Raw genomic sequence first — 57,671 nt, 5'->3', positions numbered from 1 at the left:
GTATTCTTTTTATATCTCATGATTTATCCTTAGTATCTGAAATTGCAGATCAAGTATTAGTAATGTATCAAGGAAAAATGGTAGAATATGGTAGTTCAAAAAAGATATTTAATACTCCCGAAAAAGAATATACTAAAGCATTAATTAATGCTAGACCACCAATGCATATTAGATATAAAAGGCTGCCAATTATAGCTGATTTTTTGGAAGGAAAAAATCAAAATAAAGAGATTGTTACCAAACAAGATAGAGAGCAAAATCATAAAATTTTATATAATACTCCCCCCTTACTAGAGGTCATTAATGTTAAGAAGAGCTACTTTTCTAAAGTAGGGTTATTTAAAAAATCTGAGTTTAAAGCTATTGATGATGTAAGTTTTAAACTTTATGAAGGAGAGACACTAGGATTAGTAGGAGAATCTGGTTGTGGTAAATCAACATTAGGTAATTGTATTTTACAATTAGACAAAGCCAATAGTGGAGAGATCATCTATAAAGGTCAGAACATTACACAATTATCTTCTTCTGAAATACGAAATCTAAGAAAAGAAATTCAATTAATATTTCAGGATCCGTTTGCTTCTCTAAATCCACGATTAACTATTGGAAAAGCAATTATGGAACCCATGCAAGCACACAAATTATATGGCAATGATAAACAAAGAAAACAAAAGGTAATTGAATTGTTAGAACGTGTTAGCCTCTCTCCTGAGCATTTTAATCGTTATCCACATGAATTTAGCGGGGGACAACGACAACGAGTGGGTATTGCCCGAACAATTGCTATACAGCCAAAACTTATTATTTGTGACGAGTCTGTAAGTGCGTTGGATATATCTGTACAAGCACAGGTGTTAAACCTTCTTAATGAGTTAAAGGATAATTTTGGATTTACATATATTTTTATATCCCACGACTTAGCTGTAGTAAAATATATGTCTGATCAATTATTGGTAATGAATAAAGGAAAAATTGAAGAACATGGGGATGCTGATAAGATCTATGAAAACCCAGAAAAAGAATACACAAAAAAACTTATTGCAGCTATTCCGAAAGGAAACTAAAATCAATAAAAAAACCTATTAATCTTATCCGTTAACAGGTTTCATTTATCCCCGACTTAAAACTTAGGGGCGTATATGATTAATTAATAATAAAAAATCACATCATTAAGAATACTTTTTTTGCTACATAAGCACAATTAGAAATCAATTCGATTGTAGGCTTTATTGATCTCTGTAAATTATTCATACGCTTTTTCATAATAGGGGGAACTTGTGTGGGTTAATATTTTTTCTCTAAATCTATAAAAAAACAATTTTTATAGAGGTGTTATTTTTTATTGGGTTACTAATATGCAAAATATTTTTAGTAAAAACGTTTAAACACAAATAAAATAGACGAAATACTCAAAATTTTAACATTTAAATGACAAATATCAGTTTTTCAGGGTTAAAGCAAAGGTTTAAGTCTACAAATATATCTTTTTAACCGTAGTCTTTTTCCTTCAAAACAAGATAATACTGTCGTGATTTTTAATAAACGTTGCTTTTGTTTATTTATTATCTGTAGAGTATTAATTATTATTCGTTGACATATTCATAGAATTAGAGAAAAAATCAATCCAATATCATTTCAGGTATATCTCCTTCAATTATAAGATTTCCTTCGGTTGCATTTTTAATCTCCTCTACACTTACTCCAGGAGCTCTTTCGATAAGTTTAAAACCTTCGTCTGTTACTTCTAAAAAAGCCAAATTAGTAACCACCTTTTTCACACAACCCACTCCTGTAAGCGGAAGCGAACATTTTTTTAACAACTTGGATTCTCCTGCTTTATTAGTATGCATCATTGCTACAATAATATTTTCGGCACTAGCAACAAGATCCATCGCTCCCCCCATTCCTTTAACCATTTTTCCCGGAATTTTCCAATTGGCTATATCCCCCTTTTCAGACACCTCCATTGCTCCTAAAATTGTTAAATCAACATGTTGACCTCGAATCATACCAAAACTCATTGCCGAATCAAAAAACGATGCTCCTGGCATTGTTGTAATGGTTTGCTTACCTGCATTTATAATATCTGCATCTTCTTCTCCTTCAAAAGGAAATGGGCCCATACCTAAAACTCCATTTTCACTTTGAAATTCTACTTCAATACCTTGCGGAATATAATTTGCTACCAAAGTAGGGATACCAATCCCTAAATTAACAAAGTATCCGTTTTGTAGTTCTTTAGCAATACGTTTTGCTATTCCATTTTTATCTAGCATAATTTTATCCCCCTTCTAATCTTAAATGAGTTAAAATGATTGGTTAATTTTTGTTTTTCTAAATCTGTGTAAGAATACTGTTCTTGTTTTACTATATAGATTTTAAAGAAAAACAACCACAACTGTCTTTATTATTACTGCAATCGTTATTTTTTTTATTCTCTAGAAACTACCCCTAATCTAAGTTAGGTTGGGGTGTCATTCTTAAATAGGGTTTAATTTCTTTATGCCCTTTAGGAAATAGATTTGGGATCTCCTCATTAGTTACTGAAGGAGCAATTACACAATCTTCTCCTTGGTTCCAGTTTGCGGGAGTGGCTACCTTATGATATGCTGTTAACTGAAGTGAATCAATCACTCGCAATAATTCATCAAAATTTCTTCCTGTAGATGCTGGATATGTTATTGTAAGTTTTATTTTTTTGTCTGGTCCAATTATAAAAACAGAACGTACCGTTAATTTACTATCTGCATTGGGATGAATCATATCATATAATTCGGATACTTTTTTATTTTCATCAGCAATTATAGGAAAGTTAACTGTTGTGTTTTGAGTTTCATTAATATCTTTAATCCATCCATGATGAGACTCTAATCCATCTACACTTAGAGCTGCAACTTTTACATTACGTTTATCAAACTCATTTGTATATTTTGCTACTGTTCCTAACTCTGTAGTACATACAGGTGTGTAATCTGCTGGATGTGAAAACAAAATTCCCCAATTATCTCCTAACCAGTTATGAAAATTTATTTCTCCCTCTGTAGTTTGTGCTATAAAGTTTGGAGCTTCGTCTCCTAATCGTAATATTGCCATGATTTTTGTATGTTTTATGTTTTAAAAAAAGATATGTTATTGTTTTTTACGAACTGTTCTTTGCTCGATTCTTTTTTCGTAGTTTTTTCCTTGAAAAATTCTTTGTACAAATATTCCAGGGACATGTACATGATCTGGGTTTAGTGTGCCTGCCGGAACTAGCTCTTCGACTTCTGCTACAGTTATTTTTGCTGCTCCACACATACAAGGGTTAAAATTTCTAGCGGTTCCTTTAAAGATTAAATTTCCAGCTTCATCTCCTTTCCAAGCTTTTACAAATGCAAAATCTGCTTTAAATGCATGTTCTAACACATACATCTTACCATCAAATTCTCTGGTTTCTTTTCCTTCAGCTACTTCGGTGCCATAACCAGCAGGGGTATAAATTGCAGGAAATCCACCTTGGGCAGCTCTACATCTTTCTGCTAATGTTCCTTGTGGGATTAACTCAACATCTAACTCTCCGCTAAGCATTTGTCTTTCAAATTCGTCGTTTTCTCCAACATAAGAAGAAATCATCTTTTTGATTTGTTTTTTTTGAAGAAGAAGACCTAATCCAAAATTATCGACTCCTGCATTATTAGAAATACAAGTAAGTCCTTTAACATTAGATTTTACAAGTTCTGCGATAGCATTTTCAGGAATACCACATAGCCCAAACCCCCCAAGCATAAAGGTCATATTATCTTTAATATCAACCAAAGCCTCGGTAACACCAGATACCGTTTTACGAATCATATTACACTATTTTTTTTGTAGACTAAAAGTAGTAAAAAATAGCGCTATATACTTTGAAAAGCGCGAGTTTTATGAATAATTTAATGGATAGACACTTATCTAATCAATACCCTCGGAGCAAGCTCACGAGGTATGCTTTCGTAAATATATTTTTATTTTCGAGGTAAGCCTCGGAGAATTAAACTCCACAATGTGGATTAAAGACTAAATTCATCTATATTTTCTTCTTGACGATTATTTTGTTTAAATACTTTGCAATCTACTTCGATAGTTAAGTTTTCTGGTCTAGGAAATGCCCCTGTAGAAATATCCAGTGTTTTATCTGCATAGCATTTTTTCATAAACAATCCCCAAACTGGTAATGCCATTGTAGCTCCTTGACCAAACCTAACCCCTTTAAAATGTGTTGCTCTATCATCTCCTCCTACCCATACTCCTGTACAAAGGTTAGGGACAATACCCATAAACCAACCGTCACTTTGATTTTGAGTTGTTCCTGTTTTACCTGCTATAGGGTTTCTAAACTCGTATGGATGCCCTGTGATTACATTTTTATAATCATATCTTGAAGAAGCTCCTGAACGCAAGCGTGCTCCTGAGCCTAATTGAGTAACCCCCTCCATCAAATTAATAGTTACATAAGCCGCTTCTTTACTAAGAACGTCTTTTGTTTCTGGCACAAATTGATATAAAACTGCGCCATTTTTATCCTCGATACTTGTAATTGTTACGGGTTTGGTGTAAATCCCTTGGTTAGCAAAAGTACTATAGGCTCCTACCATTTCTGATAACTTTAAATCCACAGATCCCAATGCTATAGATGCCACCTCAAGTACATCTGATTCTACTCCCATTTTTTTTGCTAAACGAACAATAGGTTCTGGTCCTATTCTATCTAATAATCTTGCAGAAATCGTATTCACAGATTTTGCTAGTGCTTCTTTAAGACTCATATACCCCACATAATCTCCATCGCTATTTTTTGGTGTCCAATCTGTATCAATTACACCATGAGAACCTGCAGAAATAGTTATTTGTGACACTGGCAATGTATCGCATGGAGATAGCTTAAGTTGATCTATTGCGGTTGCATAGACAAAAGGCTTAAAAGTTGATCCTACTTGGCGAGCTCCTTGATATACATGGTCATATTGAAAATGTTTGTAATTAATTCCTCCTACCCATGCTTTTACATGCCCTGTTTGGGGCTCTACAGACATTAATCCTGAGCGTAAAAACTTTTTATAATATAGTATAGAATCTTTGGGAGTCATGATAGTATCAATTTCTCCTTTCCAACTAAATATGCTCATTTTGGTTTTTACATCAAAAGATTTTCTTATCTCCTTTTCACTTTTACCTTGGCTAAGCATGATTTTTCTTCTGGCAGAAGATCTAATACTTCTATCTAATATTTTTTCAACCTCAGCGTTTGTTAAGTCTCTAAAAGGTGTGGTTTTATTGTCTTCTTCTTGCTTATCAAATTCTTTTTGAAGATTTGCCATGTGCTCTTCGACTGCCTCTTCTGCATATTTTTGCATTCTAGAGTCTATAGTTACATTAATTTTCAACCCATCTCTATAAATATCAAAATACTCTGCTTCGCCTTCTTCATTTTTTTGCTTAGGATTATTTTTTACCCAACTAGACATCCAACTTCTAACATATTCTCTAAAATATGTTGCTGTTCCATCATTATGGCCTTCTGGAGAATAATCTAATTGAAGAGGCAAGCCTTTTAAACTATCTCTCTCTTTTTCTGTAATGTACTTATATTTTTCCATCTGGTTAAGAACAACATCTCTTCTGGTCTTTACCATATCTGGTCTTCGTAAGGGATTAAATAGCGATGAATTTTTTAGCATCCCTACTAGTACCGCTGCTTCTTCTTTATTAAGGTCTTTAGGGTTTTTTCCGAAATAAATTCTAGATGCAGAACTTATCCCAATTGCTTGATTTAAGAAATCATATTTATTAAGATACATTGTTATGATTTCCTTTTTGGTATATTGTCTTTCGAGACGTGTAGCAATTACCCATTCTTGGATTTTTTGCAGATATCTTTCTATCTTATTTTTTGACCCTCCTGTAAATAATTGTTTTGCTAACTGTTGTGATATGGTACTGGCTCCTCCTTTTGTTCCTAAAAAAACAAATGCTCTTAAGGTTCCTCTTGCATCAATACCTGAGTGTTCGTAAAACCTAGCATCTTCTGTCGCGACTAATGCATTTATAAGATGTTCTGGTAACTCCTCATAACTAACTGGAGTACGATTTTCTTTAAAAAAAGTTCCTATTTGTACTCCATCTGAGGAAATAATTTGGGTAGCAAGGTCATTTTGTGGGTTCTCTAACTCTTCAAATTTTGGCATTTCGCCAAAAACCCCCCAACTAGCTAAAAGAAATAGCATTGCTATTAAAAAAATTCCTGTTGCAAATAGCATCCAGAATCCTTTTATAAATTTTAAAGTATTATTATTATTAGCAGGAGCTTTTGCTCTTTTTTTTGTTGTTTTGGGTTTTGCCTTTGCCATATTTTAGCTGTTTAATTCTAATTGTTCTTGGTTCGCAGAAATTTACTAATCCTCTTTTTGGTATTCTTTAGTACATTAAAGACTACTTGTTTTTTAAGGGTTTTGTGTATTTTCTATTCTGAATCCAACATCTGTAATTCCTTCTAACGACGATACGCCATCTACCTCTCCGTTCTTTCTCATAGCGTGCTGCAAAGTTATTATATAATTTCCTTTTTCTTCGAATTTTACTTTTTCTTTATACCACAATTTATTTTCTTTAAGATCGGAAAATCCTGTGCCCAGCCATTGCCCATCGGGAGTAGCAAAACGATACTCTAATGTATCTGTTACCACCTTACCATTAGGGAATTGCATTTTGCTGATTAAAAACAAGTTACTGTATTTGTAATCGTTAGTATTGCGTATATTGATAAACAAATTATAGGTCTTTGTTGTATCTAATTCTGGAAGTGTAAAACTTATTTTTTCGTTCATTCCCCACGCATCAGAAACATTTTGATAGTCATCAAAAACCTGTTTATCATCGCATGAAGTTAAAGTTATTACAATAAAGAGTATTAAAAAAAACTTAAGTTTTGTCATTATTTCTGTTACGAGACCTACGTTTCTTATTACGCTGATTATTTGATTTTTTGTTTTCAGAATCTCCACTTTTTGGTTTATTTGAAACTACTACTCTCTTTTCTGAAGTCTTACTTTTTGGTTTATTTGAAACTGCTACCCTCTTTTCTGAAGTTCTACTTTTAGATTTGTTCGATACTATGGTTTCTTTTCCTGAAACTCTACTGTTCTTACTTTTCTTTCTGTTACGACTTCTTCTTTTGTTATGCTTAGGTTGATCAAATCGTGTTAAACTATCTTGCCCTACAACGTTTTCAAATTCTGTTTTAGTATCCTCAATAAGTTCTAAAGCAAATTCCTCTAAACTGGGTACTTTTTCATTATTACCATTTATAGCAATTATTTCATTGGCATCTTCTACAGAGATTTTATGCCAATTCATCCATTCTCCTTCATATGCATACCAGAGTAATCCTTTAAAAATATCAATTTTTTGAAATACCGCTATTCCTTTTTCTGTTTTGAGTTTTACATCTGTTTTAGGAAAGGTACTTAGTGCATCTATATAAGCATCTAGTTCATAATTAAGACAGCATTTTAATTTACCACATTGACCTGCTAGTTTTTGTGGATTTAAAGACAACTGTTGATATCTTGCTGCACTTGTGTTTACCGATCTAAAATCGGTAAGCCATGTAGAGCAACACAATTCTCTTCCACAAGAGCCAATACCTCCTAGCCTGGCAGCTTCTTGCCTAAAGCCCACTTGTCTCATTTCGATTCTTGTACTAAACTCGTGTGCAAACTCTTTTATCAATTGCCTAAAATCTACACGCTCTTCTGCTGTATAATAAAAAGTAGCTTTTGATCCATCTCCCTGAAACTCAATATCAGAAATTTTCATTTGTAGATTTAATCTTATTGCAATCTCTCTTGCCCGCACCTTCATACTATCTTCTTGATCACGAGAGTTTTGCCATATATCTATATCTTTTTGAGTTGCTTTTCTGTAGATTTTTTTTACTTCTTCGTTATCAACTTCTACCTTCTTTTTTTTCATTTGAATTCGAACCAACTCACCAGTAAGAGTAACAATACCTACATCGTGACCAGGAGAGCATTCTGTAGCTACAACATCTCCTATTGCCAAAGAAAGATTTTCTGTATTTTTAAAGAAGTGCTTCCTTCCGTTCTTGAATCGTATTTCAACACAAGAAAAAGGTTCTGCCCCACTAGGAAGGGACATATTGGATAACCAATCAAAAACTGTTAATTTATTACATCCATCGGTACCACAGGTACCATTATTTTTACAGCCTTTCGGTTGCCCGTCTTTTGCGGAGGAACAACTGTTACACCCCATATTTTCTATTTATATTGAAATTTGTTTGCGGTTTTTTTTACACCACAACAAATTGGATTCTTACTATAATTAGTAACAATATTTGTTATCTAATATCTTAATCGTTAAAGATACTATGAAATGAGGATAAAAAAAATTATCTACTCTAGTATCTTTGGCTTTCTCATTTTACTTCTTATATTTCAACGCTTCGGATCGCCCTTTTTTAAATATTTTATTGCTATTTCCTTTTCCTTTGCGTAATGCTTTTTGTTCTTCATCAGGTAGCCTGTTTATTTCCATGCACTCTGTCGAGCAACATCTCTCTAAAGCTTTTGCACATTCTTCGCATTGAATAAACAACAAATGGCAAGCTTCATTTTCGCAGTTAACATGTGTATCACAAGGTTTCCCACATTGATGACAACTAGAAATTACATCCTCTGTTATCCGTTCTGCTCGTCTGTGATCAAAAACAAAATTTTTACCTAAAAATTTATTTTCTAAACCCTGTGTTTCAACCTGTCTTGCATACTCTATAATACCACCTTCTAACTGAAATACATTTTTAAACCCTTTATGTTTGTAGTATGCACTTGCTTTCTCACATCGTATCCCACCAGTACAATACATTACTAATTTTTTGTCTTCTTTATGATCCTTAAGATCTTCTTCTATAATATCTAAAGAATCTCTAAAAGTATCTACATCTGGTGTAACTGCTCCTTTAAAATGACCTATCTCACTTTCATAATGATTACGCATATCCACCAATACAGTATTTGGGTCTTCTATAAGCTTATTAAATTTTTGAGCATCAACATGCACTCCTTTATTAGTAACATCAAACGTTGTATCGTTTAAACCATCAGCAACAATTTTATTACGAATTTTTACTTTTAGCTTTAAAAAGGATTTTGCATCTTGTTCTCTAGCTATATTAAGACGAACATTCTCTAAGAAAGAAATACTATCTAGATGTTTTTTAAATTCTTCAAAATTTGGTGCTGGAACAGATAATTGAGCATTTATACCTTCTTTGGCAACATAAATTCGACCTAGAACTTCAAGCGTATCCCAATGTATAAAAAGATGGTTTCTAAAAATTTGTATATTACCAATATGTGCGTATTTGTAGAAAGATAGCGTGAGCCGATCGGTACCAGCTTCATCAATAAGAATTGCTCTTTCCTTTGCGCTTAATTTATTGTACAGTTGCATGCTATACCCTTGCTTTAAGTTAAAAAGAAATTATTTAATCGGTGTAAAAATACAAATAGCATACATATATTCAAAAATGTAATCAAAATAAAAAAATCTAATCTCTCTGCATTTCAATTATAGAGAGTAATAATTGTACAACTATCATGGTTATGTAAAAAGATTCTTTTAAGAAACTTCCTCTTTCTGAAACTTTTTAATACATATTACTTTTTGTACTATAGTATGTTATACCTCAAAAAGATTGTGCCATATGCTACTGTATTAATCTATAAAGTATAAAACAAAGCATTGCTTGGCAAAAAGTAAAACACCATATATCTGGTATAAAACATAAGTCTGGCAAAAACAACCCTATTTTGTTGTTGATAATGATTTTAGAATCCCTATCTCAACTACAAAAAGAAATAGTATTTTAGCCAAAAGTTAATATCAATGTCAAATCCCGATATATTTGAACAACAAATGAGTACAGAGAAAGACGCAAAATTAAAAGCATTAAAACTTACCTTAGATAAATTAGACAAAGCTTACGGAAAAGGAACAGTAATGAAAATGGGAGATAGTGCTGTCCAGGAAGTAGATGTAATTTCTACCGGATCCTTAGGTTTGGATTTAGCACTAGGAGTTGGTGGCTATCCAAGAGGTAGAGTAATTGAGATATATGGACCTGAATCTTCTGGTAAAACAACACTAACTTTACATGCAATTGCACAAGCTCAAAAAGGAGGTGGTATTGCTGCATTTATTGATGCAGAACACGCTTTTGATCGTTTCTATGCAGAAAAACTAGGTGTAGATATCGAAAATTTGATCATATCTCAACCAGATAACGGTGAGCAAGCTTTAGAAATTGCTGATAATCTAATAAGATCTGGTGCTATTGATATTATTGTTATTGACTCTGTTGCTGCATTAACTCCTAAAAGTGAGATCGAAGGAGAAATGGGAGATTCTAAAATGGGGCTACATGCAAGGTTAATGTCTCAGGCACTTCGAAAATTAACCAGTTCTATTAGTAAAACTAATTGTACTGTGATCTTCATCAACCAACTTCGTGAAAAAATTGGTGTAATGTTTGGTAACCCAGAAACTACTACTGGTGGTAATGCACTAAAGTTTTACGCTTCGGTACGGTTAGATATTCGCCGTTCTACACAAATTAAAGATAGTAACAGTGAGGTACAAGGAAATAAAACCAGAGTAAAAGTGGTTAAAAACAAAGTAGCTCCACCTTTTAGAACTGCAGAATTTGATATTATGTATGGCGAAGGTATTTCTAAAAATGGCGAAATAATTGACATTGGTGTAGATTATGAAATTATAAAGAAAAGTGGTTCTTGGTTTAGTTACCAAGACACAAAGCTTGGCCAAGGTCGTGATGCTGTAAAAACATTACTTAATGATAACCCAGAGCTTATGGAAGAGCTTGAAGGGAAAATTAAGGAGGCTATAAAAATTGCAAAAGAATAAACTTTTCTCCCTAAACAAGAAGAATAAAAAAAACCCCGAATTTTCGGGGTTTTTTTATTCTTTAAAAGCAACCTTATTCAAATTAAAACATCTATACGATTAGAGGAGTTATCCGATTAAAAAAAAACAGCATGAGAAGAATAAAAATAGTTTTTATATTTTTTTTGGTTACTATATTTATTGGGTGTTCTAATGATGATGATGGCACTAGATTTTTTTATGAATTAGTTTCTGTTCATGAGGTAACATTACCGGATCAATTTAATCGAGGAGAAACATACACAATTTCCGTATCTTACTACAGACCAACAGACTGTCATTCTTTTTCTGGTTTTGATTATAATAGATTAGGAAATGAACGAACAGTATCTATTGTTAACCTTGTAATAGATGAATATAATTGTAAAGAACTAGAGGAAAAAGATCTGATTGAAGCGTCTTTTGATTTTTTTGTAGGTCAAGAAGATTCTTATGTATTTAGATTTTGGCAAGGACGAAATGAAAATGGGGATAATCAGTTTTTAATTATAGAAGTACCGGTATTATAAATTTATATGATCCTTCAAAAAAAATAATCGGTGAGCTTAGAGCAACTCATAAAAAAATGTAAGAAAAAAAACCCTCAGGCGCAAGAGCAATTGTATAGGTTATTTAGTAGCAAATTATTTTCTGTTTGTTTAAAATATTCTAATGATTATTCAAGTGCTGAAGATACTTTACAAGATGCTTTTATTACCATTTTTGATAAAATAAATCAATACAAAAACCAAGGTTCTTTTGAAGGCTGGATAAAACGAATAACTATTAATACCGCACTACAAAAGTATAGAAAACAAAAAGTTTTTGATATTATTAATGAAGAACAGATTGAAGAACCAGAAGTAGAGGTTAATGAAGAAGAAATCTCATTAGATTATCTTTTGAAAATCATTCAACAACTACCAGACCGGTATCGATTAGTTTTTAATCTTTATGTATTAGATGGTTATTCTCACAAAGAAGTTGCTGGAATGTTAGATATATCTATCGGAACTTCTAAATCAAATTTGGCAAGAGCTAGAAATATTTTAAAAGAAAAATTAGAACACAACCAAGAACCATATGTTCAGTCAATCGAAGGACAGAGATGAATGACAAAAAAAATATAGACCGGCTATTCCAAGAAAAATTCAAGGATTTTGAAATAAGTCCCAATGAAATCGTCTGGGAAAAAATAAAAGCTAGTCAAAAAAAAGAGAAAAAAAGAGTATTCTTATTGCCTTTTTGGTATAGAGCAGCTGGAATTGCAGCTTTAATAGTAATTATATTTAGTTTAGGTAATTCACTAAACAATATTCCAAAACAAAATACTATTGTAATTAATACAGATACCCAAAAAATACCCGAGCAGCAGACCCAAAATAACGACCGTAAAACTCCTGTTAAAAAAACTATTACCAATATCACAGTAGCTTCTGAAGAAAAAGAAGTAAAAAACTTTGATAAAAAGCCTGAAAAAAATAATTTCGATAATAAAAAATCTACTCAAAATCTACCCCTTGGTTCTTCTAATCCAATAAAAAATAAGGTTAATTCTACTAACAAAAATAAAATAGCAGAACACAAAACTACAACAGAAACAAACACTACTCTGTCCAAACAGAAAACAACAAAAAATCCTATTGTAGTAAACTACCCAAATCAAGAAATAATATCCGAAAAAGAAAAGTATCCTGTTTTTGTAGAACCTGATGAGAAAAACAATACACTTTCTACAAAAAATATAGTAACTAATAACAAAAGCATCTCAGAACCAAAAGAAAGTACTCCTGCAGAAGAAAACTTTAACAACCAAGATAATAAAAAATCTATATTTGATGTAATAAATAAAGAATCAGAAGAGGAAATTGCTACAAAAAATTCTTCTATCAAAAAATGGAACATCTCACCTAATATAGCTCCGGTATATTATAATTCTATTGGTAATGGATCGCCTATTGATTCGCAATTTGCTGATAATAATAAAGAAGGAGAGGTAAATATGAGTTATGGGATACAGGTTTCTTATATAATTAATAAAAAACTTAGTGTACGCTCTGGAGTTAATAAGCTAGATTTAAGCTATAATACCACAGATATAGGTTTTGTTCCTTCGGCAATTGGTCAAAATTTACAAAGTGTAAATTACAATTCTAGTACTACAGCTATTTTTATTGCAGATTTAGGGAATAATCCTAGAAACATTTCTGAATCTTTAGACATTAATAGAAACGCAGTAGATCAAACACAAAATATTGGATTTCTTAATCAAAGTATTGCATATATAGAAGTTCCTATGGAAATGAAATACGCCTTAGTAGATAAAAAAATTGGGGTAAATATGATTGGGGGGATTAGCACGTTGTTTTTACAAAAAAATAAAATATCTATAGAGGCAGGGGATTTTGAAACTCCTATAGGAGAAGCAAACAATCTTAATGAAGTAAGTTTTAGCGGTAATATCGGCTTAGGTGTAGATTATAAATTATCAGAACATCTAGAGGTTAATCTAGAACCCATTTTTAAGTATCAATTAAATGCATTTAATGAAACTGCAAATAATTTTAAACCCTATTATTTTGGGGTATATACAGGTGTAAATATTAAATTTTGAAAATATAAACTTTTTAGTTGGTTAGGTAGTTATTGCTACTTTAATTAGTAAGCAATGATGAGCAAAGCCGTTTCTGGGGAGAAACGGCTTTAATTTTTTATTTTTCAAGATCTTTCTTCAGGATTTTAAAAATAGTATCCCATGTCTTTTCTTTCAATTCTTTTTTATTTTCTTGTGTTAATCCTTTGGTTGAAATTTCTTTAAGAACATGAGCTCTCATAATTCCAGGAGTGCCACTAAAAAAAGTATATGAAAACCTCTTTTTATTATCTAGAAACACTAGAGGTAATATTGGTATTTGATGATCTACAGCTAATCTAAAAGCACCATCTTTAAAAATATCCAAGATTATAGACTCATCATCAGGAACACCTCCTTCTGGAAAAATACAAATACTAGTACCATTATTTAATCTGGCTTGTGCACGATCAAAGACTTCTTTTCTACTACGTTGGCTATTACGATCTACTAAAATACAGGTTCGTTTATAGAAAAAACCAAATATTGGAATTTTTGCCAATTCTTTTTTACCTACAAATACAAAAGGGTTTTTAACACAATATAGCATTAGCATTATATCCGTCATAGAAGTATGATTGGCCACAATCATATAGCTTTTAGATCGGTCTGGCTTAGCTTCTTTAGTAACTCTTGGCAAAAAACCAGATCCATACAAAACAATTTTAGCCCAAAATCTAGCCACTACAAAAAACTGTGGATACCAAATTTCTCTAGAAGAAAACACTAATAGTACCGGAAACATTATAACTATAGGAAGCCCCATAAGAATATAGAACCAAATACGCCATAATAAGATTAGTATATTTTTAAGTACGTGCATATCTCCAAAAATACACAATTGGTTTGAGGTATGTGAACAAAAAAATTACCTTTGCTAACAAATTATAAAAAATATCATGTCTAGAATTCTAACAGGAACACAAAGTACGGGTACTCCACATCTAGGAAACTTATTGGGAGCGATTATCCCAGCAATCCAAATGGCTAATGAGCCTCAAAACGAGTCTTTTCTGTTTATTGCTAACATGCACTCTCTTACACAGATTAAAGATGCTAAAACATTAAAAGAGAACACGTACTCTACTGCCGCTGCCTGGTTAGCTTTTGGATTAAATATTGAAAAAACTGTTTTTTATCGCCAAAGTGATATACCACAGGTAACAGAATTATCTTGGTATTTAAGTTGTTTTTTTCCTTATCAACGATTAACTCTGGCACATTCTTTTAAAGATAAAGCAGGTCGATTAGAAGATGTAAATGCCGGATTGTTTACATACCCTATGCTAATGGCTGCAGATATATTATTATATGATGCAGAAATTATTCCTGTTGGAAAAGATCAATTACAACATATAGAAATAACAAGAGACCTAGTCTCTCGTATACATAATCAAGTAGGTGAGATATTTGTGCTACCTGAAGGTCAGGTAAAAGAAGAAACCATGTATGTACCAGGAACAGACGGCGTTAAAATGAGTAAATCAAAAGGAAATATCATTAATCTGTTTTTACCTGATAAAAAACTGCGTAAACAGGTATTAACTATCGCTACAGATAGCACGCCACTTGAGGATCCAAAAGATCCAGATACCTGTAATGTATTTGCAATATATAAGCTAATTGCTACTCCAGAACAACAAAAAGAAATGCGTAATAATTATCTTGCTGGAAATTATGGATATGGGCATGCCAAACAGGCTTTATACGAATTGTTGATTGAAAAGTTTTCTGAGGAACGAGAACGTTATAATTATTACATGAACAATCTAAATGAGATAGACGAAGCTTTGGCTATTGGAGCAAAAAAAGCAACTGCAATTGCAAATACTGTATTAGCAAAAGTTAGAAAAAAGATTGGATATTAGGGCATCAAAAACAACCTGTCTTTTTTATAACATTTTTTAAACTCTTTAATATCTGAGAAATAATTACAAAACTTCTTTTGTAAGAATATACCTGTTTATATCACTAATTATTACATATTCTTATTAAAAAAGTTTACTTAAGAATTATAAATCTACCAAATTATAAGTTCTATACTTTGTAATTAATATTTTTTATAGCAAAAAAACCTCTTAAAAAGGTAGGGTTTATATCAAAAATTCTTTTTATTCTTAATAAATTCATTTGTTTACTATCTTTTTTTTAACACCACTTGCACTTTGAAAATCAAATAGTTGTCACTGTTTTTTATTTGTTTTTATACATAAAAATAAAAATGTTAATAACTATTCTAACCTTTGCTTACTCCTTTATTCATAGTACTTAAGAGGTGACAATGAGGAAAAACCTTTCAGAATACTCCTTCTTTACCGTAACCATATTTGCTATTTTATTTTTAACTTAAAACTTAGAAACTTTTCCAGATAGAGTTTCAAATTACCCCCTCTCTTATTATATCATAAATATTTGTATACGCCTATTTAGGTTTCTGTAACCTTTATACATACAAAACAGTTTAGATGATAGATATAATTAAGTAAAAAATTAAAGATATATAAACAATCATATCCTTATGAACAAAGAAGAATTATATCGTTATATGCTAGCGTACAAAAATAAAAACCTCTTTAATAAAGAAGAGCATAGCTATTTCATTATGCTGCTAGAAAATTTAAAATCAGATAACTACACTGAAGAAAAAAAGAGTGTAAAATAACAAATAAGATAATGACCGAAGAAAAGTTATATGAAAAACTAATGGCCTACAAAAAAAAACATGGGATAACACAAGAAATGTATCAACATTATAAATGGGCTATAGAAACTGTTAAAAAGCAACAACAAATTAAAGATCACAAAAAAAAAGAGCAAATATAGTCTCCTATTTTTAAAATAATATAAGTTTTACGGTTTACCATAAAAAAGATTTAAATTTTCTTTTTATCTTAATGTACTTATAGGGTTCTAAAACTCAATAATAAAAGTTAATGAAATATTGTAAAACTTAATTCTATATTTTATGATGACTGAAAAAAAATTATACAAGAGATTAATGGCTTACAAAAAAAAACATGGTGTTACCCAAGAAATATACCAACATTATCTTTGGGCTGTAAAAGTGATTCGACAACAACTCGATGCCAAAGCTAAGAATCAATAAAAAGTGTTTAATAATGTATCTATAACGGTTAAAAATATAAAAAGGGTTAATCTAAAGGTTAAGTCATTTTTGTAAAAAATAACAAAAGCAGAAAAAATAAATAATTAATATTTATTGCTTTATATAGTATCGAAATGGCTTATATTTTACTGTTTTTTAAACTTTGACTAACCGTCATAGATGTTATCCTAAAAAGATATAGAACACGCATTGCTTACCTAAATGAAATTAGAACAATAAATCGTAGCGGAATTAATCCTACTTTTATTTTAATTTCAAGTATTTTCTATTGCATCTATTCCAAATATAAAGTAAATACAACTGACATACCCTTGTCACTACCACATATTATTTTTGTTGGTATAAAAACCAAAGGCAAATAAATTGCTTGTTAAATTGTTAATTGTGATGGCTGAATTATTTAAAAATATTTATACACACAAATTCTTCGAAGAATTTACAACTACTATTCAAAAAATAATTCCTGATTTTAATGCTTGTTCCTTTTCTAATAAAATTTTTGATGATCAATGGCAAGATAAAGAATTAAAGCAACGCATGAGACATATTACAATCGTCTTACAACAGCATTTATCGCCTAATTACTCTGCCAATGTAGATATTCTATTAAAAGTAATAGATCAGCTTAAAAAAGAAGGTAAAAAAGAGAATAGCTTAGAATATATGTTCTTTCCTGATTTTATTGAAGTTTACGGCATTCTACACTATGAAACCTCTATTAAAGCAATAGAAAAAATCACTCAGTTTACGAGTTGTGAATTTGCTATTCGCCCTTTTCTAATAAAATTTTCAAAAAAAGGAATTAATCAAATGATAAAATGGTCAACACATAAACACCCAATGGTAAGAAGGTTATCAACCGAAGGCTGTAGACCTCGTTTGCCTTGGGCTATGTCAATTCCTTTCTTAAAAAAAGATCCAATATCCATTATTCCCATTCTTCAATGCCTTAAAAAAGATGAATCTGAATCCGTTAGAAGAAGTGTAGCTAATAACTTAAATGATATTTCAAAAGATAATCCTGATATTGTTATTTCACTTGCTAAAAAATGGATCGGAGAATCCAATGATATCGATTGGGTCGTCAAGCATGGATCTAGAACACTTTTAAAACAAGGAAATAAACAGATAATGAAACTATTTGGTTTTAAGTCTACATCTCAAATAAAAATAACAAACTTTCAAATTCTCACCCCAAAGGTTAAGATTGGTAGTGCTTTAGAGTTTTTTTTTCAAATTAATAACACTAGTCTTTCACCATCTAAGTTACGTTTAGAATATGGGTTATATTATCAAAAACACAATGAGAGTTTATCCAAAAAAGTTTTTAAAATAAGTGAAAAACTATATCCTGAAAAATCAAAAACTATCATTACCCGAAAACAATCATTTAAAATAATAACTACTAGAAAACTTTACCCAGGATTACATCAAATATCTATAATTATCAATGGAAACGAATTTGAAAAACATGATTTTATACTTGTTTCTTGAATTCATTTAATCCATCTAAAAACTATTTTTATTTTATTATCAATTGTTACTTTGTATAAGTATTTCTTAAATAATTGAGAAGATATTTATAATTCTAATAAGAGTCTATCAACAAGACCAGGTTCGTTATTCTTCCAACTTTAAATTAACAAAAACACCAATAACTTCTATTAGCATATTGCTAATAGAAGCTTTTTATAGAGTTATTCTATCAAAATCCTTATTAAATAAATCTTTGGGAGGGATTTCAAAATATTGACAAATTTTAAAAAGCGTAGTAAAGGAAATATCCCTTTTACCCTGCTCAATTCTCCCAAAATGAATTCCAGTATCATTCAGAGCATCTTCTTGAGTTATCCCTTTTTTTGAACGTAACTCTTTTATACGTTTGGCTAATATATTAAGTAGCTCTTTTTTGTCATTTTCTTCCACAATGGAAAATTCAGTTTAATAAAACACAATTTTAATTACCGTTTGGTTATTTTTATTATATTTGCTATGCACATAACCAACTTTTTTATGAAACAAGAAGAATTATACCAATATATGCTGGCTTATCTACAAGAACATGAGTTTAGCACCAAAGATCAAAGTAATTTTATTACAGTAATGGAAACATTAAAACCTTGTAATATAAATACAACATCTTCAAAAATTTCTAATTCTTAAATGTTTTTTTTAGTATATCAGAATAAATGAAACAGAATTATCTATAAGTTTTCAAAGCATTATTACAAAAAATATTAATCAATAACTTTATCTCTTTAAATCATCTATCTCTTCAACAGCATATAGCTTTTTAGTGTAAATAAATTTAAGGATAGTTTCACCTTCTAAATCTGGGTCTTCATACTGTATAGTAACCTCTAACTTTTCATTTTTTAAAACTACATACGATTTTGTAAAAAACAGAGTATTGTTTTTATCATAGATAAAATGAAATATCTCTTTATATCCTTTTTTCCATATACCATGAATTTCTTCGGTATCTTTTATACATTCTCCACCTGTTCCAAAATTGTTATAATAACTTTTTTCAATAAATTTACCACTTTCAAAAATATCTAAAGTAGTCATCTTATCACATGAAGAAAGTGGAAATTCTTTAAGCTGACTACTATTCTCATCATTACTAAACTCTTCTTCTAGTTGCCATGTACCCGCAATTGTTGCTTTCGAAATGTTTGAGTCATTGTTCTTACATGAATATACCCCAAAAAATAGTAAGTTCAAGAATGCAATATAAACAAGTAAAAGTCTCTTCATACAATGTGTTTCTAATTACGTACACAAAAATCAGAAAGCACTTCTAAAGAATAAGTGACCAACAACTAAATATGTGTTTTAACGAACATAAAAGTATTTTGTCGACAAAAAATATTGATAATTACAATATATTATTAAAAAATCAAAGGAATGTGATTTAATTAAAGAAAGAAACAATTCTGGAATTATACTGTAATTAAAAAAAAGGAGGGGGTATTATGATTTATTGATATATCAAGGGTTAAGTTATTTCATTAAAACTCCAGATCGCTTCATTACTGGTAAGTCTTGAAAAGTATTTTCATTTATAGTATTCTTTTTAAATAAATATTTTTTATCGTATAGCTTACCTTTTTCAAAAAAAGTTACTGAAAATTCGTTATTCATACTTAATAACTCTTCTTGTATCATTTCAATTTTAGCAAAGGATTTAGATTCTATTGTTCCTATACCATGCCTTAAAAGAGAAGTTTTTCGCTCTTCATCATATCCTTTTGTAACAACAAGAACCATTTCTATTGCAATACCTCGATCATTAATAATATATGCATACCAATCCTGGTTCAAAAACTTTTCATCCCATTCTTTGACCACTGCAATATAAACATCTTCTACAACAGGTATTTCGATATCTTTTTTCATTTAGTTCTTTTTCTCTATTGTTTTTAAATTTCAAACTTATAATTTGTTTGTCATAACAATCCTGAAGGAGTTAATTATTAGCATTTTTGGTAGAACAAGAACTGATATACTTTTTTATAATAATACTATTATAATGCAGATTTAAACTGCTGTAAAAACCGCACATCATTTTCACTAAGCATTCTAATATCTGAAATGCCATAAAGTAAAAGTGCAATACGATCAATTCCCATTCCAAAAGCAAAACCACTATATTCTTGTGGATCTATATTACAATTTTTAAGCACATTAGGGTCTACCATTCCACACCCCATAATTTCTAACCAACCTGTACCCTTGGTCATTTTATAATCAGTTTCTGTTTCTAGTCCCCAATATACATCTACCTCTGCACTTGGTTCGGTAAAAGGAAAATAAGAAGGTCTTAATCTAATCTTAGATTTACCAAACATCTCGGTAGTAAAATATTGTAATGTTTGCTTAAGATCCGCAAAAGAAACGTCTTTATCTATATACAATCCTTCTACTTGATGAAAAAAGCAATGAGATCTTCCTGAAATAGCTTCGTTTCGATACACTCTTCCTGGAGAAATAGTTCTAATTGGAGGTGTATTATTTTCCATGTATCTAACTTGTACAGATGATGTATGTGTGCGCAATAAAACATCTGGATCGGTTTGGATAAAAAAAGTATCCTGCATATCTCTGGCAGGATGATATTCTGGTAAATTTAATGCTGTAAAATTATGCCAGTCATCTTCAATTTCTGGGCCTTCACTTACATTAAATCCTATACGAGAAAAAATATCAATTATCTGGTTTTTTACTAAAGAAATAGGGTGTCTAGATCCCAAAGCAATAGGTTCTGACGGTCTGGTAAGATCTCCATAGATTCCATTTTCTTCGTCTTTGGATTCTAATTCGTTTTTTAGATCTTTAACTCTTCCTTCTGCAGCTATTTTAAGAGCATTAATTGCTTGACCAAATTCTTTTTTTTGATCATTAGCTACATTTTTAAATTCTGAAAAGAATTCATTAATCAGCCCTTTTTTTCCTGAAAACTTTATTCTAAAAGCTTCAACTTCTTCTTTCGTTTTAGCTTTAAAAGCATCAACTTCTGCTATATATTCTTTAATCTTGTCAATCATTACTACTTTCTTGATAGAACGGCAAATTTACGTAATTTAAGCAAACTATAACTATAGGTCGTTATGATTGTTATTTCGAATTTTTAATTCAAACTTTCTTTAAATATTTTTGATCACTTGATATACTCACTCACTAAAAAATAACTTACAATTGCTTCTTTCATCAATACAGATTGCTCTCCTGCTTTAAGGCTTGGTAATTGCTCTTTCATTTTATAATGTGGCCATCCTTCATCGTCATAATAATCAAATTCATAATATCCATAAGGTTCTAAAAGACGACATATTGCTATATGCATTAAATCTAATTTTTCATCTTTTTTAAATTCCCGATGCAATTGCCCTAATTCTTGTACCCCTATTAAATATATAATACCGTCCAAATCTAAATCTTCTCCATCTGCAAATTGATCAGAGAGTTTTTCTACCAAAATCCCCCACCGTTCTTTTAATTTTTCGTCTCTAGCCATAGGATTATAAATCCAAATTATATAATCTAGTTAAGTTATTTATCTGCTTGTGTATTTCTTAAAAAAATTAAGCGCTACAAAAGTAACGCTTAACCAAAAAAAACGGATATAAAAAAGAGGAAATCTTATAATTCCCATAAAACGCCTACACCTATGTATTGATTTCTATAGTTTCTAAAAGAACGAGCGTCTATATCTGTATAATTTGTATTTCTTATTTTTGAGTTTATGGTTGCCGTTATCCAAAAATCATTTCGTATTTCATGAGATACATCTATACCAAAATTTACGTACTCATATTTGAGTGTTTCTCCTATTTTAACTTCTGTATTTCTAGCCTCTATGCTTTTATAGTTTCTAGTAATAAATGAAAATGAGCTGCTTATTTTAGTTTTATCGTTATCATATTTAACAAATACTCCTGGTCCAAACTGATTAAACCCTGAACGATCTGCAGTATTATCTTTTCTAAGATAGTATACAAAGTTTGGCTTAACCTTAAATTGTTTACTAAATGGCAATTCATAAAACATCATAGCTTTAGCATAATCCCAGTTTCTCTCCCCATCTGTTATCAAATCACTCGCATTAAAAGTGTCATATAATCTTTTTTTAATGTATACATCGATACCTATCTCATGTCGTAACTCTCCTACTCCAAATTTTTGAGCATTAGAAATCTCTATACCAAACTCATCAAATTGTAAATCTCGCATCCCATAAGAATCAAAATTCTTAAAATTATAAAACAAAGCTGTTCTAAATTCATTGTCTTTAAAAACTTCAAAATCAACACCTAAACTTCCTCCATACAAAGTATACCCTAATGGGTTAATTAAAACATCTTGGTCTCCTCCTAAACCTTCTCTATTCATTCGTATAATTTTAGCTTCTGCCAATATTTTTGTATTTCTATTTATTTTATGATCATACTTTGTTTTAAGGTTTACACTCCAATAGCTATCCTTAATATTTTCATAAAATATCCTTGCCGATGGTTTTGCAAAAAACCTGAACCTGTTATTTCTATTCCATTTATTAGTAAGTGTATAATTAGCTGAAATATCTTGGAGGATACTACTTGCCATCAAGTTTTCTTTAGTTATAATAGCGCCATTAACTCTAACTTCTTCAGGGCTTTTAAAATAATTATATTCATACCCTCCAAGAGTTTCAAAACTTAATTTATTTTCAATTTGTGAAAACCCTAAATAGGGTATAAAAAATGCAGCTAGAAGAGATATTATGATTCTTTTATTCATTTTAATTTATTTTATGTTTTTCCAATAGTTATTCGTCACTTGTTAAAAAACAAATGATTTTTTTTTTAGACAAAATTGTTCTATTCTACTCTGTTATTTATCTAGAAAATATTTACTTGTGTGGTTCATTGTTTAGATAACCTTTCTAATTACCTGTTTTAGTCCCATTTTATTTACTAATTGGATACCTAGTCCAGGGCGAACATTGATCTCCATAATTTGTGGTCCTTTATTTTTATCAATTACAATATCAATTCCCAGATAGTTAAGTGGAAATGCTTTGGCAGTTTCAACAGATATTTCCAAAATTTCTTTCCAATATGGTATGGGGACACCATTTACTAGAAAGTTACTATCTGGGTGATGATTTGTATATTTTTTACCATCATATACTTCTAACAATCTTCCTTCTTTCATATCAATACCAATACCTACTCCATTTTGATGAAGATTTGCTTTTCCGGCAGATCTATCTGTTGGCATTCTTAGCATTGCCATTAACGGAGTCTTATTAAGAGTGATTATTCTAAAATCAGGTACGCCTTCTGGATAAATTTCATGAAAAAAAGTATGTGGTTCTATACATTCCTCTATAAGAACTCTATCATGAGATCCTAAAGAAAAAAGGCCTGTTATAATAGATGCAATGTGTTGAAAGATCTCGCGATCTGTAATAATCTCTCCCCCGCTAAACCAATTGTCTTTTTTATCTTTTTTAAGGATTTTAATTCCTCCACCTCCACAACCATTAGCTGGTTTAATAGCTACCGAAGAATATTGCTTACAGTAGTCCCATTTTTTTTTAATCTCGCTATTGAACTCAATTATCGCATAAGTTTTTGCACATGGAATATTGTTTTTGTGCAATATTTCTTTGGTTAGAACTTTATCATCTGCAAGCGGATAGTGTTTTTTGGGGTTATTAGGATATATAAGTTTTATATTTCTTTCATTCAGCCCTACAACATTAGAAGAGGTTTTTAATTTTTTATTAAAAATTATCGAAAACATAAGAATCTATTTATAGTATTGTCTATGTATATTTAATAAACAGGTGAGTTTTAAAACCCCCTACCTTAAAAAATTATTCTTTTTATCTTTCTAATTTTAAAATAGGGTTAAACCTAAAGATTTCTATCCACCGAATTCCAATATACCTCCCTAAAAAAACAGATATAACAATGATTAGAACAATAATTTCAGGAAACAATATTAAGATAGATGGTAACCATGAAAGAGATAATAAAAAATAAGAAACTGTAGTTGCTATAATTGTTTGTAAAAGCTTGTGTAAAGCTATTAAGTAACCATCTTCTACCGTAGAACTAGAAAAACGTTCTGCTGCTATGGTAAGTATAATAATAGGAAAAAAGGTAAGTTTTGTAAGCCACTCAATATCATATTTCAACCCATAACTAGTTGCTATAAAAATTACAGCTACCATTATTGTTAATGATATTACTAATTTTGGTGTGTAAAGCAAACCTAACCTATCAAAAGGATAAGATATTAAACCCATAAATATAATAAGCCCAACAAAAACTGCAATTCCTGATAAAAAACCTGTATGTAGTAAAGATAAAGCTATTAACACAGGCAAAAACACCCCAAAAGTCTTAAGTCCTACTATATTTCTTAAAAAAGCTATCAATAATCCCCCAATGGGTAATAACAATAATAAATGAAGAGACTTAATTGGTATCGTTTTTTTATCTACCAAATTCCAGAGTGAAAACCCTGATAAAGCATTAAGTTCTTCAGAGTTCATTTTTAAAAATGATATATGGTTTTCTTGAGTGATTTGATAGATGTAATCAAACTGAATACCTTTGGTGTGTGTAATTAAAGATTTATCTCCATGATAAATTTCTAAATATTTTGCAGGCAAATAAGCAAAATGATTATTTAGTGTATCGAAAGGAACCCAAACTTCATTAATCAGCACTTCTGCCCACGCATGAGATGTTCTTTTATCTGTATTTTCCAAAATAATGCCCCCTTTTATTCTCGAAGGATACCCTAAACTCCTTAACAAAGCTACAAACAATCTACTTTTACCATTACAAGAAGCTATATTTTGCTCAAGTGTTGTTATAGCATCTGTTAATGTAATAATAGGCGCTGAAGGAATTTTATAAACGTAATCAAAAACATTTTTGATTACTTCTCTATCGTTTTTAGTATTTTTACGAAGTTGTATCGCCAGATCGGCAATCTTTAGATTATCCGATTGTATGTTTTTTGAAGCAGTAAGATACTCTTTATGCTTATTCTTTTCTCTAACAAAATTTTTAGGTATTTTAAATTTTTTACTTTTCCCTGAAAAAACAAACTCATATTCAATAGAGTGAGATAATGTCTCATTCTTAGTGTTCCAAATAGCCCTTATATTATCCTTTTGTTCTTCTTTTTTTAAAAAAAACATCGTGGTATCATTTCTAATTTTCTCTCTAGAAATTGTTTGTCTCAAATTATTTTTTGGAATATACGTTCTTACTGTAGTGTTGGGTTTGTCTGATTTAAAAAAGAAGGTATATTTTATTTTATAAACTGCCTCTGGATTAAAATCATCATAATTATCAAATATTGGCTTTATTTTAAAACCAATAGAAATCATTGTAATAATAGTAATCAAGATTAATAAGATTGTAAGATTTGTTTTGGATTTCATAATCAGTTATTTTTGGTTCTATAACAGGCAGAAGTAATTTCACCCTACCTTAAATTGAAAAAACTTATATATGACTCCATCCTCAAAATCTGTTTGTAAACAGCCTGTATTTACAAAGCTATTTGAAACACATGCAGAATCTGTCAGAAATTATATCTATTACAAATGCGGGGATAAAGAACAAGCTAACGATATTATGCAAGAGGCTTTTATAAAGCTTTGGCATAATTGCAAGAAAGTTATTTTTGAAAAAGCAAAGGGGTTTTTATGCACCGTTGCTAATAATATGTTTCTTAATCAGGTTGCCCACAATAAAGTACGATTAGAATATGCCAAAATACCTCAAAATAATAAAAACGTAGAGTCTCCAGATTTTTTGATGGAAGAAAAAGAGTTTATGGATAAGCTACAAAATGCAATTGCAGATCTTTCTGAAGGGCAAAGAGAGGTTTTTTTATTAAACCGAATCGATAAAAAAACATATGCAGAAATTGCAGATATGCTTGGCATATCGGTAAAAGCCGTAGAAAAAAGAATGCATAAAGCATTAAAAGAGTTAAGGAAATTGGTAAAAAACATATAACAATAAGGTAGGGTACTTTGAGTTTTACCTGTTTTAATGAATATAATGTAAGCTATGTTTAGTGACAAAGAAAATACATATTTAGCAAAATGGTTAAATAATGATCTAAATGCAGAGGAGTTAAAAGAATTAAAAAAGCTTCCTGAATATGGTGATTATAAAAAAATTGTTGAGAGTCTTGAGTATTTCAAGCCCCCTTCTTTTGATACCCAAGAATCATTGACAACCACTTTAAATAAAGTTAATGCCTCGAAAAAAACAAAGGTGATTAATTTAAAGTCAATAATGATCTCTGTTTCTGCCGCTGCCTCTATCCTGTTAATTATTGGACTTTTTTTTAATCAAGTAACCTACTATGCAAGTTCAGGCCAACAACTTTCTATAGTATTACCGGATGGAAGTTTTGTAGATCTTAATGCAGGATCTGAGCTAACTCATCAACGCTTTTTTTGGTCACAAAATCGCGAAATCACCTTACAAGGAGAAGGATATTTTAAAGTAACATCTGGTACTAATTTTACTGTAACCACTTCATTAGGAAAAATAGAAGTACTAGGAACCCAGTTTAACATAAAAGAACGAGAAAAGCTGTTTGAAGTAAATTGTTATGAAGGAAGAGTTAAAGTATCCACAAATAATAATCTACAAAAAATATTAGAAAAAGGAGAAGGTGTTTCTCTAAAAGATAAAAAACTTATAGAACATACCATTACCCATACAGAACCTGCATGGAAAAAAGGAGAAAGCGTTTTTAATAGTACTCCTTTACAATTTGCATTAGATGAAATAGAAAGACAATACAATATAACCTTTAAAAGAGGGGCTATTGATCAAAATAAATTATTTACTGGTGGTTTTAATTATAATGATTTAAATATTGCGCTAGAATCTGTATTAATACCTATGGGAATCGATTATATTGTAAACGGAACTATAATTTCTCTTTCAAACCAATAACAAATAAAATACTTATCTAAAAATATCTGCGTTTTAGAAATTTCCTAAAACCCAAAATGTTCTATGAAAAAAATTGTATTACTAATGTTCCTATTTTGTACTTACTATACGCAAGCACAAATTTCTAAAAACTTTAAAGAAACTCCATTAGAAGAAGTCCTTAATGAATTATCCAAAACACACAAACTTCTTTTTTCTTTTAGCAATGAAATTGTAAAGAACATAAAAGTTACTTTAGATATTGATAACTCTTCGTTAGATGAAATTTTAGTCCATTTAAAAGCACTAACAAATCTCGAATTCAAAAAAATATCTGAAAGACAAGTAATAATAAGTTACCCTAATAATAAAGTTGAAATTTGCGGATATCTTTTTGATAATATAACCAATGAGCCTCTGCCTTTTGCATCTGTTTTTTTGGTTTCCAAAAAAACAGGCACTATCACCAATGAAAAAGGTTTTTTTCAACTAGGAGATATTAGCCTAGATGAAAAAATATCAATACAATATATAGGATATACTAACAAAACCATAAATGCTTCTTTTTTTAAAATGTCAACATGCCCCAGAATACCTCTTCTTTCAAAAACTACTTCATTAAACGAAGTACTTATTGTAGAATATATTACTAAGGGTATCGATAAAAATATTGACGGATCATTTACTATTACGAATGAAGAATTGGGTATTCTCCCAGGGCATAGTGAGCCAGATGTTCTACAAAGTATTCAACTTGTTCCAGGAATACATAGCCCCGATGAAAGTGCTTCAGGAATACAAATTCGAGGAGGGTCACCAGATCAAAACCTTATTCTTTGGGACGACATAAAAATGTATAATACTGGACATTTTTTTGGAATGATCTCTGTATTTAATCCAAATATAATTAAAGATGCTAAAATTTTTAAAGGAGGAGCAGATCCAAAATATGGGGACCGGATATCTGGTATAATTGATATTTCAAGCGATAGAAAAGTTCCTGAAAAACTTAATGGCGGTGTTGGTATTAATGGAACACATGCCGATATGTTTTTAAAAATCCCTATAACAAATACCATTGGTATAGTTCTTTCTGGAAGAAGATCTTATACCGATTTTTTAGAAACACCAACCTATACTGCACTTTCTAAAAAAGTATTTCAAAACACAAAAATAATTGAAGTTTTAAATCCTTTGCCTTTAGAAATGGATGACGATGATGATGATGAAATCTTAGAAAAAATAGGAAAAAATAACTTTTTCTTTTATGATGCCAGTGCAAAACTTATTCTTGATGTTACTAAAAATGATAAAGTAATGGTTAGTAGCATATACACTAATAATGATTTAGCATTTGAAATAAACGACGACGAAGATGTTATTACAGATGATCTAGAAATTAAGAATGAAGGTATTAGTTTTTCGTGGAAAGGAACTAAAAAAAACCATTTTCATCACAGCCTAAAAGCTTATTATTCAAGATATAATTCTGATTATTTATTTACCGAAAGACAAGAACTAATAATAGAAAACCAATCTGTTAGAAAAAACACAGTAAAAGATATCGGGGTAGATCTTAATATTACTTATGATTTTAATTCTAAAAACTTTTTGACTTTTGGTTACCAATACTCTGATAATGATGTTTTTTATACTATCACAAAAGAAAGTGAGTTTGAAACACCTATAAACGAATCAAACACAATAAATAATAAAACAAATTCTATTTATACAAATTATAAAATCATTCCGGAAAACAAAAGTTTTATTAATATTGGTTTAAGAACTTCGCATTATTCGATAATTAATAAATTGTACCTAGAGCCCAGAGTAAATATAGAATATCCATTAACAAAATCTTTGAGAGTAAAAGCTACAGGCGAACTAAGACACCAACCTATAAGTCAATTAGTAGAGTTTGAAGAAACACAACTTCGTTTAGAAAATAACTTATGGGTATATACAAATAACAAAATACCAATATTGGAAAGTACTCAATTCTCTGGAGGTTTATTATTTTCAGAAAATGATTGGAATTTTGAAATAGATGGATATTATAAAAACATAAATGGTCTTACCTCCATCACCAATGGTTTTAATGTAATTAATAGCGACCTATCTATTGGCGAGAGTATGATTTATGGCATAGATATTTTACTTAAAAAAAGATTTAAGGACTTTAGAACTTGGTTAGGATATACCTTTAATGATATCGAATATACTTTTCCAGAGATACAAGAAACTCCATTTCCTGGGAATAATGACATTACACATAATTTTAGAACTTCTAATTCTTATACATTTAAAAATTGGGAATTATCTATTGGTTGGCTTTGGAGATCAGGAGCACCTTTTACTGATGCCGATCTTGTAAATGAAGAGATCTTATATAAAAACACTAATACAGGACGATTACCCGCATATCATAGATTAGATGTTTCTACTATTTATCGTTTTAACATAAAAGGTTGGAAGGGTAGTTTAGGGGTTTCTATACAAAACATATACAATCGTAAAGTACCTCTTTCAGTAAGTTATCGACTAGATGATAATTCTAATAATGGAGAAATAGAATTAAACAAATTACAACAAAAATCTATAGGGATTACACCCAATGCGTTTTTTAGGATATCCTTTTAAATTTATAGTAATAATATATACAAATCATAACCATGATTTTAGCTAGAATTAGACATCAAAAAATGCATTATATTTGAACATAATTCAAACTATTAATGAACTACATCGATATTATTTTAGGAATACTTTTGCTTTGGGGTTTAATCAAAGGGTTTAGTAAAGGATTATTTTCATCATTAGCTTCTCTTGTTGCTCTTGTTGTTGGCATTTATATTGCAGTACATTTTTCTCATATTGCAGGAGATTATTTACAAAAATATGTAAGTTGGGAGGAAGGAGTTATGAAATTAGTTGCTTTTGCTGTAACTTTTATCGTTGTTGTAATCCTTGTTTCCCTTGCTGGTAGGATTTTAACTAAAATTGCAGATTATGCTGCTCTGGGTATTTTAAATAAAATTTTAGGAGGTGCTTTTGGCGTACTAAAAATGGCTTTCATTGCTAGTGTAATTATTATTTTTATAGACGCCATAAACAACAATATTACAATACTAAAAAAAGAAACTTTAAACTCTTCGTTATTATACAATCCTGTTCGTAAACTTGCTCCAATGGTTTTACCAAACATATGGAAACAAGAAGAAAAAGAAAATTTTGAAAGCAATAAAGACAATCAAGTTTAGTGTTAGATTGTCTTTATTACTTAAAATAACATTGGGTATTATTATGACTTAACTACATCTTCTACAACAGTACTTAAGTATCTTATACACGAATCAAAATCTTCGAATACACAATCTTCTGCTACTAAATCTGGTATAATATCAATATTTTTTGCCAAATATAAAGGTTGTTTTTGTATACCAACAATATGAGTTTTGATTCCTTTTTGCTCCAAACTTAATATAATTTCTTCAAGAGTATAAACTCCGGATTGATCCATATATGGCACTTCATCCATTCTAAGCACTACGTGCGTAGCAGATTGAGGTATTTGATTTGCCATTTGTTGTAACTCACTTGTAGACCCAAAAAATACTGGTCCATTAAGATGTTTGATAAATATTTCTTCTTTAAGCTTATTCGGTATGTTTATTTCATCACGCCACAGTTTTTCTTTATTGTTTTTATTTTCTAACCCCCCTAAAGATTCTACTTTAGACTCTCTAGCTGTAACATCTCCCATTTTTTTCATAAAAATTAAAGATGCAATTATCAGACCTATTCCCACTGCATATACCAAATTCCAAAACACTGATAATACTAAAACAATAATCATTATAATAACTTCTATTTTGGGTATATGTGGTATTGCTTTTAATCCTTTATAATCCATTACCCCAATACCTACCGTAATTAAAATGCCCGCTAAAACAGCTGCAGGAATCTGTGAGGCGATAGGCCCTAATGCCAATAAAACAATTAATAGCATAATCCCTGCTACCATTCCTGATAATTTGGTTTTTCCTCCAGCATTTATATTTACAACAGTTCTAATCGTGGCTCCCGCACCTGGAATCCCTCCAAAAATAGCTGCAATACTGTTTCCTATTCCTTGACCTATCAACTCTTTATTTGGGCTATGTCTGGTTTTTGTCATGTTATCTGCTACAACCGAAGTTAATAAAGAATCGATAGCGCCTAAAAAAGCTAAGGAAAGTGCTGTAAAAATATATGGGGTTACAGATCCTAAGTTAAAACTTGAAAATATAGCTAAATTAGGTATCGGAAAACCACTTGGTATTTCTTCAATTGGTCTATAATTTAGATTAAAACCATAAGCAACCCCAGACACAAGAATTAACGCTATCAATGTGCTTGGTATTGTAGTTGTTATTCGTTTAAAACCATATATAATCACTATAGTTATTAAACATAAAATAAATTCTAAATAATTGATATTAGATAATGCTTTAGGCAAACTTTTAATAGCTCCAATCACTCCAGATGCTTCATTACCAGCTAAAGTAACGGCTTCTAAAGTAATTTCTTCTCTAGAGATGTTTTCTGCTCTTTTTATGGTTTCTTTAAAATCTTCTAACACCAAAATTCCTTCACCTGCTTCTTCTTTAAGTATTTTATCTAAAATAACTTCTTCTGCCTGTGGTTTAAATTTATCCACAAAACTTTGATCTTCTTTAGGGTAATACCCTAATGCTGGCAAAAACTGAGTAACAAGAATCATTACTCCAATAGCTGTCATAAAACCAGATACTACAGGGTATGGAATATATCTAATATATTTTCCTATACCTATTGCTCCTAACCCTACCTGCATTAAGCCAGCCAAAAGAAATACGGTTAAAATAGCTGGCAAAGCCTTTTCAACATCTCCATCGTTAGCACCAATCAATCCAGAAATCACTAACATACTAACCGCTGTCATAGGTGCTGTAGGTCCAGAAATTTGTGTACTTGTACCACCAAATAGTGCCGCAAAAAAACTAATAAAAATTGCTCCATATAACCCTGCACTAGGTCCTAATCCAGAGGATACTCCAAATGCTAATGCTAATGGCAACGCAACAATACCTGCTGTTAACCCTCCAAATGCATCTCCTTTAAAATTGCTAAAAAACTGCTTCATCTACTATATTTTCTTTTAATTTATTTTAAAAAGCGTTTGTTACTACGCCAGATATTATCAAACTATTTTTATCTAAACTTAGAGTTTTCTAAATTTATTTTTTTAAGTATATATTAATCCAAATGGTATATTTCCTTAATATTTTTAAGGATATCTTCAAATTGAATTTTTAAATCTATTAATTTTCCTGTATGCACATCAAAGATCCACCCATGCACTTTTAAATCTCTATCTCTGTATGCTTTTTGTACTGATGCAGTTTTAATCAGATTAACACACTGTTCTTGAACGTTTAGCTCCACCAAACGATCATATTTCTTGTCTTCGTCTTTTATGTTATTTAATTCAGTTTTATGAATTCTATACACGTCTCTTATATTTCTTAACCAAGGATTTAAAACCCCTAAATCGGCAGATTGCATTGCTGCTTTAACTCCTCCACAAGCATAATGCCCACATACTACCACATGATTAACTTTTAAGTGCTCTACAGCATAATCTATTACAGACATCACATTAAGGTCTATACTTATTACCATATTGGCTATATTGCGATGTACAAATACTTCTCCAGGCCCTAAACCCATTAGGTCTTCTGCTGTTACTCTACTGTCTGAACAACCTATATATAGTAATTCTGGGTTCTGCCCCTTACCTAATTCATCAAAGAAATTAGGGTCTAATTTAAGTTTTTGTTCAATCCATTTTTCATTATTCTCAAATACAGTATTTAAATTCATTTTTTTGCCTTAATTAAAGTAGAAGTAATCGGCTTGAAATTTATAGCGTTGCAACTAAAAATTTATAGCATTAATACTGGTATTTAAATCATGAAAACCAATCACTATAAAGAATATAAATACTCCATTTTTTTATAGATAGAAAGGTAGTATTTATTATTATTAAAAAAAGAAAATTAAATAAACCGCGGAGGTGGTGTCTTATATTCTAAAAAAACTGAGGAATTTTGAACATTAAACTCTGGAAAACATTTAATAATAGAATTAGATAAGGTTATCACCTCATCTGGATAATGAAAAGAAATTTTATCCTTTTCTTTAAAATCTTCTTTTTCTAAACCTTCTTTTTCTTCTGAGTTTTCAGAATCTTCAATAGCTATTGAAATATTATTATCACAATTATAAAGATTAATTGATCTAGCACCATAATTAGCAATGCTTAATAAGAACCCAAATACAATTAAGAGTTTTGCTATTTTAAGTTTGGTTGCCACTAAGAGATTTTTTTGCAAAAATAAAAGTATTCCTTTCAAATTTAGTTAAATCCATTGTAAATTTAAAACAACTAATTACAACTCTTTTAAATCACTTGCAGGAATCCATCCTATCTTACCATCAGTAAGTTTGATTTTTTTCCAATCATTAACAGTTTCTATTACTTTTACTTTTGTTCCTTCATGAAGTTCAAAAACTTCTTCGCTTCTAAGGTTTGGTTCGCTTTTCACAATAGCTTCTTGAGAAAAAATAATGGCAAACTGATTGTTTTCCATAAAGCTATACTGTTTAAATGCAAATAAGATTCCGAAAATTCCGAAAATCAATACTCCCCAAGAAACAACAAAAAAGATTCTTTTTTTTGAAGAACTATATGCTGTATAATATAAAATGAATAGAGTTACAAATAGTATAATACAAATTACTGAAAACCATGCCCAACCATCAATACTAAATATATTAGTAAATTTCTTGATTGTTCTTGAAACAAACCCTTCTGGTATTACATCTATTGCATCAATAGTTGCTTTTTGAGCAAATACTAAATTATTTTTTATATCCTCATCATTAGGTGCTAATTGTAAAGCTTTTTCAAAATAATAAACACTAGCACCTATATTACTTAGTTTATAATGTGCATTTCCTAAATTATAATATAGTGAAGCAGATTCTTGATTTGTGTCTAAAATAGAAGCATATTTATCAATAGCTTCTTGGTATTTTTCTTGGTTATACAAGGAGTTTCCTCTCTGAAACATTTCTTCTTCTTGAGAAAAACTTGTAGTAATTACTAAAAAAATAAGTATTTCAACTATTCTTTTCATCTCTTTTATAGTTGTTTATCTATAGTTGCAATTATTCTGGAAGCTTTATTATAATCTTGCTGCATTGCAGAACTCGATGAGGGAGTATATCTTGCGAACTCACAGCTCTCTAATAATGCTATAAACTCTATAGATACAGTATTCTCTACATCTTGTTCTTTTAATAATCGTTCTATTCGCTCTTTACTCATATCACTAGTCTGGATATGTAGTTTTGCTTTTAGGTAGTTATGTAATGCTCGTTCCATAGCAATGTAGAACTCTTTTTGGCTTCCTAAATTCTTTTTGGCTTCTGACAGATACTTACGAGCTAATTTATCTGCTTTACGAACTCTATTACCACTAACATCACTTAATCTGTCCTGTCTCTTCTTTCCGAAGAAAAGAAATAAAGGAATTGCTAATAAGGGAGCGGTTAAAGACAACCAATATCCTGTAGATTTAAAAAAAAGTTGTTTTTGTGTTGGCTGAAGATTTGCATTTAGTTTTAAAAATCTAAATTGATTTCCAACTTGTGTTACCGCTTTTTTATTAGTTCCTTCTGTTTTTTCAGGTGTACTAACTATACTTGAACCTTCAGGGCCGTTCTTTACATTAATAACAATCTCTTCAGAAGTAATTCTTTTATATGTTTCCGTTTTTAAATTAAAATAAGAAAATGAAATCGATGGTATTGGGTATTTACCTTTATATTGAGGAACTAATGTATAAGTATCTGATATATTACCCCCCATGCCCGTAAGATTAGTTCTTACTCGCTCATTATGTTGTGGTTCATATTTCTCTAACCCATTCGGTACATTAAGTTTTGGCAAATCAAAAAGTTTTAAATTACCATTACCTGAAACCAATACTTTTGCATCTAAAGACTCTGTAGCATCCAATTCTTTTTTATTAGTAGTCACTCTAAATTCAAACTCCCCTACTGCTCCAGAAAAATCTTCTGGTTTTCCTTCCAAAGGCAATGGTTTTACATTTATAACTCTATTACCTGCAGCTACAGTTTTGTTTACTGTTGAATATAACCTTCCTCCAAAAATATCTCTTCGTTTTGTGGGAACATCTACTGAAACAGATAAAGTAAGAGGTTCTATATTTAATTTACCTGTCTTTTGAGGGTATAACACAGTTTTACGCAGTACTACGTAACGATATGGCTCTCCCTCGTATTCTCCATTTTCGATTTTAAGCTGCTTCATATCGATAGCCTGACTCCAGAAATCACTGTATTTTGGACTATCTAACTCTCTCCAATTACTTACACTAATTCTAGTACTAACGTATAACTTATAAACTACTGTTATTGCTTCATTTAAATAAGGATCAGATTTAGAAATCTCTGCTACAAGATGTAAATTTTCACTTGCTAATAAATCCGTATCATCTCCATCTTTTGGTTTATCCACAGCACCTGTAACCTCAACATCTACTGGTAACGTTTTATATGTTTGTCCATCAATCTCAATAACTGCTTGTCTTATGGTAAATTTACCTCTGCGAGTAGGTTCTAAAAAATAACTAAACGTTTTGGCATAGGATCTTTTTCCGTTAATCCATGAATTACTAATAGATTGGTTTGGACCTCCTACCACTGTAAATCCTGAAAAAGAAGGCGGAGTAAAATTGTCTCCATCTTTATTCATTTCAAAATCTACTCGTAATCTTTCATTTACACCCAATTTCTTTTTGCTTACTTTGGCTTCAAATCTTACTTGAGCCAATGCAAACTGCATTGTGGTCAATAATAGTGTTAGAAAAATTAATTTTAATTTCATTTTAATTTCATTTTGGTTTTGTAAGATTTTCAAGTTTTTTTATAGTCCTGAAAATCTTAATTTACCAGTCTTTATCTGATTTTGTTTTTGAACCTTGTGCTTTCTTAGCATTTATTTTATCCTGAACCTTCTTTTCCTGATTATTCATGGCTTCTAATAAACTTTTTACCCGTTCTGGAGATAATTGACCTTGTACTTGCTGTGGCTGTTGTTCTTTTGGTTGTCCTTCTTCTTTATCTTTTGGATCTCCTTTTTTATCTTTTTCTTCGTCCTTAGAATCCCCTTTATCCTTTTTATCCTCTACTTCATCTCCTTTATCTTTTTGATCGTCTCCTTTATCCTTGTCCTTTTCTTTATCTCCTTCGTCTCCTTTTTTATCTTCTTTATCATCCCCTTCTTTCTTATCTTTTTCGTCTTGATTCTTATCTTTATTTTGATCTTTATCCTTATTCTTATCGTTCTCTTGTTCTTGTTTTTCCAGCATTTTTTTGGCTAAAGCAAGGTTATATCTGGTTTGATCATCTTTAGGGTTATTTCTAAGTGCATTTTTGTATGCCTCTACAGCTTCTTTATATTTTTTTTGTTCCATATAAGTGTTACCCTGATTATGAAACGCTATATGCTTTTCTAATTTTGACGTAGCTACTTTCGCTGCTTCAGTATAACGCAAAGTAGCTTCGTCATACTTTTCAGAATTATAATACGCATTTGCTAAGTTATATTTAGCGATAGGATTAACAGGGTTTTTAGCGATTGCTTTTCTGTATTCTCCTTCGGCTTCTGGAAAATTACCGTCTTTAACCAAAACATCATTGCCAGTTGCTATAAACTGGTTTGCTTGGTTAATTATTTGCTCTTTGTTTTCTTCTTGTGAAAACAAAAACCCAAATTGAAAACAAATTATAACAACAAATAATTTTTTCATTTTATATTATATTTTCAGGTGCCTATTAATTTAAAAATGATACCGGGTTTTTTATCTATTTACTGTTCGTTAAACAGATTTAATTTTTTAACCCAAGATGTTTTTCTTTCTAATAAAAAAATATCTAAAAACAGCAATAATAATCCTGCTGCAAGAAACCATTGAAATTGATCTTTAAAATCTGCAAATTGTTTAGCTTCGAATTCTTTCTTATCCATATTTTGAAGAATTGTCGAAACTTCTTCTACAACTTCTTTTGTGTTTTTACCATCAATGTATATGCCATTTGTTTCTTTGGCAATTTCCTGCAAAGTTGTCGTGTTTAATCTGGTAATAACTGTGCCACCTTGACTATTTTTCTTATAACTCTGTATAATTCCATTTTGTTTTAATGGAATTGGGGCTCCTTTTTCGGATCCAACCCCAATAGTAAAAATCTTAATTCCTTCTTTTGCTGCTTCTTCCGAAATAGCTCTTACATTACCTTCATGATCCTCTCCATCACTTACAATAAACAAAACCCTATTGGTTTGCTCTTCGTCGTTATAATATGTTTTTGCCAATTCAATAGCTTCATTAATCGCAGTTCCCTGAGATGAAAGCATCTCGGTATTTAAAGCTTGCAAAAACATTTTTCCTGCTGCATAATCCGTAGTGATAGGTAATTGAGGATAGGCACTTGCTGCATATGCAATAATCCCTATACGATCACTAGCCAGATTATTAATAATCTGAGTAACCAATTGTTTAGATTTTTCTAATCTATTAGGCGCTATATCTTCTGCTAACATACTTTTAGAAACATCCATAGCAAAAACAACATCTACACCTTCTCGTTTTACTGTCTCTAGTTTTGTTCCTATTTTTGGATTGACCAAAGCAATAACAATACATGCTATAGCTAAACTAACAACTATAATCTTTAGGCTCGATTTAAAAAACGAGCGATCTGGACTTAATTTTTTAAGAAGCACTAAATCTGCAAATTTTTTCTGAGTTGTTTTTTGCCAAACTAAAACTCCTAGAAATAACAAAATAAGCACCGGAATACTTAATAATAACCAGAAATATATTTTTTCTTCTAATAAATACATATTCTCTACTCTGTTCACTAAACCTTAATGGTTTATAATCTATTTATATAAAACTTCTAAATACTGTATATCGTAATAAAAACTCAACAAAAATTAAAAACAAGGCAAGCAAAGCCAGTGATCTAAATTTTTCTTCATAATTATAAAATTTAAACTCTTCTATATCTGTTCTTTCTAATTTGTCGATTTCCTGATAAATTTGTTGTAATTTTTTATTATCGGTAGCTCTAAAATATTTACCCCCAGTTACTTTGGCTATTTCTTTTAATAGCTTTTCATCGATTTCTACCTGTACTCTACCATATTGAAAAGATCCATCAGGCATTATAGCTACAGGAGCTAATGCCATTCCATTAGTTCCTATACCAATAGTATATGTTTTAATGCCATATTCTACCGCTAGTTCTGAAGCTATTTTAGGATCAATAAACCCAGCGTTATTAGAACCATCGGTAAGTAAAATAATTACTTTACTCTTAGCTTTACTATCTTTAAGTCTATTCACAGATGTCGCTAATCCCATTCCTATCGCTGTCCCATTTTCTAATACATTATCATATTTAACATCTTTTAAACTACTTAAAACTATAGACTTATCACTGGTAATTGGTGTTTTGGTAAAACTTTCTCCTGCATATACTACTAATCCAATTCGATCACTAGGCCTGTCTTTAATAAACTCTGCTGCCACTTCTTTTAATGCTTCTAATCGATTAGGACGTAAATCTTTTGCAAGCATACTAGCAGAAACATCTATAGACATTACTATATCGATACCTTTGGTTGTATTGGTTTTGGTTGATACATCTATGGTTCTTGGTCTGGCTAAAGCAGTAATAATTAATGATAAAGCAATTAATCGAATTATAAATAACAATGGCTTTAATTTAGTTATCCAACTAGTAGAAGCCTTAAATCCTCTTATACTGGAGATCTTAAGTACTGCCTGCTGTTTATTTCGTTTCCATATATACCACCCTATAGCTAATGGAAGTAATAAAAACAACCAAAAAAACTGTGGGTTCTCGAATGTAAAATTTTCAAACATCGTTATTTGCCATTTTTAAGTTCTACAGAATTAATTATTCGTTCTGCTATAGCTTTTGCATATCGGTCTTCTTTAGTGTAAACAACAATAATTTGTTGAAAACCTTCTCCTTCTTTAAAATTTAGCATAAAGTACTCTGCTTTTTTTGATTGTTGTGTAACTGGATTTTTTGCTGTAAAATCACCAAAAACTTTTAATCCTTTAGCGCCTTTTAAAGTTTCATATTCATCAGTTTTAAAAGTAATGTTTTTAGCTCCTTCTGCTTCCATTCCTCCTATTACTGCTTCAACAGCTTTCTCGAGATCTGTTTCTGTATTTTGATTGTATACTACGGTACTTACTGCTATATAAAAATTACCTAATAGGCTTCCATAAACAAAAGTCTCGTTTCCTTTAAGAATTTGCTTTTGTTCATCAGTCATTTGGTATGCATTACGAATAAGCACTTTAGGTGTCGAAATGGTAACTGGCGGAGATCCATAAGCACTTGTAATCCACTCCGATTCTGCCAATTCTTTGGTAGGGTGTCCTAATAATGTATCTTTTACTACATCAAATCCATATGCCCAACCAAAACCCAACCAAGTTCCAAAAATCAGAACAACGATAATAGCACTACCAATACCTATTTTATTTCTACGTTTTTTTTCTGCCACTGTTTTTCGATACTCTTCATCTGCCAGTAACTCCTCTTCTGTTGGCTCTGGAATAGCACTTTTTGTTTTATTAATTACCTGTTCTATTACATTACGATCTGCTTTTGCTGTTATAACATCTGGTTTAGACTTAGCAAACTTCGCCATATCAGCAGTTTTTAAAACTTTCTTAAGCTCTTCAATCGTTGTTTTATCCAAATTCAGGTGACCAGATTTTATTTCTTCATCTAGCCTTGTTATTAATTCATCTGTGGTACTTTCCATAGCATGGTCATACACCTCTTCGTCTATATATTTACGAGCTGTATCACTTAATTGTGAATAGTATTCTTTATGAGAATCTTGTTCTAATAAATGAGATTCATCTATTTTACGAAGTGCCAATATTGCTCTTTCGTAAGGAGGTAATTCATTTTCTTTATTAGCTGCTCTTTTCTTTTTTCTAAGTACAAAAAATGTAACTATCCCTAATACAAGTAATATACCTCCTATCCATAAAAACCACTTTTTCCAGTCTATTGCAAATTTAGCTTCTACCTCTACCAGAGGTTTGATTTCATACATCTTTTGTTTGGTAGTATCTACTAAGACGTCTCTGATTTCGACCTTAAGCGAATCTGTAAAAAACACCTTATCCCCTACCAAAACTTTTTGTACCGGGATGGTATAATGACCAGAATCAAACTGAGTTAATGCGTACTCTTTGATTAAACTAAAGCGTTTTCCATTTCTGGAAGTATCTATTTTTCGAGATTCGATTACTTCGAGAGGCATAAAAGTTTTTCCTTCAGGAAAAATAACTATTTGCGTAGAATCTGCTTGGACTTGCATTTTATAACGAATTTCTTGTCCGATTTCTACTGTTGTCGAGTCTATCGTTGCGGTAACTTGAGAAAAGCCTCCTAGCCCCCAAAGCGGAAATATAATCCATGCCAAAAATCGTATGATTTTTGTTCCTAGATCTATACCTTTATTTTGTAATTCGTAATTCTTCATTCGTAATTCTACTATCCTCTTCTTTTAAAATAACCTAATAATTTTTTTACGTAACTTTCATCTATCCTACTACTCAAAGAACCTGCACCACTTCGAGTAAAGCTATCCTTAAAATAATCTACTCTTTCTTGATAATATTTACTGTAGTTTATACGTGTTTTCTTTGAACCAGTATTTACCAACATAAGCTCCCCCGTCTCTTCATCTTCCATCTGTACCATCCCAAGGTTTGGTATTTCTTCTTCTCTTCTATCATAGACTCTAATCCCGGTAACATCATGTTTTCCTCCTACTATTTTTAAGGTTTGTTGGTAATCGTCTGCAATAAAATCAGAAAGCATAAATACGATCGCCTTCTTTTTCATAACGTTAGACAAAAATTTTAATGCATCGGTTATATCTGTTTTTTTGCTTTTTGGTTCAAATTCTAATAATTCTCTTATAATTCGAAGTACATGGGATCTCCCTTTTTTGGGAGGGATAAAAAGCTCTATTTGATCTGTAAACAAGATCAATCCTATTTTATCATTATTTTGTGTAGCAGAAAAGGCTAATGTTGCTGCAATTTCAGTAATAATTCCTTTTTTAAACTGCTCTTGTGTGCCAAAAAATTGTGATCCAGAAACATCCACCATCAACATCATCGTGAGTTCTCTTTCTTCTTCAAAAACTTTTATATAAGGCTCATTATATCTAGCGGTTACATTCCAATCGATATTACGAACATCATCTCCAAATTGATATTGTCTGACTTCACTAAAAGTCATCCCGCGTCCTTTGAATGTAGAATGATATTCTCCTCCAAAGATATGGTCGCTTAAGCGGCGTGTCTTAATTTCTATTTTTCGAACTTTTTTTAATAACTCTTTTGTATCCATGTACTCGCCTTTTGGCTCGTTAATATTAAGTAAAGAGTACAAAGCCCAAAATATTTAGTGCTTTGTACTTATTAGTTAGGAATTTGTACTGATGCAAAACATCTACTAAGGCACTTCGATTTCGTTTACGATCTTGTTTATAATATCTTCAGAGGTTATATTTTCTGCTTCTGCTTCATAAGTGATTCCAATACGATGACGTAGTACATCATGAATTATTGCTCGAACATCTTCTGGAATTACATATCCTCTTCTCTTAATAAAAGCATAACATTTTGCAGCAGTTGCCAAATTAATACTACCACGTGGTGATGCTCCAAAATTGATTAGTGGTTTTAATTCTTCTAATCCATATTTTTCTGGATAACGAGTTGCAAAAACAATATCCAGAATATATTTTTCGATTTTTTCATCCATATACACCTCTCTAACGGCTTTCTGCGCGCTTAGAATTTGCTCTATAGAAACTACTGGGTTTACTTTTTCAAAAGAACCTTTAAGGTTTGCTCTAATAATTAGTTGTTCTTCGTCTAATTTTGGATAATCAATAACCGTTTTTAACATAAAACGATCGACTTGGGCTTCTGGTAAAGGATAAGTTCCTTCTTGCTCTACAGGGTTTTGAGTCGCCATTACCAAAAATGGCTTATCTAATATAAAGGTCTCGTCCCCTATGGTTACTTGTTTTTCCTGCATTGCTTCCAACAAAGCACTTTGTACTTTTGCCGGCGCACGGTTAATCTCATCTGCTAAAACGAAATTAGCAAAAATGGGTCCTTTTTTAATAGAAAAATCATTCTCTTTCATATTAAAAATAAGGGTTCCTACTACATCTGCAGGTAGTAAATCTGGGGTAAACTGGATACGGCTAAAACTACCATGAACGGCTTTAGACAGGGTATTTATCGCTAATGTCTTTGCTAATCCAGGAACTCCTTCCAACAAAATATGGCCTTGCCCTAATAACCCAATAAGTAAACGTTCAACCATGTGTTTTTGACCCACAATCACCTTATTCATTTCTAAGGTTAGCAAATCTACAAAGGCAGATTCTCTCTCTATCTTTTGGTTAATTGAAGCAATATCAATAGAACTGTTCTCTTCCATTTATTTTATTTTTTTAAAGTCGTGAATTTAATATTACTAATCCAACATTGCAAATTGTCGAAATAATTTTCTCTTTCTTGTTAATTCTTGGTTAAATGTACTCTTAAAAACATATAAAAAACACAATATTTAAACTATATTTAACCTTCTTTTACAAAAAAATAGACGCACAAATTTTCATCATTTTCATGATGAGTTTATCAAAAGACGATGATTTTATACTCGCGTTGCATTTTTTAAAAAACTAGTAAACAAAAAAAATATTTCTTTTTCTTTATATAATTACACTTCTTTTTACTGCATTCTAAATAAACAAAACAATCTTAAAAACATAAAATGAAAACAGCATTAATAACAGGAGCAACTAGCGGAATAGGTAAATCTACTGCAATAGAGTTTGCTAAACTTAATATAAAGCTTATCCTTTGCGGTAGAAGACAGGATCGATTAGACCTATTAAAAAACGAGCTAAGCAAAAAAGTACAAGTCCATACGTTATGCTTTGATGTTAGAGATAAAAAAATGGTTTTTTCTGCTATCGAAAATCTTCCTGAAGCTTTTAAAACAATCGATATTCTTATAAATAATGCAGGTAACGCCCATGGTCTTGACCCTATTCAAACCGGAAATCTGGAAGATTGGGATGCTATGATAGATATTAACGTAAAAGGTTTATTATATGTATCTAAAGCTATTATCCCAAAAATGATAGCACAAAAATCAGGACATATTATTAACATCGGTTCTACCGCTGCAAAAGAAGTATACCCAAATGGAAATGTATACTGCGCCAGTAAACACGCTGTAGATGCAATCAATAAAGGAATGCGAATGGATCTTAACCAATATGGAATACGTGTTGGCGGTATTCATCCTGGTTTAGTACAAACAGAGTTTAGTAATGTACGATTTAAAGGAGATGACCAAAAAGCAGATAATGTATATAAAGGTTACGCCCCTTTAACTCCAGAAGATATTGCCGATATTATTGCCTTTGTGGTTACCCGCCCATATCATGTTAACATAGCAGATCTTGTAGTATTTCCTACTGCACAAGCCAGTAGCACAATGATTAATAAAAGTTTATAATTTCTTTATTCTCTATTACATTGCTTACCCAGTAAAAATAGTTAAGTTTATCTTGGGAAAAAGTTTAAACAACTTCATTATAAGGAATGATCAACAAACGTCTACTTATCAAAAACCTACTGGCACATAATGACGAAAACAGTTTTTATGATAAGAAGCGTAAGCTTAATATTGGCGAAAAAGAAGGAAAAGCTAAATTCTTAAAACATATCTGTGCTCTTGCAAACTCTAACCCAAAAAACAACTCCTATATCGTTATAGGTGTAGAGGATGAAGACAACCAGATCGTTGGAGTCGATTTTTTTGATGATAGTAAAATCCAAAATTTGGTTAACGCGTATTTATCTAATCCTCCTATCGTTTCCTATGAAAATATCCCTTTTCCTCATCTTCCGTCAGATAAAGTAATTGGTTTGGTTACTATTCGTCCAAAAGATGGCAAACTCTGTTCTCTTCGTAAAAATATCTGGAAATATTATGGCGGCAGTGTATTTTTTAGAGATGGCAGTATAAGTATGCCTAAAGTTTTTGATATCGATATCAAAGATGTTAATTCAGAAATTGTAAACGCTATCGAAAGTCATGCGCAAAACAATATAGAACTTACACTAGATGGGGTTTTTCATTTTATGAACTCAAGAACGGATTATAACCCTACATATAAAGTATTTAAAGAGTATTTTGTGGTTTGTTGGGCAGCAAAAGAAAAACGACAAAACGGTGAAATATACTACTCTCGTGTAGATATCGAACTAATTAATGAACATGTAAAACTTTTCTACTCAGAACTAGACGAAGTAAGTATCTCCTTAACTGAAGATCAATTTAAAATCATAGAATACGTACAATTGGGATTTCAAGATACTTTTAGATATTATCCTTTGGAACAAGTTGTAATTACTTTTAAAGAAAATGCCAGCTATGATATAGAAAGTAAACTTCTTTTTGAACCACCTAAATTTGATCATAAAATATTATATCACCTGTATAATAGCAATAATGCATTACTCGAAAAATTGAAACAAAAAATTCCTTTATCTAAAAATGAAGAAAAAGACATTATCAATCTTCCTGCTACTTATCTGATTTGCTATTTTAATGATTTTAATGACGCAAAAGAAAAACTAGAAGAAGCAAAACCTTATATAAAAATGTATGATGAAAACTTGTATTCTCTATATAAAGAAAGTATTAGAGTTTTACGAAAAGTAAGATACAACTAAAACACTTTAGTATGTATAAAATATATCCAATAATATCATGTGCTCTAAAAACCCAACCAACAGATAGTCACTAACCACAATTAAATAACACATGAGTAGAATTTTAGTAATTGGAGATATTCATGGTGCTTTACAAGCATTAAAACAAGTACTTAAAAGAGCAGAAGTAACAACACAAGACACCCTTATATTTTTAGGAGATTATGTAGATGGATGGAGTGATAGTGCAGCTTTAGTTTCTTTTTTAATTGAATTAAAAAAAATGCACAAATGTATTTTTATCAGAGGCAATCACGATCAGTTATCCTATACATGGTTAACCGAAAAAACATATAATCCAGATTGGATAAAACATGGTGGGCGGGCTACTATAGAATCCTATGCAAAATTATCAGAAGAAGAAATAGATAGACATCTACAGTTCTACAAAAATTTACTTAATTATTATGTAGATAAAGACAACCGTTTATTTCTGCATGCAGGGTTTACCAATCTTCATGGTCCTGATCAAGAATATTTTAGCAAATTATTGTATTGGGATAGAACCTTATGGGAAACGGCACTATCCTTAGATCCAAGTCTTAAAAAAACCGACATAACCTATCCTAAAAGATTACTGTTATTTCATGAAATCTATATAGGGCACACACCAGTTACCAGAATTAACAAAACTATACCTGTGCAAGCTACCTGTGTTTGGAATCTGGATACTGGGGCTGCTTTTAAAGGACCCCTGACCATAATGGACATAAACTCTAAGGAATATTGGCAAAGCGATCCAGTTTACACCTTGTATCCAAACGAAAAAGGAAGAAATTAGAAATTAATTTTTCTTCGATCATTCTATTTTCGTAGTTTTAAAACACAAATTAAAAACCAATTCATTCATGGGAATTTTTGACGAAATAAAGAAAAAACTTAGCCACGAGTTTATAGATATTATAGAATGGTTAGACTATACAGACGACACCATTGTTCATAGATTCGAAAGATATCAAAATGAAATTAAAAATGGGGCGCAGCTTATTGTAAGAGAAGGACAAACAGCAGTTTTTATAAATGAAGGACAACTAGCAGATATATTCACACCAGGAACCCATACTTTAAGCACACAAAACCTACCTATTCTCACTACTCTAAAAGGCTGGAAGCATGGATTTAACAGTCCTTTTAAAGCAGAAGTATATTTTGTAAACACTCACTTATTCACTAATGAAAAGTGGGGAACCAAAAACCCTATTACTTTAAATGATGATCGTTTTGGGTTAGTAGAGATTCGTGCTTTTGGTACATACGCTTTTAAGATTAATGATGCAGGTAAATTTGTAGTCGATATCGTAGGAACAGATGCCAATTTTACTAATTTTGAAATTAATGAGCATTTAAAAAGTTTAATTTCTACACGATTTACAGATACTATAGGCGAAGCTAATTTACCTATTGAGTTATATGCTGCCAACACCTCAGAACTATCTGATACTTGTTTAGAAGTAATGCAGCATGAATTTAATTCTGTAGGTATTTCTCTCGAAAAATTCTTTATCGAAAATGTTTCTATGCCAGAGGAGCTGAAAAAAGAAATATTTGAATATAGCAGGATAGATAAATTAGATCTGGATAAGCTAACTAAGTTTAAAACTGCAAAAGCTATCGAAGCTGCCGCTGCAAACGAAGGAGGAACAGCAGGTGCAGGAATGGGCATGGGAATGGGGTTTGTTCTTGCCCAACAAATGGGTGGTATGATGAATCCTATGACAGGACAACAACCAATACAACCCCAACAAACTACACCCCTTGCTCCACCTCCAATGCCAGTACAAGTACAATACTTTTATGCACAAAATGGGCAACAAGCAGGCCCGGCATCGTTTGATCAATTAAAAGTATTATTTGCCAATAGAACCATAAATAAAGATTCTTTAATCTGGAAACAAGGAATGAGTAATTGGACAGCTCTTAAAGATATTGAAGAGTTAAAGTCATTTTTAGGTGGAAACACTCCTCCACCATTACCAGGAATATAATTTTATTTCATTTACATTCATGAGATTTATGAACGTATAAAGGAGGAGAACTAAAAATAATAACGCTATCAAAGTTTTTAACCAATAGATTATAAATTGGTTTATGACAAGTTCAGACCAATGCCATGGTATTCGGATATCGTATTGAGCTTGTCGAAATATACTATTTTTAGCTTTTTAGACATCCTCATGATATTTATATATGGAAGAAGAAAAAAAAGCAATATCAGAACAGAAAAAATCTTGTTCTAATTGTGGTGCAGAATTAAAATACAAACCTGGCACCTCAACCATAACTTGTGAGTATTGTGGTCATGACGAAATGATTGCACCAAATCAAAATGGATTTCAGGAATTAGAACTTAAACCCTATCTGCAAGAAATGGGTTCTCTGTCTCATTCTGAAGAAATCCTAATGTTACATTGCAAAAACTGTGGTGCCAATCAGCATATCGAAGAAAACTACAAATCCTTGCATTGTGTCTATTGCACTATGCCTTTAATTATAGAAGACGCATATAAAGAGGATTGGATACTACCAGGAGCCGTTCTTCCTTTTCAATTTGATCAAAAAAAATCGCATCAGATATTTTCTAAATGGGTAAAAGGGTTATGGTTTGCGCCAAATAACCTTAAAAAAGCAACCTTAGATCCAGAAAATACCAAAGGGTTGTATTTACCCTATTGGACTTTTGATGCACAATTATATGCAAACTATACTGGTGAGCGGGGAGACTATTATTATGTAAATGTTCCTTATACCGAAACAGTAAATGGTAAAACAGTATCGAGAACAAGACAAGAGCGAAGAACAAGATGGTCATCCGCAAGCGGAAATGTAACGGGTTTTGTAGATGATACATTAATTAAAGCATCACACCAAAATAAAAACCCCATTCCGCAAAAAATAGCAAATTGGAATCTGGACGCTTTAGAATCTTTTAATACTAGTTTTTTAGCGGGTTTTATAACCGAAAAATACACTATCCCGCTAAAAGATGGTCACCTATCCTCTACCAAAGAAGCAGAAAAAATAGCTGTTTCTTGGGCAAAACAAGATATTGGGGGAGATACCCAAAGAGTACATCATGTAGATATGAGTTTAAGCAACGAAACCTTTAAGCATATTTTACTCCCTGTATATATTAGTGCATACCGGTATAGTGGCAAAAAGTATAACTTCTTTATTAATGGGCAAACAGGAGTCATCTCTGGTAACAGACCATACTCTTTCTGGAAAATATTTTTCTTTATAGTATGCATACTTATTCTTGTAGCTGTAATTTTTTGGATTTCAGAAAAGCAATAATAAATCTATTGATATATATTTTAGTTTTTTCTAATATAAATAATATACAATTAAGTATTTTAAAGAAATAAAGAAACGATTTTAGAACAAAAACCTAAAAATAGAAACAGTTTATATCTTTTAAACTTTTTTGAGTTGAGCTTATTTATAAATAACTCTAAACATAATCCCAAAAAACATTTTTATCATTTCTTATTCAAGAAAACTTCTATGCTTTTTGTGATAACATGGCAATCATCTTTGGTCACAATTACTAAATCACTGGTGGCTTGAACATAATTAGTTTTATTAGTTACAACTGTATAATTTCCCGTTCTTTCATATGCGCCGATAAAAATATTTGTTCCTGATACGTTTTTAAGGGTTTCTCTATATTCGTTATCTACAGCCACAACGGTAACATCTTTTACCAGAAACATATTATCTTCTGTATCTTTTACCGTTACTTCTATTCCTGGTCTAGCCTCTTCTGTGCATAATACAGGATCTTGAGTCCTGTCATCATTACTACAAGCATAAAAAAGTAATAAAAAGAGTATTAAAGTTTTTTTCATATGTTTCGTAACTTTATTTCGACATTATTTATTGTGAACTGATGTGGTTTTTTTGTTTTTAAACCAAAAATAATACATTGTTCTTTACACAAGATGCTTATTAAATCGTAAGGTTGCTTATCTTAAAAATAAACGTTTGTTATTTTTAAAAAGTTGTCTATAAAAAAAGCATTCTAAAAAAGAATGCTTTTTTTATTAAATTTAAAATTCAGAAATTATGTGCGTTATAGATCAAATTTAATTCCTTGTGCCAAAGGCAACTCTGTGGTATAGTTTATCGTATTTGTTTGGCGACGCATATATACTTTCCAAGCATCAGATCCTGATTCACGACCTCCACCTGTTTCTTTTTCACCACCAAATGCACCTCCTATCTCTGCTCCAGAAGTGCCAATATTTACATTAGCAATTCCGCAATCCGAACCAGCATGAGATAAGAAACGTTCTGCTTCACGCAAATTATTTGTCATAATTGCAGAAGATAATCCCTGAGTTACTCCATTTTGAACTTCAATAGCATTTTCTACATCTCCGTTATACTTCAAAAGATATAATACTGGAGCAAATGTTTCATGTTGTACAATCTCAAAGCTATTATTAGCTTCGGCTATAGCTGGTTTTACATAACATCCACTTTCATATCCTTCTCCAGAAAGTACACCTCCTTCTACTACGATATTTCCTCCTTCTTCTACTACTTTCTGTAAAGCATTTTGATATCCTTTTACTGCATCGGTATCAATTAATGGGCCCACATGATTATTTTCATCCAAAGGATTTCCAATTCTTAATTGTCCATAAGCAGCAACTACTGCGTTTTTTACTTTATCATATATAGATTCATGAATAATTAATCGACGTGTCGATGTACAACGTTGCCCTGCAGTTCCTACTGCTCCAAACACTGCTCCTATCACTGTCATTTTGATATCTGCATCTGGTGTAACAATAATTGCATTGTTACCTCCTAATTCTAAAAGTGATTTCCCTAAACGTTGTCCTACCGTTGCTCCAACTATTTTACCCATTCTGGTAGAGCCGGTTGCAGATATTAAAGGAATTCTCTTATCTGTAGTCATCATTTCTCCTACTTTGTAATCTCCATTAATCAAACAAGAAATTCCTTCTGGCAGGTTATTATCTTTTAAAACTTTTGCTATAATATTTTGACAAGCAATCCCACAAAGAGGTGTTTTTTCACTAGGTTTCCAAACACATACATCTCCACAAATCCATGCTAATGCGGTATTCCATGCCCATACTGCAACAGGAAAATTAAATGCAGAAATTATTCCTACGATCCCCATTGGATGATACTGCTCATACATTCTATGACCAGGACGTTCTGAGTGCATTGTTAAACCATGTAATTGCCTAGATAAACCTACTGCAAAATCACAAATATCTATCATCTCTTGTACCTCACCCAAACCTTCTTGATAAGATTTACCCATTTCATAAGAAACTAGTTTACCTAGTGCTTCTTTTTGCTTCCGCAATTCTTCACCAAATTGTCTTACAATCTCTCCGCGCAGTGGTGCTGGCTTTATTTTCCATTCTTTAAATGCTTCAGTTGCAGTTTGAATTACATTTTCATAATCTGCTAACGTAGTCATTTCTACTTTACCAATTAATTCTCCATCTACCGGGGAATATGACGCGATTGTTTCTTTTGAAGAAAACCAATTTAATCCAGTTGAAGTTCCTTTATTGTGTTCAGAAACACCTAGTTGTTTTAGTGCTTCTTTAATTCCGAAATCTAATATTGCTGTTGCCATCTATTTATTACTTTTGAAAAGGTAAAGATACTGTGTTTTAGAGATAAATTAAATTTTGATTGATTCTTAGGTTGATTTTGAATAATTTCACTAAATACCTATTTAAAAAAAATCAATTTTACACTAAACTAAAGTTTTACAAATTAAATTGATTGCTTTTTTCTAAAAAGCTTTTTTCTCTATAATAGGATTAGTATTGTTCTATTTATAAAAATACAGAATTGATTCTGAAAAATTATTCAAAAATAGATTTAAGTTTTAAATACCTTTCTAGATCAAAATAGACTCTTGATATCTAAAAAAAGAAATCGCTCAGACAAGATTTCTCTTGTAGAGCGATTCCCAACTAAATAACCAACCAAAAAGTTTTTATTATTTAAGTAGTATTTACTTTTATTTTGAAAGCTTTATAAAATCTGCTTTTTTAAATCTTTTTTTATTGCTCTGGGTTGCCTTTTCATTTTCCGAGCTTTTAAACTGTATATAGCCTCTTCCAATAAATTGGTAGACTGTTTTAGACGCTGGATGAAACAATTCAATTGTATTATCATTTATAACGGACAATTCAAAGAATTCATTGCCCAAGTAATCGTAATCAAGTGTTAAAGTTTTCTTATCAAAAGTGTTAATAACATTTCTTATTTCATAATGACCTGTATAATCATAAAAAATATTCTGGATTGGAGTTCCGAAAGCGTCCTGAGAACTTTTAAAATTTTCTCCAGATCCATGATAAGAGAATTTTAAATAATTTTCATTATCAAATTCATTTAACACTCCATATTCACTTGTAAATACTTTTTCCCAAGTTTTATATTCCTGAAGAAAATAATGGATATTATCATAAAACACTCTATCATAATCAAAGTTGTTACGCTGGTATCCAATTAGATAATAACTCGTTTGTGAATGGATATCATATAGCTGTATTTCATTATTCGAAAATTGAGTAACCTGAAACGTATATTTTCCATCAATATCATGAGTAATATCCACTTCCTTTCTAAATAGGTCATAAATACCAACATCCAATCCAAAACCATTACCATTGTTTCCCATCCCTACCAAATTATTATTTGCAAAGAAAGTACCGTTTTTAAAAGAAACTGTAAATGCTTTTTGTAAAAAAGGAATCTCTACATTACCTTGCGTACGTTCAATATCTACATACCATATCTCGTACATATTTAACAAAGTACCAAGGCTCATTCCTGTGTTTGAATTAACAAACGGTTGTGGTTCGATGTATACATCTTCTTCTATAATAACCTCTTCTACACAAGAAGTTAATAATAATGAGGTTAAAAAAATAATCGAAAATAATTTTATCGTTTTCATACGCTGTGTGTTTTCAATTTCATTTTTAACAAACCAAAACGTATGCCAAAATTTTAAAACACTAGTTATGAGGTTTTTAATTTGATGTCTATTTTGCTTATTTTTGAGCCATAATCTCTTTTATGGAAAAAAAGCCAAAATTAGCAGTATTAGGAGGTGGTAGCTGGGCAACTGCCATCGTTAAGATGTTGACCGAAAACCTTAACGAAGTAGGATGGTATATGCGAAGTGCATATGCTTTAGAACATATTAAAAGGCAACAGCATAATCCTAACTATTTAAGTTCCGTCGAATTTAAACTCGATCAACTAAAACTAACTAATGATATTAATGAAGCAGTAAATAATGCTGATTATCTAATTTTCGCAATCCCATCTGCATTTCTAAATAGCGAACTACAAAAACTTACCGCTTCTTTAAAAGATAAAGTTATTTTTTCTGCAATTAAAGGTATTGTTCCTGAAACTGGACTTATTGTTGGAGAGCACTTTCATGACAAATATGATATCCCTTTCGACAACATTGGTATAATTACAGGGCCTTGCCATGCCGAAGAAGTTGCTCTAGAGCGTTTATCTTACCTTACTATTGCTTCTAATGATGAAGAAAAAGCTAAAATAATGGCTAATTGCCTAAGTAGCGATTATATTAAATGTAAAACTAGTGATGATATTATCGGTACAGAATATGCCGCGGTACTCAAAAATATTTATTCTGTAGCCGCTGGTATTGCTCATGGTTTAGGTTATGGTGATAATTTTCAGAGTGTATTGATGAGTAATGCCATTCGCGAAATGAAACGTTTTATTAAAAAAGTGCATAAAATGAAACGTAACATTAATGATTCTGCCTATTTGGGAGATTTATTAGTAACTGGATATTCTACTTTTTCGAGAAATAGAATGTTTGGTAACATGATTGGTAAAGGATACACCGTAAAAAGTGCACAAATGGAAATGAGTATGATTGCAGAAGGATACTATGCCGCCAAAACTGCTTATGAACTCGATGCAACAAGAACAACAAGAACCCCTATAATTGATGCTGTACATGATGTTTTGTATGAAAATAAAGACCCAAAAAAAGTATTTAAAAAACTTACCGATAAGCTAGATTAATTATACCTATCTTTATTTTATTACGAATCTTATGGAAAATCTTATTGAAAAATTCTATACTGCATTAAATAACAGAGATGCTAAAACCATGATCTCTTGTTATCATGATGATGTGGTTTTTAAAGATCCAGCTTTCGGAAAATTAAAAGGAGACAAAGCAAAAGCGATGTGGCAGATGCTTTGTAAAAATGCACAAAACTTTAAAGTAGAATTCTCGCTAATAAAAGCCAATAATCATAATGGATCTGCACATTGGGAGGCATGGTATACTTTTAGCAAAACAGGGAAGTCTGTTCATAATAAAATAGATGCACAATTTGAATTTAAAGATGGTAAAATTATAAAACATATAGATCATTTTAACCTACATAAATGGGCTTCTCAAGCTCTGGGATGGAAAGGCGTATTACTAGGAGGCACTGGCTTTTTTAAGAAAAAACTAATAGGGCAAACTAATAAAATGCTAGATAAGTTTATGGCTTCCTGATTTCAAAATTTATAATTTATGAAAACATTAAAAATAGCAAATCCTGTTGTCTCTATTGATTGGCTTGCTGAACATTTAGATCATCCAGACTTGATAATTCTTGATGCTTCTATTAAAAAAGTAACCTCTAAAGAGAATCTCCAAAAATTGGATCTCAAAATAAAAGGAGCTCGTTTTTTTGACTTAAAAAATTCATTTTCAGATAAAAATACCAATATACCAAATATGCTTCCCTCTCCAGATGATTTTTCTGAAGAGTGTAGAAAATTAGGCATAAGCTCACATCATAAAATAATAATTTATGATACTCTGGGTATTTACTCAAGCCCAAGAGCTTGGTGGATGTTCAAAGCAATGGGGCATCAAAACGTTGCGGTACTAAACGGAGGGTTACCTGCTTGGCATAATGCTAAATTACCATGCGAACCAGAAAATAAAACAGAATATAATTACGGAAACTTTAAGGCGAATTATACACCAAGTCTAGTTACCACTGCAAATACTGTATTAATTGAAATCGATAATGAAAATTCACTTACTATAGATGCTCGGTCTCATGGCAGATTTATTGCAAAAGAGCCAGAACCAAGAAAAAGCCTTAAAGGAGGTCATATACCTAACTCTGTAAACTTGCCATATACTATGGTGTTAGACAAAAACAAAATGAAAACCCATACTGAATTACAAGAGGTTTTTAAAAATTATAATATAGATAATAAAGAACTTATATTTACCTGTGGATCAGGAATTACAGCCTGTATTATAATGCTTGCCGCAGAAATAGCAGAATACCACAAAATATCTGTTTATGATGGATCTTGGAGCGAATGGGGACAACTTGATAGAGTACCTATACAGTGTTAAATATAATACCAAAAAATATAAAGCAATGGATCTGGTAGATAACCATAAAAGTATTGAAATTTGTTGCTTTCCTATTTTACATTTAAAATTTTGAATTATTTAGTATATGAATTATTTTTTTAGATTAACGTTTTTTGCCTTTCTAATATCCATAAGCAATTATGCTCAAAAAGCTCCAAAATTTAACTTACAGGACTTTTATAATTATGATTCTGAATTAGAATTTACAGTAGATTCTATTTTTAACACATTAACTGATCGACAAAAGGTAGCCCAAATGATTATTACCTCTGGTGGTGAAATTGGCAAATCAGAAGCAACGGTAAAAAAATTAGCAATGCAAGATGCTATTGGAGGAGTGGTTTACCTAAAAGGTAATAAGCAAAAACATACAGAGGATATAACTGCTCTTAATGATATTAGCTCCAAAAATAAAACGATCCCTTTGTTATTTAGTATGGATGCAGAACCTAGTCTATTTGCAAGTAGAATTAAAGGCGCTAAAGATGTTGGTAAAACGATTGATATTAAAAACGATGCACAATCTGATTCTGTTGTAAATATTATAAATCGTGAACTAAGGGATATTGGTGTACACCATAATTATGCACCTGTATTAGATGTTAGCTCTAGTAACGAAGCAATTAAATCCCGAAGTTATGGTAGCGATAAAGACACTGTAATTCATTTAGCTAATCAATTCATAAAATGTACTCAAGAAGGTGGTATTATTGCTACTGCTAAACATTTTCCTGGACATGGTCTTGTAAAAGGAGACACCCACAAACAAAGTGTATATATTGATGGAGATCTACAAGAAGTGGATAATTATAAAAAAATAATCGAAGATGGAGTTCTATCCATCATGATTGCTCATATTACTATTAAAAACAATAAAGAGTACGACACTAATGGGTTACCTTCAAGTTGTTCTAAAAATATCATAACTGGTTTATTAAAACAAAAGATGGGGTTTAAAGGCGTTATTATATCAGATGCTATGAATATTATGAAAGCTGTCACTATTCTTGATAACGCACCTCTTTTAGCATCCAAAGCAGGTTGTGATCTAATCCTAATGCCACAAAATGAAATAAATACCATTAATACTATTCTTTCTGAAATAAAAACGGATGCCGCTTATAAAAAACAAGTAATGCAATCCGTAAAAAAAATATTACGTTTAAAAATTTGTGCAGGAGTAATACAATAAATTGCGCTATAAATTTATTGTAACATCTGCCTTCTGCTTATCATGACCAGTTTGTTTTTAATACTAAATTATCATAGAATTAAAAAAATCACAAATACACAAAAACATAGGAATCAATAAAACATAACCATATCAAGAATAACTTAAGAGTTTCACACAAATTATAGAAACAAAAAATAGTAAATACAACAATTACAGATAAAATACCAGAACAATAAACCCCTATTAAAAAGTATATTAAAAGGATATCACCCCTTCTTTTGTTCTTCTTTTAACTTAGTTTTTAACACTATATAAAAATCAAAAGCAGTTGAATTTACAACCTCATAATCTGGTGTGTTTATTTTAAAAACATAGGCTTCTAAATTTGTATAATACCATTCCCAAAAACTATCTGTTCGATTTTCAAACCCCATTAAGGATAAAATCACAATACTAAGGTCGATACCAAAAGAAGAAGTGTCAAAACCTATCGACTCTAATTGATTTAAGAATCTAGTACTTAACAATTCATTTTTAATAAGAAACAAAATCAAATCCTGATTTGTCGATAATTTAAATTTCGGAAAATCCCGAGCCTCTAACTCTATTTTCATAGGTGCATTTTTTTTGGTTTACAATGGTCTTATAAAATTAGTGTAGTTCCCGGCCTTTGCTAAAGCATGCATTTTTAGTAAATCTATAAATGCAATACCAAGTGCTATCTTCATAAAAGAAGCGGGTATATATTTTTATCGAATTAAAAGCTAGTATAAAAAATTACATCCTTAGCTTTCTCTTTATTAATCTATATTATAGGATTTCTCCCACTATATAATTAAAAACTAACAAATTAACAGGATTGCAAGGGTAGGAAGTGCAATTTAAACCTGTGGTATGAATACCTTTAATCTGCGAAAAATATTATTTTTTTAATGTTCTGCGATATTCTGCTTTTTCTTCTGCAACTTTAAGCAATTCGGTAGAGCAATCCATTTCATAAATTTGCTTTGCAAGGAGATCGCTTACATACTCCTCTTCTACTTCCTTAGCACTTAAATCAAAAACCTCTGCCAATTTAGAGAGTCTTTTTTGATCAAAATCACGTTTTCCGTTTTCAATTTTACTCAAATTTGCAGAATCTAAATCTAATTGAGCTGCCAATTGAGTTAAGGTTAATCCTTTGTTTATCCTATGCATTTTGATATACTCTCCAAAAGTTTCTTTCATTTGACTTGTCGTTATATGACAAATTTACTATTTTTTTTAATGTTTTCATAAACTTAGTTTTCTTTTTTAGATAAATATCACACAGATTGCTTTATCACAGACATGCAGTCCAACAATTTATATACATTTTTTAAATGTTCTGTTAATACTTGATCCTTACTATCTATTTCTACTTTACTTAAAATTCCTAGAATTCCTCTTCGGAATAATTGTAACCTGAGTTCGACGTAAGGATTTAACAGAAAAGAGTCAATTGTTCAGATTTTTGTGTTTCAAATTTGATACTTGGTTTCTTTTCTTGAAAGGAGTATGCTATTAGACTAGCCACTAAATTAGTGATGAAATTTCCAAAACTTCTGTGTCTGGAATGTTCAGCTTGAGCGATGTTTTTAAGTTGATCATTGATAGTTTCTATAACTGATCTTTTGCGAAGCAATATTTTATCTCTTAGTGTCATTAATACATTTTTCATATTGTTTCTAATACCTGTTACTAGGTGTAAGCCTTGATCAAAGAGTAAGTTGGCTAACTCTTTGGAAATATATCCTT

The 57,671-nt window shown here is 31.0% G+C and carries 56 protein-coding genes (1 of these 56 running past the window's edge); 23 read left to right on the top strand and 33 right to left on the bottom strand.

The annotated features are described in order from the left end of the window. On the top strand, positions 1–1,064 hold the 3' portion of the coding sequence (locus H527_RS0114150; RefSeq protein WP_027413318.1) for an ABC transporter ATP-binding protein. 628 nt of this gene lie to the left of the window's left edge; 1,064 of the gene's 1,692 nt are visible here — the last part of the coding sequence; its start codon lies off the left edge, out of view; the stop codon is at positions 1,062–1,064. Positions 1,065–1,619: 555 nt separating this feature from the next. Here the strand turns inward: H527_RS0114150 and H527_RS0114145 are convergent. The 7 genes from H527_RS0114145 to trhO form a co-directional block, all read right to left on the bottom strand. Further along, positions 1,620–2,276: a CoA transferase subunit B gene (locus H527_RS0114145; RefSeq protein WP_027413317.1), complete on the bottom strand. Its 657-nt coding sequence runs from the start codon at positions 2,274–2,276 to the stop codon at positions 1,620–1,622. A 175-nt stretch (positions 2,277–2,451) separates the two neighbouring features. After that, positions 2,452–3,093 carry a peroxiredoxin gene (locus H527_RS0114140; RefSeq protein ID WP_027413316.1) on the bottom strand — a complete coding sequence of 214 codons (642 nt, stop codon included), beginning with the start codon at positions 3,091–3,093 and terminating at the stop codon, positions 2,452–2,454. 36 nt (positions 3,094–3,129) lie between these two features. Next, positions 3,130–3,831, bottom strand: coding sequence for a CoA transferase subunit A (locus H527_RS0114135; protein ID WP_027413315.1), 702 nt, complete (start codon positions 3,829–3,831; stop codon positions 3,130–3,132). 197 nt (positions 3,832–4,028) lie between these two features. Then, positions 4,029–6,365: a penicillin-binding protein 1A gene (locus H527_RS0114130; protein ID WP_027413314.1), complete on the bottom strand. Its 2,337-nt coding sequence runs from the start codon at positions 6,363–6,365 to the stop codon at positions 4,029–4,031. Positions 6,366–6,458: 93 nt separating this feature from the next. Then, complete coding sequence (locus H527_RS0114125; protein ID WP_027413313.1) at positions 6,459–6,950, bottom strand: gliding motility lipoprotein GldH; 492 nt, start codon at positions 6,948–6,950, stop codon at positions 6,459–6,461. Beyond that, positions 6,937–8,292: a PSP1 domain-containing protein gene (locus H527_RS0114120; protein WP_027413312.1), complete on the bottom strand. Its 1,356-nt coding sequence runs from the start codon at positions 8,290–8,292 to the stop codon at positions 6,937–6,939. The genes H527_RS0114125 and H527_RS0114120 overlap by 14 nt, the downstream gene beginning before the upstream one ends. A 168-nt stretch (positions 8,293–8,460) precedes the next feature. Continuing rightward, positions 8,461–9,492 (bottom strand): oxygen-dependent tRNA uridine(34) hydroxylase TrhO, encoded by a 1,032-nt coding sequence (trhO, locus tag H527_RS0114115; RefSeq protein ID WP_027413311.1) that lies wholly within the window; start codon positions 9,490–9,492, stop codon positions 8,461–8,463. 465 nt (positions 9,493–9,957) lie between these two features. On the opposite strand from trhO, the gene recA reads away from it, so the two are divergent. From recA to H527_RS0114095, 4 genes are all read left to right on the top strand, one after another. Continuing rightward, positions 9,958–10,965 (top strand): recombinase RecA, encoded by a 1,008-nt coding sequence (recA, locus tag H527_RS0114110; RefSeq protein WP_027413310.1) that lies wholly within the window; start codon positions 9,958–9,960, stop codon positions 10,963–10,965. Between the two features lie 131 nt (positions 10,966–11,096). Beyond that, the gene (locus H527_RS0114105) at positions 11,097–11,513 is read left to right on the top strand and encodes a hypothetical protein (RefSeq protein ID WP_051316772.1); all 417 of its coding nucleotides are present in this window, start codon (positions 11,097–11,099) and stop codon (positions 11,511–11,513) included. A 30-nt stretch (positions 11,514–11,543) separates the two neighbouring features. After that, positions 11,544–12,095, top strand: a complete 552-nt coding sequence (locus tag H527_RS0114100) for an RNA polymerase sigma factor (RefSeq protein WP_027413308.1) — start codon at positions 11,544–11,546, stop codon at positions 12,093–12,095. Further along, the gene (locus tag H527_RS0114095; RefSeq protein WP_027413307.1) at positions 12,092–13,597 is read left to right on the top strand and encodes a porin family protein; all 1,506 of its coding nucleotides are present in this window, start codon (positions 12,092–12,094) and stop codon (positions 13,595–13,597) included. The genes H527_RS0114100 and H527_RS0114095 overlap by 4 nt, the downstream gene beginning before the upstream one ends. Positions 13,598–13,694: 97 nt before the next feature. On the opposite strand, the gene H527_RS0114090 is transcribed toward H527_RS0114095, so the two are convergent. After that, positions 13,695–14,438 carry a lysophospholipid acyltransferase family protein gene (locus H527_RS0114090; protein ID WP_027413306.1) on the bottom strand — a complete coding sequence of 248 codons (744 nt, stop codon included), beginning with the start codon at positions 14,436–14,438 and terminating at the stop codon, positions 13,695–13,697. A 76-nt stretch (positions 14,439–14,514) separates the two neighbouring features. On the opposite strand from H527_RS0114090, the gene trpS reads away from it, so the two are divergent. The 4 genes from trpS (at position 14,515) to H527_RS0114070 (ending at position 18,236) form a co-directional block, all read left to right on the top strand. Further along, entirely contained in the window at positions 14,515–15,483 is a 969-nt protein-coding gene (gene trpS / locus H527_RS0114085; RefSeq protein ID WP_027413305.1) for a tryptophan--tRNA ligase, read from the top strand. A gap of 650 nt (positions 15,484–16,133) precedes the next feature. Continuing rightward, on the top strand, positions 16,134–16,277 hold the full coding sequence (locus tag H527_RS24435; protein ID WP_211235738.1) for a hypothetical protein: 144 nt from the start codon (positions 16,134–16,136) through the stop codon (positions 16,275–16,277). A gap of 11 nt (positions 16,278–16,288) precedes the next feature. Beyond that, complete coding sequence (locus H527_RS24000; RefSeq protein ID WP_155837903.1) at positions 16,289–16,438, top strand: hypothetical protein; 150 nt, start codon at positions 16,289–16,291, stop codon at positions 16,436–16,438. A 691-nt stretch (positions 16,439–17,129) separates the two neighbouring features. Next, positions 17,130–18,236 carry a DNA alkylation repair protein gene (locus tag H527_RS0114070; protein ID WP_027413304.1) on the top strand — a complete coding sequence of 369 codons (1,107 nt, stop codon included), beginning with the start codon at positions 17,130–17,132 and terminating at the stop codon, positions 18,234–18,236. A 195-nt stretch (positions 18,237–18,431) separates the two neighbouring features. On the opposite strand, the gene H527_RS22175 is transcribed toward H527_RS0114070, so the two are convergent. Further along, positions 18,432–18,668, bottom strand: a complete 237-nt coding sequence (locus H527_RS22175; RefSeq protein ID WP_035088232.1) for a helix-turn-helix domain-containing protein — start codon at positions 18,666–18,668, stop codon at positions 18,432–18,434. An 87-nt stretch (positions 18,669–18,755) separates the two neighbouring features. Here H527_RS22175 and H527_RS23995 point away from each other — a divergent pair, with 87 nt between their 5' ends. Further along, positions 18,756–18,905 carry a hypothetical protein gene (locus tag H527_RS23995; protein ID WP_155837902.1) on the top strand — a complete coding sequence of 50 codons (150 nt, stop codon included), beginning with the start codon at positions 18,756–18,758 and terminating at the stop codon, positions 18,903–18,905. An 87-nt stretch (positions 18,906–18,992) separates the two neighbouring features. Here the strand turns inward: H527_RS23995 and H527_RS0114055 are convergent, their stop codons facing one another. The 7 genes from H527_RS0114055 to H527_RS0114025 form a co-directional block, all read right to left on the bottom strand. Further along, positions 18,993–19,502 (bottom strand): hypothetical protein, encoded by a 510-nt coding sequence (locus tag H527_RS0114055; RefSeq protein WP_027413303.1) that lies wholly within the window; start codon positions 19,500–19,502, stop codon positions 18,993–18,995. 246 nt (positions 19,503–19,748) lie between these two features. After that, complete coding sequence (locus tag H527_RS0114050) at positions 19,749–20,144, bottom strand: hypothetical protein (protein ID WP_027413302.1); 396 nt, start codon at positions 20,142–20,144, stop codon at positions 19,749–19,751. A gap of 128 nt (positions 20,145–20,272) precedes the next feature. Next, positions 20,273–21,292 carry a phenylalanine--tRNA ligase subunit alpha gene (gene pheS / locus H527_RS0114045; RefSeq protein WP_027413301.1) on the bottom strand — a complete coding sequence of 340 codons (1,020 nt, stop codon included), beginning with the start codon at positions 21,290–21,292 and terminating at the stop codon, positions 20,273–20,275. A 113-nt stretch (positions 21,293–21,405) separates the two neighbouring features. Continuing rightward, entirely contained in the window at positions 21,406–21,762 is a 357-nt protein-coding gene (locus H527_RS0114040) for a hypothetical protein (protein WP_027413300.1), read from the bottom strand. A gap of 125 nt (positions 21,763–21,887) precedes the next feature. Beyond that, positions 21,888–23,024, bottom strand: coding sequence for a hypothetical protein (locus H527_RS0114035; RefSeq protein WP_027413299.1), 1,137 nt, complete (start codon positions 23,022–23,024; stop codon positions 21,888–21,890). A 132-nt stretch (positions 23,025–23,156) separates the two neighbouring features. Next, positions 23,157–24,035, bottom strand: coding sequence for a sugar-transfer associated ATP-grasp domain-containing protein (locus H527_RS22170; RefSeq protein ID WP_051316771.1), 879 nt, complete (start codon positions 24,033–24,035; stop codon positions 23,157–23,159). A gap of 82 nt (positions 24,036–24,117) precedes the next feature. Then, on the bottom strand, positions 24,118–25,695 hold the full coding sequence (locus H527_RS0114025) for a 7TM domain-containing protein (protein WP_027413298.1): 1,578 nt from the start codon (positions 25,693–25,695) through the stop codon (positions 24,118–24,120). Positions 25,696–25,765: 70 nt separating this feature from the next. Between H527_RS0114025 and H527_RS0114020 the strand changes: the two genes are divergently transcribed. The 4 genes from H527_RS0114020 to H527_RS0114005 all read left to right on the top strand — a co-directional run bounded on the left by H527_RS0114020 (position 25,766) and on the right by H527_RS0114005 (position 30,474). Continuing rightward, positions 25,766–26,278, top strand: coding sequence for an RNA polymerase sigma factor (locus H527_RS0114020; protein ID WP_027413297.1), 513 nt, complete (start codon positions 25,766–25,768; stop codon positions 26,276–26,278). Between the two features lie 54 nt (positions 26,279–26,332). Beyond that, positions 26,333–27,235 (top strand): FecR family protein, encoded by a 903-nt coding sequence (locus H527_RS0114015; RefSeq protein ID WP_027413296.1) that lies wholly within the window; start codon positions 26,333–26,335, stop codon positions 27,233–27,235. Positions 27,236–27,298: 63 nt separating this feature from the next. After that, a complete protein-coding gene (locus H527_RS0114010; protein ID WP_027413295.1) occupies positions 27,299–29,854 on the top strand; it encodes a carboxypeptidase-like regulatory domain-containing protein in 2,556 nt (851 codons plus the stop codon). A 95-nt stretch (positions 29,855–29,949) separates the two neighbouring features. Further along, positions 29,950–30,474: a CvpA family protein gene (locus H527_RS0114005; protein ID WP_027413294.1), complete on the top strand. Its 525-nt coding sequence runs from the start codon at positions 29,950–29,952 to the stop codon at positions 30,472–30,474. Between the two features lie 41 nt (positions 30,475–30,515). On the opposite strand, the gene H527_RS0114000 is transcribed toward H527_RS0114005, so the two are convergent. From H527_RS0114000 to H527_RS0113950, 11 genes are all read right to left on the bottom strand, one after another. Further along, positions 30,516–32,378 (bottom strand): SulP family inorganic anion transporter, encoded by a 1,863-nt coding sequence (locus tag H527_RS0114000; protein WP_027413293.1) that lies wholly within the window; start codon positions 32,376–32,378, stop codon positions 30,516–30,518. A gap of 113 nt (positions 32,379–32,491) precedes the next feature. Next, positions 32,492–33,118, bottom strand: coding sequence for a carbonic anhydrase (locus H527_RS0113995; RefSeq protein ID WP_027413292.1), 627 nt, complete (start codon positions 33,116–33,118; stop codon positions 32,492–32,494). A 176-nt stretch (positions 33,119–33,294) separates the two neighbouring features. Further along, complete coding sequence (locus H527_RS0113990) at positions 33,295–33,612, bottom strand: hypothetical protein (RefSeq protein WP_155837901.1); 318 nt, start codon at positions 33,610–33,612, stop codon at positions 33,295–33,297. Between the two features lie 75 nt (positions 33,613–33,687). Beyond that, positions 33,688–34,437 (bottom strand): tetratricopeptide repeat protein, encoded by a 750-nt coding sequence (locus H527_RS0113985; protein WP_027413290.1) that lies wholly within the window; start codon positions 34,435–34,437, stop codon positions 33,688–33,690. Positions 34,438–34,442: 5 nt separating this feature from the next. Continuing rightward, positions 34,443–36,212, bottom strand: coding sequence for a BatD family protein (locus tag H527_RS0113980; protein ID WP_027413289.1), 1,770 nt, complete (start codon positions 36,210–36,212; stop codon positions 34,443–34,445). 61 nt (positions 36,213–36,273) lie between these two features. Continuing rightward, positions 36,274–37,137, bottom strand: coding sequence for a tetratricopeptide repeat protein (locus tag H527_RS0113975; RefSeq protein WP_027413288.1), 864 nt, complete (start codon positions 37,135–37,137; stop codon positions 36,274–36,276). Positions 37,138–37,196: 59 nt separating this feature from the next. Next, complete coding sequence (locus H527_RS0113970) at positions 37,197–38,231, bottom strand: vWA domain-containing protein (protein ID WP_027413287.1); 1,035 nt, start codon at positions 38,229–38,231, stop codon at positions 37,197–37,199. A 43-nt stretch (positions 38,232–38,274) separates the two neighbouring features. Continuing rightward, positions 38,275–39,279, bottom strand: a complete 1,005-nt coding sequence (locus H527_RS0113965) for a vWA domain-containing protein (RefSeq protein WP_027413286.1) — start codon at positions 39,277–39,279, stop codon at positions 38,275–38,277. A 2-nt stretch (positions 39,280–39,281) separates the two neighbouring features. After that, entirely contained in the window at positions 39,282–40,931 is a 1,650-nt protein-coding gene (locus H527_RS0113960; RefSeq protein WP_027413285.1) for a hypothetical protein, read from the bottom strand. An 11-nt stretch (positions 40,932–40,942) separates the two neighbouring features. Further along, positions 40,943–41,809, bottom strand: coding sequence for a DUF58 domain-containing protein (locus tag H527_RS0113955; protein ID WP_027413284.1), 867 nt, complete (start codon positions 41,807–41,809; stop codon positions 40,943–40,945). 105 nt (positions 41,810–41,914) lie between these two features. Beyond that, the gene (locus H527_RS0113950) at positions 41,915–42,916 is read right to left on the bottom strand and encodes an AAA family ATPase (RefSeq protein WP_027413283.1); all 1,002 of its coding nucleotides are present in this window, start codon (positions 42,914–42,916) and stop codon (positions 41,915–41,917) included. A 336-nt stretch (positions 42,917–43,252) separates the two neighbouring features. Between H527_RS0113950 and H527_RS0113945 the strand changes: the two genes are divergently transcribed. The 5 genes from H527_RS0113945 (at position 43,253) to H527_RS0113925 (ending at position 48,561) form a co-directional block, all read left to right on the top strand. Next, the gene (locus H527_RS0113945; RefSeq protein ID WP_027413282.1) at positions 43,253–44,005 is read left to right on the top strand and encodes an SDR family NAD(P)-dependent oxidoreductase; all 753 of its coding nucleotides are present in this window, start codon (positions 43,253–43,255) and stop codon (positions 44,003–44,005) included. Between the two features lie 86 nt (positions 44,006–44,091). Continuing rightward, complete coding sequence (locus H527_RS0113940) at positions 44,092–45,228, top strand: ATP-binding protein (protein ID WP_027413281.1); 1,137 nt, start codon at positions 44,092–44,094, stop codon at positions 45,226–45,228. Between the two features lie 91 nt (positions 45,229–45,319). Then, positions 45,320–46,048: a metallophosphoesterase family protein gene (locus H527_RS0113935; protein WP_027413280.1), complete on the top strand. Its 729-nt coding sequence runs from the start codon at positions 45,320–45,322 to the stop codon at positions 46,046–46,048. Between the two features lie 67 nt (positions 46,049–46,115). Then, positions 46,116–47,252, top strand: a complete 1,137-nt coding sequence (locus H527_RS0113930) for an SPFH domain-containing protein (protein WP_027413279.1) — start codon at positions 46,116–46,118, stop codon at positions 47,250–47,252. Between the two features lie 202 nt (positions 47,253–47,454). Next, positions 47,455–48,561: a TFIIB-type zinc ribbon-containing protein gene (locus H527_RS0113925; RefSeq protein WP_027413278.1), complete on the top strand. Its 1,107-nt coding sequence runs from the start codon at positions 47,455–47,457 to the stop codon at positions 48,559–48,561. Positions 48,562–48,746: 185 nt separating this feature from the next. Here the strand turns inward: H527_RS0113925 and H527_RS0113920 are convergent, their stop codons facing one another. The 3 genes from H527_RS0113920 to H527_RS0113910 all read right to left on the bottom strand — a co-directional run bounded on the left by H527_RS0113920 (position 48,747) and on the right by H527_RS0113910 (position 52,231). Then, positions 48,747–49,115 (bottom strand): hypothetical protein, encoded by a 369-nt coding sequence (locus H527_RS0113920; RefSeq protein ID WP_027413277.1) that lies wholly within the window; start codon positions 49,113–49,115, stop codon positions 48,747–48,749. 224 nt (positions 49,116–49,339) lie between these two features. Then, positions 49,340–50,893, bottom strand: coding sequence for an L-piperidine-6-carboxylate dehydrogenase (amaB, locus tag H527_RS0113915; protein WP_027413276.1), 1,554 nt, complete (start codon positions 50,891–50,893; stop codon positions 49,340–49,342). Positions 50,894–51,286: 393 nt separating this feature from the next. Continuing rightward, positions 51,287–52,231 carry a hypothetical protein gene (locus H527_RS0113910; protein ID WP_027413275.1) on the bottom strand — a complete coding sequence of 315 codons (945 nt, stop codon included), beginning with the start codon at positions 52,229–52,231 and terminating at the stop codon, positions 51,287–51,289. A gap of 122 nt (positions 52,232–52,353) precedes the next feature. On the opposite strand from H527_RS0113910, the gene H527_RS0113905 reads away from it, so the two are divergent. The 4 genes from H527_RS0113905 to H527_RS22165 all read left to right on the top strand — a co-directional run bounded on the left by H527_RS0113905 (position 52,354) and on the right by H527_RS22165 (position 55,913). Continuing rightward, positions 52,354–53,349: an NAD(P)H-dependent glycerol-3-phosphate dehydrogenase gene (locus H527_RS0113905; protein ID WP_027413274.1), complete on the top strand. Its 996-nt coding sequence runs from the start codon at positions 52,354–52,356 to the stop codon at positions 53,347–53,349. 31 nt (positions 53,350–53,380) lie between these two features. Further along, entirely contained in the window at positions 53,381–53,836 is a 456-nt protein-coding gene (locus tag H527_RS0113900; protein WP_035088225.1) for a nuclear transport factor 2 family protein, read from the top strand. An 18-nt stretch (positions 53,837–53,854) separates the two neighbouring features. Continuing rightward, complete coding sequence (locus H527_RS0113895; RefSeq protein ID WP_035088224.1) at positions 53,855–54,700, top strand: sulfurtransferase; 846 nt, start codon at positions 53,855–53,857, stop codon at positions 54,698–54,700. A gap of 106 nt (positions 54,701–54,806) precedes the next feature. Next, complete coding sequence (locus H527_RS22165) at positions 54,807–55,913, top strand: glycoside hydrolase family 3 N-terminal domain-containing protein (protein WP_051316770.1); 1,107 nt, start codon at positions 54,807–54,809, stop codon at positions 55,911–55,913. Positions 55,914–56,161: 248 nt separating this feature from the next. Here H527_RS22165 and H527_RS0113885 read toward each other — a convergent pair whose 3' ends face one another. The 3 genes from H527_RS0113885 to H527_RS0113875 all read right to left on the bottom strand — a co-directional run. Further along, positions 56,162–56,509, bottom strand: a complete 348-nt coding sequence (locus H527_RS0113885; protein ID WP_027413271.1) for a hypothetical protein — start codon at positions 56,507–56,509, stop codon at positions 56,162–56,164. 307 nt (positions 56,510–56,816) lie between these two features. Then, positions 56,817–57,122, bottom strand: coding sequence for a helix-turn-helix domain-containing protein (locus H527_RS0113880; protein ID WP_027413270.1), 306 nt, complete (start codon positions 57,120–57,122; stop codon positions 56,817–56,819). Between the two features lie 235 nt (positions 57,123–57,357). After that, a partial coding sequence (locus tag H527_RS0113875) for a transposase (RefSeq protein WP_027413269.1) occupies positions 57,358–57,671 on the bottom strand: 314 nt, incomplete at its 5' end.

Source organism: Aquimarina muelleri DSM 19832, assembly GCF_000430665.1.
GTDB classification, from domain to species: Bacteria; Bacteroidota; Bacteroidia; order Flavobacteriales; family Flavobacteriaceae; genus Aquimarina; species Aquimarina muelleri.
The sequence above is the reverse complement of the archived record's forward strand: the minus strand, read 5'-3'. Positions and strand labels throughout refer to the sequence as shown.

Bases quoted from the DNA above. Each gene is read 5' to 3' on its own strand.
- H527_RS0114040 (WP_027413300.1), bottom strand. From the start codon at position 21,762: ATGGCTAGAGACGAAAAATTAAAAGAACGGTGGGGGATTTTGGTAGAA.
- H527_RS0114005 (WP_027413294.1), top strand. From the start codon at position 29,950: ATGAACTACATCGATATTATTTTAGGAATACTTTTGCTTTGGGGTTTA.
- H527_RS0113885 (WP_027413271.1), bottom strand. From the start codon at position 56,509: ATGAAAATAGAGTTAGAGGCTCGGGATTTTCCGAAATTTAAATTATCG.
- H527_RS0113910 (WP_027413275.1), bottom strand. From the start codon at position 52,231: ATGAAAACGATAAAATTATTTTCGATTATTTTTTTAACCTCATTATTA.
- H527_RS0114130 (WP_027413314.1), bottom strand. From the start codon at position 6,365: ATGGCAAAGGCAAAACCCAAAACAACAAAAAAAAGAGCAAAAGCTCCT.
- H527_RS0114105 (WP_051316772.1), top strand. From the start codon at position 11,097: ATGAGAAGAATAAAAATAGTTTTTATATTTTTTTTGGTTACTATATTT.
- H527_RS0113965 (WP_027413286.1), bottom strand. From the start codon at position 39,279: ATGTTTGAAAATTTTACATTCGAGAACCCACAGTTTTTTTGGTTGTTT.
- H527_RS22170 (WP_051316771.1), bottom strand. From the start codon at position 24,035: ATGTTTTCGATAATTTTTAATAAAAAATTAAAAACCTCTTCTAATGTT.
- H527_RS0113975 (WP_027413288.1), bottom strand. From the start codon at position 37,137: ATGAAAAAATTATTTGTTGTTATAATTTGTTTTCAATTTGGGTTTTTG.
- H527_RS0114035 (WP_027413299.1), bottom strand. From the start codon at position 23,024: ATGAATAAAAGAATCATAATATCTCTTCTAGCTGCATTTTTTATACCC.
- H527_RS0113985 (WP_027413290.1), bottom strand. From the start codon at position 34,437: ATGAAAAGAATAGTTGAAATACTTATTTTTTTAGTAATTACTACAAGT.
- H527_RS0114135 (WP_027413315.1), bottom strand. From the start codon at position 3,831: ATGATTCGTAAAACGGTATCTGGTGTTACCGAGGCTTTGGTTGATATT.
- H527_RS0114090 (WP_027413306.1), bottom strand. From the start codon at position 14,438: ATGCACGTACTTAAAAATATACTAATCTTATTATGGCGTATTTGGTTC.
- H527_RS0114055 (WP_027413303.1), bottom strand. From the start codon at position 19,502: ATGAAGAGACTTTTACTTGTTTATATTGCATTCTTGAACTTACTATTT.
- H527_RS0114050 (WP_027413302.1), bottom strand. From the start codon at position 20,144: ATGAAAAAAGATATCGAAATACCTGTTGTAGAAGATGTTTATATTGCA.
- recA (WP_027413310.1), top strand. From the start codon at position 9,958: ATGAGTACAGAGAAAGACGCAAAATTAAAAGCATTAAAACTTACCTTA.
- H527_RS0113900 (WP_035088225.1), top strand. From the start codon at position 53,381: ATGGAAAATCTTATTGAAAAATTCTATACTGCATTAAATAACAGAGAT.
- H527_RS0114120 (WP_027413312.1), bottom strand. From the start codon at position 8,292: ATGGGGTGTAACAGTTGTTCCTCCGCAAAAGACGGGCAACCGAAAGGC.
- H527_RS0114025 (WP_027413298.1), bottom strand. From the start codon at position 25,695: ATGAAATCCAAAACAAATCTTACAATCTTATTAATCTTGATTACTATT.
- trhO (WP_027413311.1), bottom strand. From the start codon at position 9,492: ATGCAACTGTACAATAAATTAAGCGCAAAGGAAAGAGCAATTCTTATT.
- H527_RS0113955 (WP_027413284.1), bottom strand. From the start codon at position 41,809: ATGGATACAAAAGAGTTATTAAAAAAAGTTCGAAAAATAGAAATTAAG.
- H527_RS0114015 (WP_027413296.1), top strand. From the start codon at position 26,333: ATGTTTAGTGACAAAGAAAATACATATTTAGCAAAATGGTTAAATAAT.
- H527_RS0113960 (WP_027413285.1), bottom strand. From the start codon at position 40,931: ATGAAGAATTACGAATTACAAAATAAAGGTATAGATCTAGGAACAAAA.
- H527_RS0114020 (WP_027413297.1), top strand. From the start codon at position 25,766: ATGACTCCATCCTCAAAATCTGTTTGTAAACAGCCTGTATTTACAAAG.
- H527_RS0113930 (WP_027413279.1), top strand. From the start codon at position 46,116: ATGGGAATTTTTGACGAAATAAAGAAAAAACTTAGCCACGAGTTTATA.
- H527_RS0114070 (WP_027413304.1), top strand. From the start codon at position 17,130: ATGGCTGAATTATTTAAAAATATTTATACACACAAATTCTTCGAAGAA.
- H527_RS0114000 (WP_027413293.1), bottom strand. From the start codon at position 32,378: ATGAAGCAGTTTTTTAGCAATTTTAAAGGAGATGCATTTGGAGGGTTA.
- H527_RS23995 (WP_155837902.1), top strand. From the start codon at position 18,756: ATGAAACAAGAAGAATTATACCAATATATGCTGGCTTATCTACAAGAA.
- H527_RS0113980 (WP_027413289.1), bottom strand. From the start codon at position 36,212: ATGAAATTAAAATTAATTTTTCTAACACTATTATTGACCACAATGCAG.
- H527_RS0114010 (WP_027413295.1), top strand. From the start codon at position 27,299: ATGAAAAAAATTGTATTACTAATGTTCCTATTTTGTACTTACTATACG.
- trpS (WP_027413305.1), top strand. From the start codon at position 14,515: ATGTCTAGAATTCTAACAGGAACACAAAGTACGGGTACTCCACATCTA.
- H527_RS0113950 (WP_027413283.1), bottom strand. From the start codon at position 42,916: ATGGAAGAGAACAGTTCTATTGATATTGCTTCAATTAACCAAAAGATA.
- H527_RS0114140 (WP_027413316.1), bottom strand. From the start codon at position 3,093: ATGGCAATATTACGATTAGGAGACGAAGCTCCAAACTTTATAGCACAA.
- H527_RS0113905 (WP_027413274.1), top strand. From the start codon at position 52,354: ATGGAAAAAAAGCCAAAATTAGCAGTATTAGGAGGTGGTAGCTGGGCA.
- H527_RS0113945 (WP_027413282.1), top strand. From the start codon at position 43,253: ATGAAAACAGCATTAATAACAGGAGCAACTAGCGGAATAGGTAAATCT.
- H527_RS0114095 (WP_027413307.1), top strand. From the start codon at position 12,092: ATGAATGACAAAAAAAATATAGACCGGCTATTCCAAGAAAAATTCAAG.
- H527_RS0113925 (WP_027413278.1), top strand. From the start codon at position 47,455: ATGGAAGAAGAAAAAAAAGCAATATCAGAACAGAAAAAATCTTGTTCT.
- H527_RS0114125 (WP_027413313.1), bottom strand. From the start codon at position 6,950: ATGACAAAACTTAAGTTTTTTTTAATACTCTTTATTGTAATAACTTTA.
- amaB (WP_027413276.1), bottom strand. From the start codon at position 50,893: ATGGCAACAGCAATATTAGATTTCGGAATTAAAGAAGCACTAAAACAA.
- H527_RS24000 (WP_155837903.1), top strand. From the start codon at position 16,289: ATGACCGAAGAAAAGTTATATGAAAAACTAATGGCCTACAAAAAAAAA.
- H527_RS0114145 (WP_027413317.1), bottom strand. From the start codon at position 2,276: ATGCTAGATAAAAATGGAATAGCAAAACGTATTGCTAAAGAACTACAA.
- H527_RS0113940 (WP_027413281.1), top strand. From the start codon at position 44,092: ATGATCAACAAACGTCTACTTATCAAAAACCTACTGGCACATAATGAC.
- pheS (WP_027413301.1), bottom strand. From the start codon at position 21,292: ATGATTGACAAGATTAAAGAATATATAGCAGAAGTTGATGCTTTTAAA.
- H527_RS22165 (WP_051316770.1), top strand. From the start codon at position 54,807: ATGAATTATTTTTTTAGATTAACGTTTTTTGCCTTTCTAATATCCATA.
- H527_RS0113970 (WP_027413287.1), bottom strand. From the start codon at position 38,231: ATGTATTTATTAGAAGAAAAAATATATTTCTGGTTATTATTAAGTATT.
- H527_RS24435 (WP_211235738.1), top strand. From the start codon at position 16,134: ATGAACAAAGAAGAATTATATCGTTATATGCTAGCGTACAAAAATAAA.
- H527_RS0113895 (WP_035088224.1), top strand. From the start codon at position 53,855: ATGAAAACATTAAAAATAGCAAATCCTGTTGTCTCTATTGATTGGCTT.
- H527_RS0113880 (WP_027413270.1), bottom strand. From the start codon at position 57,122: ATGAAAGAAACTTTTGGAGAGTATATCAAAATGCATAGGATAAACAAA.
- H527_RS0113920 (WP_027413277.1), bottom strand. From the start codon at position 49,115: ATGAAAAAAACTTTAATACTCTTTTTATTACTTTTTTATGCTTGTAGT.
- H527_RS0113995 (WP_027413292.1), bottom strand. From the start codon at position 33,118: ATGAATTTAAATACTGTATTTGAGAATAATGAAAAATGGATTGAACAA.
- H527_RS0113935 (WP_027413280.1), top strand. From the start codon at position 45,320: ATGAGTAGAATTTTAGTAATTGGAGATATTCATGGTGCTTTACAAGCA.